The organism is Streptomyces sp. AK010 (assembly GCF_014207295.1).
In the GTDB taxonomy this organism is placed as follows: Bacteria; Actinomycetota; Actinomycetes; order Streptomycetales; family Streptomycetaceae; genus Streptomyces; species Streptomyces massasporeus.
Map to the genome: position 1 here is coordinate 1 of NZ_JACHCX010000029.1, position 57,671 is coordinate 57,671.

Annotated in this window: 42 protein-coding genes and 5 pseudogenes (1 of these 47 running past the window's edge); 19 read left to right on the forward strand and 28 right to left on the reverse strand. The window is 70.8% G+C overall.

From position 1 onward, the window contains the following. Nucleotides 1–762 precede the first annotated feature (762 nt). Complete coding sequence (locus HDC93_RS34600) at nucleotides 763–1,575, reverse strand: site-2 protease family protein (RefSeq protein ID WP_185014780.1); 813 nt, start codon at nucleotides 1,573–1,575, stop codon at nucleotides 763–765. 104 nt (nucleotides 1,576–1,679) lie between these two features. On the opposite strand from HDC93_RS34600, the gene HDC93_RS34605 reads away from it, so the two are divergent. Further along, nucleotides 1,680–2,408, forward strand: a complete 729-nt coding sequence (locus HDC93_RS34605) for a DUF6578 domain-containing protein (RefSeq protein WP_185014781.1) — start codon at nucleotides 1,680–1,682, stop codon at nucleotides 2,406–2,408. A gap of 394 nt (nucleotides 2,409–2,802) precedes the next feature. After that, a complete protein-coding gene (locus HDC93_RS34610) occupies nucleotides 2,803–6,081 on the forward strand; it encodes a BTAD domain-containing putative transcriptional regulator (RefSeq protein ID WP_185014782.1) in 3,279 nt (1,092 codons plus the stop codon). 25 nt (nucleotides 6,082–6,106) lie between these two features. Here HDC93_RS34610 and HDC93_RS34615 read toward each other — a convergent pair whose 3' ends face one another. The 3 genes from HDC93_RS34615 to panB form a co-directional block, all read right to left on the reverse strand. Then, nucleotides 6,107–6,928 (reverse strand): ABC transporter permease, encoded by an 822-nt coding sequence (locus HDC93_RS34615; RefSeq protein ID WP_185014783.1) that lies wholly within the window; start codon nucleotides 6,926–6,928, stop codon nucleotides 6,107–6,109. Continuing rightward, on the reverse strand, nucleotides 6,925–7,944 hold the full coding sequence (locus HDC93_RS34620; protein ID WP_185014784.1) for an ATP-binding cassette domain-containing protein: 1,020 nt from the start codon (nucleotides 7,942–7,944) through the stop codon (nucleotides 6,925–6,927). Before HDC93_RS34620 ends, HDC93_RS34615 begins: the two co-directional genes overlap by 4 nt. 155 nt (nucleotides 7,945–8,099) lie before the next feature. Beyond that, on the reverse strand, nucleotides 8,100–8,975 hold the full coding sequence (panB, locus tag HDC93_RS34625; RefSeq protein WP_185014785.1) for a 3-methyl-2-oxobutanoate hydroxymethyltransferase: 876 nt from the start codon (nucleotides 8,973–8,975) through the stop codon (nucleotides 8,100–8,102). 242 nt (nucleotides 8,976–9,217) lie between these two features. Here panB and HDC93_RS34630 point away from each other — a divergent pair, with 242 nt between their 5' ends. From HDC93_RS34630 to HDC93_RS34645, 4 genes are all read left to right on the forward strand, one after another. Next, nucleotides 9,218–10,819 (forward strand): MFS transporter, encoded by a 1,602-nt coding sequence (locus HDC93_RS34630; RefSeq protein ID WP_185014786.1) that lies wholly within the window; start codon nucleotides 9,218–9,220, stop codon nucleotides 10,817–10,819. Between the two features lie 70 nt (nucleotides 10,820–10,889). Beyond that, nucleotides 10,890–11,540, forward strand: a complete 651-nt coding sequence (locus HDC93_RS34635) for a TetR/AcrR family transcriptional regulator (protein WP_185014787.1) — start codon at nucleotides 10,890–10,892, stop codon at nucleotides 11,538–11,540. Between the two features lie 343 nt (nucleotides 11,541–11,883). Further along, nucleotides 11,884–12,936: an endonuclease/exonuclease/phosphatase family protein gene (locus HDC93_RS34640; protein WP_185014788.1), complete on the forward strand. Its 1,053-nt coding sequence runs from the start codon at nucleotides 11,884–11,886 to the stop codon at nucleotides 12,934–12,936. 136 nt (nucleotides 12,937–13,072) lie between these two features. Further along, entirely contained in the window at nucleotides 13,073–14,290 is a 1,218-nt protein-coding gene (locus HDC93_RS34645) for an MFS transporter (RefSeq protein ID WP_185014789.1), read from the forward strand. A 55-nt stretch (nucleotides 14,291–14,345) separates the two neighbouring features. Here HDC93_RS34645 and HDC93_RS34650 read toward each other — a convergent pair whose 3' ends face one another. From HDC93_RS34650 to HDC93_RS34675, 6 genes and pseudogenes are all read right to left on the reverse strand, one after another. After that, complete coding sequence (locus HDC93_RS34650) at nucleotides 14,346–14,921, reverse strand: O-methyltransferase (protein ID WP_185014790.1); 576 nt, start codon at nucleotides 14,919–14,921, stop codon at nucleotides 14,346–14,348. Nucleotides 14,922–14,935: 14 nt separating this feature from the next. Continuing rightward, nucleotides 14,936–15,615 (reverse strand): annotated as a pseudogene (locus HDC93_RS34655) (haloacid dehalogenase type II). 82 nt (nucleotides 15,616–15,697) lie between these two features. Then, nucleotides 15,698–17,452 carry an NAD+ synthase gene (locus HDC93_RS34660; RefSeq protein ID WP_185014791.1) on the reverse strand — a complete coding sequence of 585 codons (1,755 nt, stop codon included), beginning with the start codon at nucleotides 17,450–17,452 and terminating at the stop codon, nucleotides 15,698–15,700. A 93-nt stretch (nucleotides 17,453–17,545) separates the two neighbouring features. After that, on the reverse strand, nucleotides 17,546–19,483 hold the full coding sequence (locus tag HDC93_RS34665; RefSeq protein ID WP_185014792.1) for a protease pro-enzyme activation domain-containing protein: 1,938 nt from the start codon (nucleotides 19,481–19,483) through the stop codon (nucleotides 17,546–17,548). A gap of 386 nt (nucleotides 19,484–19,869) precedes the next feature. Next, nucleotides 19,870–20,490: a DUF305 domain-containing protein gene (locus HDC93_RS34670; protein ID WP_185014793.1), complete on the reverse strand. Its 621-nt coding sequence runs from the start codon at nucleotides 20,488–20,490 to the stop codon at nucleotides 19,870–19,872. After that, nucleotides 20,487–21,155 (reverse strand): DUF3105 domain-containing protein, encoded by a 669-nt coding sequence (locus HDC93_RS34675; protein ID WP_185014794.1) that lies wholly within the window; start codon nucleotides 21,153–21,155, stop codon nucleotides 20,487–20,489. The genes HDC93_RS34670 and HDC93_RS34675 overlap by 4 nt, the downstream gene beginning before the upstream one ends. Before the next feature lie 476 nt (nucleotides 21,156–21,631). On the opposite strand from HDC93_RS34675, the gene HDC93_RS34680 reads away from it, so the two are divergent. Then, nucleotides 21,632–22,081 carry an Rrf2 family transcriptional regulator gene (locus HDC93_RS34680; RefSeq protein ID WP_185014795.1) on the forward strand — a complete coding sequence of 150 codons (450 nt, stop codon included), beginning with the start codon at nucleotides 21,632–21,634 and terminating at the stop codon, nucleotides 22,079–22,081. A 124-nt stretch (nucleotides 22,082–22,205) separates the two neighbouring features. Here the strand turns inward: HDC93_RS34680 and HDC93_RS34685 are convergent, their stop codons facing one another. Then, the gene (locus tag HDC93_RS34685) at nucleotides 22,206–23,393 is read right to left on the reverse strand and encodes a globin domain-containing protein (protein ID WP_185014796.1); all 1,188 of its coding nucleotides are present in this window, start codon (nucleotides 23,391–23,393) and stop codon (nucleotides 22,206–22,208) included. A gap of 294 nt (nucleotides 23,394–23,687) precedes the next feature. On the opposite strand from HDC93_RS34685, the gene glnA reads away from it, so the two are divergent. Further along, nucleotides 23,688–25,049: a type I glutamate--ammonia ligase gene (gene glnA / locus HDC93_RS34690; RefSeq protein WP_185014797.1), complete on the forward strand. Its 1,362-nt coding sequence runs from the start codon at nucleotides 23,688–23,690 to the stop codon at nucleotides 25,047–25,049. A 224-nt stretch (nucleotides 25,050–25,273) separates the two neighbouring features. Here the strand turns inward: glnA and HDC93_RS34695 are convergent, their stop codons facing one another. From HDC93_RS34695 to HDC93_RS34710, 4 genes are all read right to left on the reverse strand, one after another. Next, nucleotides 25,274–26,011, reverse strand: a complete 738-nt coding sequence (locus tag HDC93_RS34695; protein WP_185014798.1) for a trans-aconitate 2-methyltransferase — start codon at nucleotides 26,009–26,011, stop codon at nucleotides 25,274–25,276. Between the two features lie 77 nt (nucleotides 26,012–26,088). Continuing rightward, complete coding sequence (locus HDC93_RS34700; protein WP_185014799.1) at nucleotides 26,089–26,733, reverse strand: hypothetical protein; 645 nt, start codon at nucleotides 26,731–26,733, stop codon at nucleotides 26,089–26,091. Further along, the gene (locus HDC93_RS34705) at nucleotides 26,726–27,145 is read right to left on the reverse strand and encodes an NUDIX domain-containing protein (RefSeq protein WP_311774709.1); all 420 of its coding nucleotides are present in this window, start codon (nucleotides 27,143–27,145) and stop codon (nucleotides 26,726–26,728) included. The genes HDC93_RS34700 and HDC93_RS34705 overlap by 8 nt, the downstream gene beginning before the upstream one ends. A 60-nt stretch (nucleotides 27,146–27,205) precedes the next feature. After that, the gene (locus HDC93_RS34710) at nucleotides 27,206–28,138 is read right to left on the reverse strand and encodes a hypothetical protein (protein ID WP_185014801.1); all 933 of its coding nucleotides are present in this window, start codon (nucleotides 28,136–28,138) and stop codon (nucleotides 27,206–27,208) included. 455 nt (nucleotides 28,139–28,593) lie between these two features. On the opposite strand from HDC93_RS34710, the pseudogene HDC93_RS34715 reads away from it, so the two are divergent. Next, nucleotides 28,594–29,053 (forward strand): annotated as a pseudogene (locus HDC93_RS34715) (TetR/AcrR family transcriptional regulator); the annotation flags it as partial. Nucleotides 29,054–29,203: 150 nt separating this feature from the next. Here HDC93_RS34715 and HDC93_RS34720 read toward each other — a convergent pair. Both HDC93_RS34720 and HDC93_RS34725 read right to left on the reverse strand, forming a co-directional pair. Next, a complete protein-coding gene (locus HDC93_RS34720; RefSeq protein ID WP_185014802.1) occupies nucleotides 29,204–29,827 on the reverse strand; it encodes a glyoxalase in 624 nt (207 codons plus the stop codon). 57 nt (nucleotides 29,828–29,884) lie between these two features. Next, nucleotides 29,885–30,331 (reverse strand): VOC family protein, encoded by a 447-nt coding sequence (locus tag HDC93_RS34725; RefSeq protein WP_185014803.1) that lies wholly within the window; start codon nucleotides 30,329–30,331, stop codon nucleotides 29,885–29,887. 349 nt (nucleotides 30,332–30,680) lie between these two features. Between HDC93_RS34725 and HDC93_RS34730 the strand changes: the two genes are divergently transcribed. Continuing rightward, complete coding sequence (locus HDC93_RS34730; RefSeq protein ID WP_185014804.1) at nucleotides 30,681–33,686, forward strand: bifunctional [glutamine synthetase] adenylyltransferase/[glutamine synthetase]-adenylyl-L-tyrosine phosphorylase; 3,006 nt, start codon at nucleotides 30,681–30,683, stop codon at nucleotides 33,684–33,686. On the opposite strand, the gene HDC93_RS34735 is transcribed toward HDC93_RS34730, so the two are convergent. Both HDC93_RS34735 and HDC93_RS34740 read right to left on the reverse strand, forming a co-directional pair. Further along, on the reverse strand, nucleotides 33,683–34,663 hold the full coding sequence (locus tag HDC93_RS34735) for a phosphatase PAP2 family protein (protein WP_185014805.1): 981 nt from the start codon (nucleotides 34,661–34,663) through the stop codon (nucleotides 33,683–33,685). The genes HDC93_RS34730 and HDC93_RS34735 overlap by 4 nt on opposite strands. A 93-nt stretch (nucleotides 34,664–34,756) precedes the next feature. Continuing rightward, the gene (locus HDC93_RS34740; RefSeq protein ID WP_185014806.1) at nucleotides 34,757–35,791 is read right to left on the reverse strand and encodes a LacI family DNA-binding transcriptional regulator; all 1,035 of its coding nucleotides are present in this window, start codon (nucleotides 35,789–35,791) and stop codon (nucleotides 34,757–34,759) included. Nucleotides 35,792–36,193: 402 nt separating this feature from the next. Here HDC93_RS34740 and HDC93_RS34745 point away from each other — a divergent pair, with 402 nt between their 5' ends. The 8 genes and pseudogenes from HDC93_RS34745 (at nucleotide 36,194) to HDC93_RS34780 (ending at nucleotide 49,423) form a co-directional block, all read left to right on the forward strand. Next, the gene (locus tag HDC93_RS34745) at nucleotides 36,194–37,462 is read left to right on the forward strand and encodes an extracellular solute-binding protein (RefSeq protein ID WP_185014807.1); all 1,269 of its coding nucleotides are present in this window, start codon (nucleotides 36,194–36,196) and stop codon (nucleotides 37,460–37,462) included. A 221-nt stretch (nucleotides 37,463–37,683) separates the two neighbouring features. Further along, the gene (locus HDC93_RS34750; protein ID WP_185014808.1) at nucleotides 37,684–38,688 is read left to right on the forward strand and encodes a carbohydrate ABC transporter permease; all 1,005 of its coding nucleotides are present in this window, start codon (nucleotides 37,684–37,686) and stop codon (nucleotides 38,686–38,688) included. A 14-nt stretch (nucleotides 38,689–38,702) separates the two neighbouring features. Then, nucleotides 38,703–39,611: a sugar ABC transporter permease gene (locus HDC93_RS34755; RefSeq protein ID WP_185014809.1), complete on the forward strand. Its 909-nt coding sequence runs from the start codon at nucleotides 38,703–38,705 to the stop codon at nucleotides 39,609–39,611. A gap of 199 nt (nucleotides 39,612–39,810) precedes the next feature. Further along, nucleotides 39,811–41,532, forward strand: coding sequence for a glycoside hydrolase family 13 protein (locus HDC93_RS34760; RefSeq protein ID WP_185014830.1), 1,722 nt, complete (start codon nucleotides 39,811–39,813; stop codon nucleotides 41,530–41,532). A gap of 118 nt (nucleotides 41,533–41,650) precedes the next feature. Next, nucleotides 41,651–43,024, forward strand: a complete 1,374-nt coding sequence (locus HDC93_RS34765; protein WP_185014810.1) for an alpha-amylase family protein — start codon at nucleotides 41,651–41,653, stop codon at nucleotides 43,022–43,024. A gap of 185 nt (nucleotides 43,025–43,209) precedes the next feature. Beyond that, nucleotides 43,210–48,615, forward strand: a complete 5,406-nt coding sequence (gene pulA, locus HDC93_RS34770) for a pullulanase-type alpha-1,6-glucosidase (RefSeq protein ID WP_185014811.1) — start codon at nucleotides 43,210–43,212, stop codon at nucleotides 48,613–48,615. Nucleotides 48,616–48,700: 85 nt separating this feature from the next. Further along, nucleotides 48,701–49,036 (forward strand): annotated as a pseudogene (locus HDC93_RS34775) (SpoIIE family protein phosphatase); the annotation flags it as partial. 30 nt (nucleotides 49,037–49,066) lie between these two features. After that, on the forward strand, nucleotides 49,067–49,423 hold the full coding sequence (locus HDC93_RS34780; protein WP_185014812.1) for a 5-carboxymethyl-2-hydroxymuconate Delta-isomerase: 357 nt from the start codon (nucleotides 49,067–49,069) through the stop codon (nucleotides 49,421–49,423). A 6-nt stretch (nucleotides 49,424–49,429) separates the two neighbouring features. Here the strand turns inward: HDC93_RS34780 and HDC93_RS34785 are convergent, their stop codons facing one another. From HDC93_RS34785 to HDC93_RS34795, 3 genes are all read right to left on the reverse strand, one after another. After that, nucleotides 49,430–50,119, reverse strand: coding sequence for a TetR/AcrR family transcriptional regulator (locus HDC93_RS34785; protein ID WP_185014813.1), 690 nt, complete (start codon nucleotides 50,117–50,119; stop codon nucleotides 49,430–49,432). 94 nt (nucleotides 50,120–50,213) lie between these two features. Further along, nucleotides 50,214–52,136 carry a hypothetical protein gene (locus HDC93_RS34790; RefSeq protein WP_185014814.1) on the reverse strand — a complete coding sequence of 641 codons (1,923 nt, stop codon included), beginning with the start codon at nucleotides 52,134–52,136 and terminating at the stop codon, nucleotides 50,214–50,216. Nucleotides 52,137–52,184: 48 nt separating this feature from the next. Next, complete coding sequence (locus HDC93_RS34795; protein WP_185014815.1) at nucleotides 52,185–52,754, reverse strand: tetratricopeptide repeat protein; 570 nt, start codon at nucleotides 52,752–52,754, stop codon at nucleotides 52,185–52,187. A 111-nt stretch (nucleotides 52,755–52,865) separates the two neighbouring features. Here HDC93_RS34795 and HDC93_RS34800 point away from each other — a divergent pair, with 111 nt between their 5' ends. Further along, nucleotides 52,866–53,315 carry a hypothetical protein gene (locus HDC93_RS34800; protein ID WP_185014816.1) on the forward strand — a complete coding sequence of 150 codons (450 nt, stop codon included), beginning with the start codon at nucleotides 52,866–52,868 and terminating at the stop codon, nucleotides 53,313–53,315. Between the two features lie 75 nt (nucleotides 53,316–53,390). On the opposite strand, the gene HDC93_RS34805 is transcribed toward HDC93_RS34800, so the two are convergent. The 6 genes and pseudogenes from HDC93_RS34805 to glnII form a co-directional block, all read right to left on the reverse strand. Beyond that, complete coding sequence (locus tag HDC93_RS34805) at nucleotides 53,391–54,956, reverse strand: DUF1996 domain-containing protein (RefSeq protein ID WP_185014817.1); 1,566 nt, start codon at nucleotides 54,954–54,956, stop codon at nucleotides 53,391–53,393. 203 nt (nucleotides 54,957–55,159) lie between these two features. Then, a pseudogene (locus tag HDC93_RS34810) lies at nucleotides 55,160–55,434 on the reverse strand (response regulator transcription factor); the annotation flags it as partial. 4 nt (nucleotides 55,435–55,438) lie between these two features. Next, nucleotides 55,439–55,590, reverse strand: a pseudogene (locus HDC93_RS39005) (reductase); the annotation flags it as partial. An 86-nt stretch (nucleotides 55,591–55,676) separates the two neighbouring features. After that, a complete protein-coding gene (locus tag HDC93_RS34815; protein ID WP_185014818.1) occupies nucleotides 55,677–56,267 on the reverse strand; it encodes a winged helix-turn-helix domain-containing protein in 591 nt (196 codons plus the stop codon). Nucleotides 56,268–56,550: 283 nt separating this feature from the next. Further along, nucleotides 56,551–56,673: a hypothetical protein gene (locus HDC93_RS39010; protein WP_260419936.1), complete on the reverse strand. Its 123-nt coding sequence runs from the start codon at nucleotides 56,671–56,673 to the stop codon at nucleotides 56,551–56,553. A 169-nt stretch (nucleotides 56,674–56,842) separates the two neighbouring features. Then, nucleotides 56,843–57,671: the 3' portion of a glutamine synthetase gene (gene glnII / locus HDC93_RS34820; RefSeq protein ID WP_185014819.1), read on the reverse strand. It continues 203 nt past the right edge of the window; the window shows 829 of its 1,032 coding nt (coding positions 204–1,032); its start codon lies off the right edge, out of view; its stop codon occupies nucleotides 56,843–56,845.

The window sequence follows — 57,671 nt, forward strand, 5'->3', positions numbered from 1 at the left end:
GGACGAACCACGCCCATCTCTCCCGCCGCCAACCGGAGTTCATGCCCACCCAGCCCGAACTAAACGATCACGTTCGGAAAGCGGATGGCGTCTCAGAGAACCGATCCACCTGACGGACCCGCTTGAAGCGGAAGCGCCTGAGCCCGTCAAGGGCTGTGACATGTGCGAATCGCGGTTCGGGCAGTGGCGGGAAGCCTCAAATCCGCGGAGCGCGGCTTACGACCCGTCGCACGCAACGGACCTGGCGGTCGAGATCAGTCGCCACCCGCACGAGTGGAAGAGGACGGCGCGATGAACAACGGGCCGTTTCCCTGGGTCGTGACGAAAGACGAGCTAGAGCAGGCCCCGACGGGTGCGTTCGTCGAGTGCGCGGACTGCCTTGGAGGTAATAAGTCCCTCCGGGATGGCGAGGACCCACTCAGGTGGGCGCGAGACCATGTGGCGATGCTGCCGCATCACAACCGATTCCGCGTTGTCACCATGACGAACCTCAGTATTGCGTCGGTGCTGTCGCCGACCCCTGATCCCGCGCGCTGACTGCTTCGAGCAGACGGCCCGCGGAGGGCGCGGCGGGGCCTGAGGCCGGCATACCCGGCCCCGCCTGCGTCCTGAACTCCTCGTCCCCGGACCGTCGCAGAGACGGGGACGAGGCCCCGCCCGACGGCGACGCCTGATCACGGTCAGGCGTTGGGGCGGACGAGCCCCGTTCACTTCCCGACCCCCGTGGAGGTGGGCGGGGCTTCTTCGTTTTCGCAGGTCAAGTCACGGAGTGCACCCGATGTTGGGTCCGACGTCCCGCAAGCCACTGAATACATAGTTGTAAAGGTACTGACCGCAGTACGTCTCGAAGTCGCTGATGCAGAGGGACTTCAGGATCGTGTCGATCACGTCGAAGAAGACGCCGTTCACCGCCGGCAGCCACAGCAGCGCGAACACGAACAGCAGGCCGAACGGCGCGAACGGCTCCACCTGGCGCCGGATGTTGTACGACAGCCAGGGCTCGATCACGCCGTAGCCGTCCAGGCCCGGCACCGGCAGGAAGTTCAGCAGCGCGGCCGTCACCTGGAGCAGCGCGAGGAACGCCAGCGCGAACCGGAAGTCGTTCGGCACACCGTCCAGCGCGCCCAGCCAGAACGGGGCGGTGCAGACGACGGCGAACAGCACGTTCGTCAGCGGGCCCGCCGCCGAGATCAGGCTGTGCCTCCAGCGGCCCCGGATCCGGTTCCGCTCGATGAACACGGCACCGCCGGGCAGGCCGATGCCGCCCATGATCACGAAGATCACCGGGAGCACGATGCTGAGCAGGGCGTGCGTGTAGGCGAGAGGATTGAGGGTCAGGTAGCCCTTCGCGCCGATGGAGATGTCGCCGCTGTGCAGGGCGGTGCGCGCGTGCGCGTACTCGTGCAGGCACAGCGAGACGATCCACGCCGCCGTCACGAACAGGAACACGGCGACGCCCGGCTGCTCGGCGAACCCGGTCCAGGTCGCCCATCCCGTGACCGCCGTCACGGCGACGATCCCGACGAACACGGGACTGATCCGTCGCTCGCTGTGGCGGGTGGTGGCGGTGGTCATGGGGCTCCCTGCACTCGTCGACACGGGGTGGGACGGCCCGACGGTACCGGGCCCGGGTGAAAAACGTCTCGCGCGGGGCGGTCGGTTCCGGGGAGGGTGGGCCCATGGGGCTGTGGCACGTGTTCTACGAGGACTGGCAGATGGAGTGCTGCGGCACGCCGTTCTCGGTCGGGGACGAGGTGAGCTGGCCGCTGCTGCTCCTGGACGCGGACACCGTGCTGGGCGGCGGCTGGCGCGACCAGCTCACCGAGGTCGCCGGGCCGGTGGAGGACGTGGCCGGGGTGCGGATGGTCCGGGAGGAGACGGGCCTCCCCGTGGCGCTGGGGGCGGACCCCGACGCCGAGGAGGACCGGCGCCCGCAGCCGGGGAGCCGGGCCCGGTCGGTGGGGCTGCTGTCCGTCGAGCGGCACGGCGCGAGGTGGCCCGAGGCCCGCGGGCGGGTGCGGGCCGTGCAGGTGCTGACCCAGACCTGGGCCGAGACCGCGCCCGGATCGCGCTCCTACGGGCCGGTGGCGGGCAAACGCGGGCTGCGGGCGGTGGAGCGCTGCCCGCGGTGGTTCACCGAGACCGAGGGGGAGCGGGCCGCCGACGGGCGGGGACGGCGCTCACGCGAGTCCGGCGTGGTGGTGACCCTGGACGTGCCGGGCACGGACTCCCGGCTCTCCCACGCCGTCCGCGAGGCCCGGGGCATCCCGGAGCAGGGTGCGGAGCCCGGCGCGGAGACCCGGGGCATCGAGGCGGCGGACCTGACGGCCCTGCTGGAGACACTGAGTACGGCCACGCCCCCGCGGCGCCCGACCGGCCGAGCCCGGCGCCGCCACGCGGGTACGTGAACGGCCCCGCCGATGACCCCGACACACTCCCGTCGACGCGAGGGCCCTGCCGTGCCGGGCCGCCGCGACTCCGGCGCCCGGTTGCGGTCCGTGAAGGAGCGGCCTGCCGTGCCGGGCCGCCGTGGCTTCGGTGCCGTGTGCGGGTGCGTGGACGGCTCTCGCCTGTCCGGTGCGGCGGTGGCTCTGGCGCCGTCCTCGCATGGGTCCGTGATCGGTCCATCTTGCCGTGCCGGGCCGCCGTGGTTCCGGCGCTCGGTGCCCGGTCGTGAACGGCCCCGCCCTGTCCGCGCCACCGCCCCCCTGACGCCCTCGACGCCCCAATCCCCGTTCCTGACCCGCCCGCCGCGCCGCCAACCGTCGTGACCCGCCCCCGTACACCGGAGACAATGAGCCCGTGCACTACCGCATCCTCGGCACCACGCAGGCGCTCCGCACCGACGGGACGGTCGTTCCGGTCGGTGGGGCGCGGTTGCGTGCGCTGCTGACCGTGCTCGCGCTGCGGGCCGGACGGACCGTACCCGCGGGGCTGCTCGTCGACGAGGTGTGGGGCGGGCAGCCGCCCGCCGACGCGCCCGGCGCGCTGCAGGCGCTGGTCGGGCGGTTGCGACGGGCGCTCGGCGCCGCCGCGATCGCCTCCGTCGAGGGCGGCTACCGGCTCACGGCCGCCCCCGACGACGTCGACCTGCACCGGTTCGAGCGGCTGGCCGGCGAGGGGCTGCGTGCCCTGGCCGACGGCGACCCCGCCAAGGCCGTCGTGGTCCTCGACGACGCCCTCGCCCTGTGGCGCGGCCCCGTCCTCGCCGACCTGCCCGACCGCACCGCCGAGGCGGCCCGCCGGGACACCCGACGCCTGGACGCGCTGCGCGCCCGCCACACCGCCGCCCTCGCCCTGGGCCAGGCCGAGCAGTCTCTGCCGGAACTGACCGCTCTGTGCGACGGCCACCCCCTGGACGAACCCCTCCAGGCGCTGCGTCTGCGCGCCCTGCGGGACGCCGGCCGCGCGGCGGAGGCACTGGACGCCTACGAGGACGTCCGGCGCCTCCTCGCCGACCGCCTCGGCGCCGACCCGGGGCCGGAACTGCGCTCCCTGCACGCGGAGTTGCTGAGCCTCGGGGACCTGCCCGTCCCCGCGCCGGCCCCTCAAGGGCCGGGCGCGTCCGTCGGCAACCTCCGCGCCCGACTCACCTCCTTCATCGGCCGGGAATCCGACATCGAGACCATCCGCGGGGATCTCGCGGCGGCCCGGCTGGTCACCCTGCTCGGGCCGGGCGGCGCGGGGAAGACCCGTCTGTCGCAGGAGGCCGCCGAGGCCGTGCGGGCGACCATGCCCGGCGGCGTGTGGCTCGCCGAACTCGCCCCTGTCGACGACCCCGACGCCGTGCCGGAGGCCGTGCTCACCGCCGTCGGGGCCCGCGAGACCGTGCTGTACGGCGCCAACGCCGAGGGCATCCGTGCCGCCGTCGGCGACCGGCTGGACGACCCCGTCGAGCGGCTCGCCGAGCACTGCTCCCGGCCCCGCATGCTGCTCATCCTCGACAACTGCGAGCATGTCGCCGACGCCGCCGCCCGGCTCGCCGAGGAGCTGCTGGCGCGCTGCCCCGACCTCGCCGTCCTCGCCACCAGCCGCGAACCCCTCGGCGTACCGGGGGAGTTGCTGCGGCCGGTGGAGCCGCTGCCCGAGCCGGTCGCGCTGCGGCTGCTCGCCGACCGGGGCGCGGCGGCCCGGCCCGGCTTCCGGATCGAGGACGACGCCGCGGCGTGCGCCGAGATCTGCCGCCGCCTCGACGGCCTGCCGCTGGCCATCGAACTGGCCGCCGCCCGGCTGCGGATGCTCACCCCCCGCCAGATCGCCGACCGGCTCGACGACCGCTTCCGTCTGCTCACCTCCGGAAGCCGCACCGTCCTGCCCCGGCAGCAGACCCTGAGAGCCGTCGTCGACTGGTCCTGGGAGCTGCTCGACGAGGACGAACGCGACGTCCTGCGGCGGCTGTCGGTGTTCGCCGGCGGCTGTGACCTGCCCGCCGCCGAGGCGGTGTGCGGACCGGCCGCCCTGGAGGCGCTCGGCTCCCTCGTCGACCGCTCCCTGGTCGTGGCCGCCCCGCCGGACGGTTCGGCCGGCGGGGAGATGCGCTACCGGCTCCTGGAGACGGTAGCCGAATACGCCGGCGAACGGCTGGACGAGTCCGGGCAGCGCGCCGACGCCGAGCGCGCCCATCTGACGTACTTCCGTGAACTCGCCCGAGTCACCGACCCGTTGCTGCGCGGCCCGGGCCAGCTCGCCGCGATCCACCGGCTGGAGCGGGAGTACGAGAACCTGCGGACCGCGCTGCGCCACGCCGTAACGCTGCGCGACGAGCAGGAGGCGCTGTGCCTGGCGCTGTCCCTCGTCTGGTACTGGCAGATGCGCGACCTGCGGATCGAGGCGCGCAACTGGTGCCGCGAGGTCATGGCGCTCGGCCCCGACCCCTTCGCCGAGCCCGTCCGCCCGGCCACCGCGGTGTGGGAGCGCTGCACCGACGCCCCGCCCCCGATGACCGGCGAGGTCCTCGCGGAGGCCCGGCGTGGTATCCACCTCGCCCATCTCGCCTGCATGGACACCGAGCTGGACGCCTGGCAGAACCCGCGCTCCCAGGAGAAGCTGCGCGCCATCGCCCGGACCTACGAGCCCGGTCTGCCGCAGAACTGCCGGCTCCCCGGCCTGCTCTGGTTCCTCGCCGTGATGCTGACCGGCGACATGGACCGGCTGCGCGTCATCATCGACGCCTCCATCCGGACCTGCCGGCAGGCCCCGGACTTCGACTGGGAGCTCGCCTCCGGCCTCCAGATGCGGGCCAACTTCCTGGCCAACCGCACCGACTGGGCGGGCGACGCCGCCCGTGACGCCGACGAGTCGCTGGAGATCTACCGGCGCCTGGGCGACGCCTGGGGCACCGCCGAGGCACTCTCCGCCCGCGCCGAGGCCCACGAACGCCGGGGCGACCACGCCCTGGCCGCCGCCGACTACGAGGCGGCCATCGGCCACGCCGAGCACCTCGGCGCCCGCGCCCAGGCGGCCGTCCTCAGCGCCCGGCTCGGCAGCGCCCTGCTGGAGGCCGGCGAGGGCGAACGGGGCGAGCGGCTGCTGCGCGAGGTGATCGACCAGCACGAGGAGTCGCACAGCGAGGCCATGCCCGCCGCCCGGCTGTTCCTCGCCGGCCGGCTCGGCATGACGGGCCGCGTCACCGAGGCGCGCGAGCAACTGCGGCGGCTGCGCCAGGACTTCCGTATCGCCCACTTCATCGTCTTCGACACGTTCATCCTGGCGACCGAGGCATGGCTGGACGCCGTGGAGGGACGGTACGAGGACTGCCTGGAGCGGATCCGCAAAGGGATCGAGCGGGCCACCGATCCGCTGTCCGAGGTCATCGCGCCCCACATGCGCTCGGGCTACCTGGTCATCGGCGCCTGGGCGCTGGCCGCCTCCGACGGCGGGCGGCGCGCCGTGGACGCGGCCCGTTGCCTGGGCGCCTTCGACGCCCTGCTGCCGCCCGGCCACGTCTCCCAGTCGCAGGAGCGCGAGACCCGCGAGCAGGCGGAGCGGCACGCCAGGGCGCTGCTGGGCGACCAGGCGTACGAGACCGCGTACGCCGAGGGCGGCGGCCTGTCCATCGAGGAGGCCACCGCCCTGCTCTGACGCGGATCGGACCGGTCCGGCCCGGTCAGCTCTTGGTGCGGAACTTGTGGATCGCGACGGGCGCCATCACGGCCGTGATCGCCACCGACCAGCCGAGCGTCACCCACAGGTCGTGCGCGACCGGCCCGCCCACCATCAGACCGCGCGCGGCGTCCGCCAGCGTGGACAGCGGGTTGTAGTCGGTGAAGGCCTGGAGCCAGCCCGGCATGGACGTGGTCGGCGCGAAGATCGACGAGCCGAACTGGAGCGGGAACAGCACCAGGAAGCCCATCGCCTGCACGGACTGCGCGCTCTTCATGATCACGCCCAGGGTGAGGAACACCCACATGATCGACGAGGCGAACGCCGTGGACAGCGCTACGGCCGCGAACAGCCCGGGCCAGTTGGTGATCTCGAACCCGACCGCCACGGAGACGATCATGAGGACCGCGGTCGCGAACAGCATCCGCAGCAGTTCCACCGAGATCTTCGCGAACAGCACCGAGCCGCGCCCGATGGGCAGGGACCGGAAGCGGTCCATGACACCGGAGTTGAAGTCCTGGCTGAAGCCGGTGCCGACGCCCTGGGACAGCGTCATGCTCATCATCGCGATCATGCCGGGGATCACGTACTGCACGTACCGGTCCTGCCCGCCGCCCAGGGCCTGCCCGATCGAGCCGCCGAACACGAACACGAACAGCAGGGTGAAGATGACCGGCATCAGCAGCGCGTCGGCCATCGACTCCGGGTCCTGGCGGATCCACAGCAGATTGCGGCGGACGAGGGCACTGGTGTGGCGCACGTGCCCGCGCAGCGAGATGCGGGCGTCGTCCTTCGTCGCGGGGGTGGACAGGGTTGCGGCGCTCATACGGCGACCTCTTCGCGGTCCTCGGTGGGCGTGGCGTCCTGCGGGGCACTGGCACGGTGGCCGGTGAGGGACAGGAAGACCTCGTCCAGGCTGGGCAGTTCGGTGGTGACGGCGGCGAGTGTGATGCCGCGGGAGGTGACGGCGCCCACGACGGCGGTGAGCTGCTCGTCGCTGAGGATCGGGACCAGCAGGGTGCCGGAGGCGGCGTCCACGGTGGTGGTCGCGAGCCCGGTGATGCCGAGCTCGTCCAGGTACCCGGCGAGCGGCCGCAGGTGCAGGGCGTCGGCCGGCCTGATCCGCAGGGTCCGCCCGCCGACCTTGGCCTTGAGCTCCTCGATGCCCCCGCCCGCGACGACCTGGCCCTTGTCCACGACCGTCAGCTCGGAGGCGAGCTGCTCGGCCTCCTCCATGTACTGCGTGGTCAGCAGCACGGTCACGCCGTCGCCGACCATGGCCTTGACCTCGTCCCACACCTCGTTGCGGGTGCGCGGGTCGAGTCCGGTGGTCGGTTCGTCGAGGAAGAGGACGGAGGGCCGCCCGATCATCGAGGCGGCCAGGTCGAGCCGCCGCCGCATACCGCCGGAGTAGGTGCCGGCGGGCCGCTTGGCGGCCTCGGTCAGCGAGAACCGCTCCAGCAGCTCGTCGGCACGCCTGCGTGCCTCCTTGCGGGGCAGGTCGAGCAGCCTGCCGATCATGTACAGGTTCTCCCAGCCGGGGAGCTTCTCGTCGACGGAGGCGTACTGCCCGGTGAGGCCTATCACCCGCCGCAGCTGCCGCGGCTGCCGTACGACGTCGTAGCCGGCCACCGTGGCCTGGCCCGAGCCGGGTGCCAGCAGTGTGGACAGGATCCGCACGAGGGTGGTCTTCCCGGCCCCGTTCGGCCCGAGCACCCCCATCACGGTGCCCTCGCGCACCTCCAGGTCGACGCCGTCCAGAGCTTTGGTCTCCCCGTAGTGCTTCACCAGCCCCCGCACGGTCACAGCGGCGCCGCCGGTTCGTGTGTCGATTCGCGTCATGGGACAGACGGTCTCAGGGCCCACCGACAAATCACCGACAAGCCGCCGACAGCCCTTGTCGGTGGTGCCGGCGGGGTGAGTGCTCCCGGCGGAAAGGGAACAGCCCGTCGGCTGGGGGAAGGCCGACGGGCTGTTCGTGGTGCCGCTGTGGCTCTCTAGTGGACGGAGTTCTCCTCCTGCGGGAACGCTCCGCCGACGACCTCGTCGGCGAACGCCTTCACCGCGTCGCCCATCACCTCGCGCAGGTTGGCGTACTGCTTCACGAACTTCGGCACCCGTCCGCCGGTCAGGCCCAGCATGTCCGTCCACACCAGCACCTGCGCGTCGGTCTCGGGGCCCGCCCCGATCCCGACGGTCGGGATGTGCAGCACCCGCGTCACCTCGGCGGCCAGCTCCGCGGGGACCAGCTCCAGCACGACCGCGAACGCGCCTGCGTCCTGCACGGCCTTCGCGTCCCGCAGCAGCTGCTGGGCCGCCTCCTCGCCGCGGCCCTGCACGCGGTAGCCCATGGCGTTGACCGACTGGGGGGTCAGGCCGATGTGCGCCATGACCGGGATCCCGGACTCGACGAGCAGCCGGATCTGCTCGTGCGACCGCTCGCCCCCCTCCAGCTTCACCGCCTGCACCCCGGCCTCCTTCACCAGCCGGGTCGCCGAGCGCAGCGCCTGCACCGGACCCTCCTGGTAGGAGCCGAAGGGCAGGTCGCCGACGATCAGGGCACGGGAGGTGCCCCGTACGACCGCCGCCGACAGCATCGTCATCTCGTCGAGGGTGACGGGCACGGTCGTGTCGTACCCGAGGTGGCAGTTGCCCGCCGAGTCGCCGACGAGCATCACCGGGATGCCGGCCTCGTCGAAGACGGACGCGGTCATCGCGTCGTACGCGGTGAGCATCGGCCACTTCTCGCCGCGCTCCTTGGCGGCGGCGATGTCCCGCACGGTGATACGGCGGGTGCCCTTGCCCCCGTACAGCGCCTTGCCGCCGTCGGAGGGCTTCGTCTGAGCAGTCTGGGCAGCCGGAAGCTGCGTCATTGCACGGCTCCTAACACGTCATCTCGAGGCGCCCTGACGGCGTCCCCGGACCACGTCCATGGTGGCACCTCGTGCCATCGAGGGCTAGGGGAGCCCTTGTGCGTTCCGACTGAGAGTTCGGCCCCGGGGGGACGCCCCCGTGTGTATCGCCCCGGAGCCGGAAGCGGAAGTCGCGTAAGATCCGGGTAAGAGTATTCCAATACGAGACGGTCTCGTATCGAAATGGTTCTAGGCTCGGACACATGACTCCTCCTGCCGACCCGGCCGCCCCCACCGGCCCGCGCGTACCGGAAGCGGTGCACCGGCGCCGCTGGGCGATCCTCGGCGTGCTGATGCTCAGCCTGCTGATCGTGGTGCTCGACAACTCGATCCTGAACGTCGCCATCAAGACGATCTCCACCCCGGCCCCCACCGGCCTGGGCGCCACCCAGAGCGAGCTGGAGTGGGCGATCAACGCCTACACCCTCGTCTTCGCGGGCCTGCTGTTCACCGCCGGGCTGCTCGGCGACCGGCTGGGCCGCAAGAAGGTGCTGATCGGCGGTCTCGCCGTGTTCGGCCTCGGATCCGCGCTCGCCGCGTTCTCCGGCTCGCCGGGCGAGCTGATCACCTTCCGGGCCGTGATGGGCCTGGGCGCCGCGTTCGTCATGCCCGCCACCCTCGCCGTCCTCATGAACGTCTTCGAGCGTGAGGAGCAGCCCAAGGCCATCGGCATCTGGGCGGGCGGTGTCGGCCTCGCCGTCGCCATCGGCCCGATCACCGGCGGTGTCCTGCTCGACCACTTCTGGTGGGGCTCGGTCTTCCTCGTCAACGTGCCGATCGTGGTGCTCGGGCTCGCGCTGATGCTCTGGCTGGTGCCCGACTCGCGCGATCCGCACCCGGGCCGGACCGACCCCGTCGGCGTCGTGCTCTCCGTCGTCGGCCTGGTGCTGCTCGTCTACGGCATCATCAAGGGCGGCCAGCTCGCCGACTTCACCGACGCGACCGTGCTGGCGACCATCGGTGCCGGTGTCGCCGTGCTCGTCGCCTTCGTCGTGTTCGAGAAGCGCAGCGACCACCCGTCGATAGACGTCACGTACTTCAAGGACAAGGTCTTCTCGGCCGCCATCGCCGCCATCGCGCTGGTCTTCTTCGCCCTGATGGGTGTGACCTTCTTCGCCGTCTTCTACACGCAGAGCGTGCGCGGCTACTCGCCGCTGCAGACCGGTCTGCTGATGCTGCCGCTGGCCGCCGCCCAGCTGATCTTCGCACCGCGCGCCCGGCTGGTGGTCGACCGCTTCGGCAACCGGGTCACGACCACGGCCGGCATGGCCGTCATCGCCGCCATGCTGGGCGCGTTCGCCACGCTGGACGCGGACACCCCCATCTGGATCCTGGAAGTGATCTTCTTCCTCATGGGTGCCGGCATGGCGCACATCATGACGCCGGTCAGCGTCGTCATCATGCAGGCCCTGCCCCGCGAGAAGGCCGGCTCCGCCTCCGCGCTCAGCAACACCTTCCGGCAGGTCGGCGGCGCCCTCGGCATCGCAGTCCTCGGCTCGGTGCTGTCCACGGCGTACCGCACGGGCATCGAGGACAAGCTCGGCGTCCTGCCGCCGGCCCTGCGGCACACCGCCGGGGAGTCCATCGAGGCCACGCTCGGCGTCGCGGACAAGCTCGGCCCGCGGGGCGAGTCCCTCGTCGCCCCGGCCTACGACGCGTTCCTGCACGCGATGCACACCACCGCCCTGTGGGGTGCGGGCGTCGCCCTGATCGGCGCGGTCGTCGTGGCGCTGTTCCTGCCGGGCAAGCCGCCGGCGTCCCAGCAGGGCGAGGGGGAGAAGGAGTTGTCGCACACGCGGGCGTAGGGGTGCGGAAGAATTCACCTTCCGTACAGCCAGGAACGGTCTCCACCCGGTCAGGAAAGGACGCAGCGACGTGAGCCTCGCCGAACGGCGCTCTCCGCACGGCGGACCCGCGAGGGGCCGTCCCAGAAGCGAGGCCGTCGAGCGCGCCATCATCGAGGGCGTGATGAAGCTCCTGGAGGAGGGCGTGCCCCTCGCGGAGCTGTCCATCGAGCGCATCGCCCGCACCGCCGGCGTCGGCAAGGCCACCATCTACCGCCGCTGGAGCGGCAAGGAGGAACTCTTCGTCGACGTCGTGCGCGCCGCGGAACCCCCGGACCCGCCGCTGCCCGGCACCTCCATGCGCGACGACCTCGTGGTCCTGCTGGAGCAGGTGCGCCGGCGCGGCCTGGCCAACCGTTCCTCGGCGATCCTGCACAGCGTGCAGGCCCAGATGAAGAGCAGTCCGAAGCTCTGGGCGGCGTACCACGCCACCGTCGTCGCCCCGCGCCGCCGGCTCGGCCTGGAGGTCCTGCGCCGCGGCCGGGAGAACGGCGAACTGCGCACGGACCTCGACCTCGAACTGCTGAACGACCTGTTCGTCGGCCCGGTCCTCGTGCGCGCCGTGCTGCGCCCCGACGCCGACCTGCCCGACGACCTCGCCGAGCAGGTCGTCGACACCCTGCTCGAAGGACTGCGGCCCGGCGGCTCACCGTCCGTCAGATCGGCCTCCGGCGGCTCCTAGTGCCGCGGCAGGCAACGTTCGCCCCGTCGCGACGCCCGGCACGCACTCTCGCCGCACCGGGCACAAACCCAAGTACATCCAGTACGAGGGCATGCACCCGGCACGCCGAGAGCACGCACCGGACGCCGCTCCTTGACGGGCAAACGTTGCCTGCCGCGGCACTAGTGTGCGCGTTTCGTCACAGAGGGCGCTTTCGGCGGGCCTGGCCGGAACTCCCCGCGGGGGCTCGAACGTCATCGCCCCCGTACGGCCGTCGGAGGACGGCGGGAACGGAACGGATCTTCCCCTAGGGTCGTAAAGACACGGGGGCGATGGTGTGCACGGCAGGCAGTGAGGCGACGGTATGGCGCAGCAGGCGTACATGACGGAGACGGACAACGGCGGCTCGGGGCCCGAGCACCAGGGAACCCGGCTTCGGCGCCTGTTCGACCGGCTGGCGGGCCCCTGGCGGGGCGACCCCCGGATCTGGCGGCGCGGACTGCTCGTCACCGCCTGCGCGGTGCTGCTGGCCCTGGTCATGGTGCTGCACTCGCGCATCCCGAACACGATCGGCAATCTGGGCAGCCTCATCGAGACGTTCCTGCCCTGGCTGGGGCTCCTCGTCCCGGTGCTGCTCGTCCTCGCCCTGGTCCGCAGGTCCGCGACCGCGCTGATCGCGGTGGTGCTGCCGTCCGTGGTCTGGCTGAACCTCTTCGGCGGCCAGCTCAGCGACAAGGCGGCGACCGGCGGTGACCTCACGGTGGTCACGCACAACGTCAACGCCGACAATCCGGACCCGTCCGGCACCGCCCGTGACGTGGCCGCCTCCGGCGCGGACGTGCTGGCCCTGGAGGAGCTGACGCCCGCCGCCGTCCCCACGTACGAGAAGGCGCTGGCGCCGACGTACCGCTACCACTCCGTGCAGGGCACGGTCGGCGTGTGGAGCAAGTACCCGCTGAGCGGCGTGCGGGACGTGAACCTCGACATGGGCTGGACGCGCGCGATGCGCGCCACCGTGACGGCCCCGTCCGGGCAGCTGGCGGTCTACGTCGCCCATCTGCCGTCCGTGCGCGTGAAGATGGAGGCCGGTTTCACGGCCCGCCAGCGCGACCGCAGCGCCGACTACCTGGGCGAGGCCATCGCCCGCGAGCCGCTGAAGAACGTCGTCCTGCTCGGCGACCTCAACGGCACGATGAACGACCGCGCGCTCAACGCCGTCACCTCCCAGATGCGCTCGACGCAGGGCGCGGCCGGCAGCGGTTTCGGCTTCAGCTGGCCCGCGTCGTTCCCGATGGCGCGCATCGACCAGATCATGGTCCGGGGTCTGAAGCCGGAGAGCTCGTGGACCCTTCCACAGACGGGCAGTGACCATCTGCCGGTCGCGGCCCGTGTGAGGGTCACCACAAGCGGCTCCTGAAACCCGCTGGTCAGAGCGCTTCCGTCAAAAACTGGCAACCGAGGCGTCACCTCGTGGAATAGCGCGCCTGAGAGACTTTGTTCCGTACTTGAACATACGCGTACGGATCTCCAAGCAAGTCTCGAAAGGCTCACTCATGCCCCTGGCCCTGCTCGCCCTCGCCGTGGGCGCCTTCGGCATCGGTACGACCGAGTTCGTGATGATGGGGCTGCTGCCCGATGTCGCGGACGACCTGAACATCTCGATACCCAGCGCCGGCCACCTGGTGTCGGCGTACGCGCTGGGCGTCGTCATCGGCGCCCCGCTGCTGGCCGCGGTCACCGCCAGGATGTCGCGGCGCACGGTCCTGATCGGCCTGATGGGACTGTTCGTCGTGGGCAACGCCCTGTCGGCCCTCGCGCCGGACAACGGCTGGCTGCTGGCCGCCCGCTTCCTGAGCGGTCTGCCGCACGGCGCCTTCTTCGGCGTGGGCGCCGTCGTCGCGACGAACATGGTCGCCCCCGAACGCAAGGCGCGCTCGGTCTCGCTGATGTTCCTCGGCCTGACGGTCGCGAACGTCCTGGGCGTGCCGGCCGCCACCCTCATGGGGCAGAACCTCGGCTGGAGGGCGACCTTCCTCGGCGTCAGCGCCATCGGCCTGGCGGCGATCGCCGCGCTCGCGTTCCTCATCCCGCGCGACCACGAGCACGCCACCGCCCAGGGCCTGCGCGGCGAACTCGCCGCCCTGCGCTCCCTCCCGGTCTGGCTGTCGCTCGGCACTACCGTCGCGGGCTTCGGTGCCCTCTTCGCGGCCTACAGCTACATCACGCCGATGCTCACGGACGCCGCCGGCTACGCCGACGCCAGCGTCACCCTGCTGCTGGCGCTGTTCGGTGTCGGCGCGACCGCCGGCAACCTGCTGGGCGGCCGGCTGGCCGACCACTCGCTGCGCGGCACGCTGTTCGGCGGCCTGACCTCGCTGGTGGCGGTGCTGGCGCTGTTCCCGCTGCTGATGCGCACGGAGCTCACGGCCGCCGTGGCCGTGATCCTGCTCGGCATGGCGGCCTTCGCCACCGGCTCCCCGCTCCAGCTGATGGTCATGGAGAAGGCCTCCTCGGCCCCGTCCCTGGCCTCCTCCGCCAACCAGGCCGCCTTCAACCTGGCCAACGCCGGCGGCGCCTGGATCGGCGGCCTCGCACTGGCCGCGGGCTTCGGTGTCACCTCCCCGGCCCTCGCCGGTGTGGCCCTGGCCGTCCTCGGCCTGGCCGTGGCGTCGCTGGCCCACGCGGTGGACCGGCACCGGGCTCCGGCCGCCGGTCGCGAGCGGATCGTGGCGAGCCACGTCCCGCAGGAGGCGGAAGCCGTGCACCACTGACGGTTTCCGGTGGGCGGCGGCCCGTGGGATCACCTCCCGCGGGCCGCCGCCGTGTCTACCGGGGCGCCCCGCGCCGCGCCGCGACGACCGCCGAACTGGTGGGCGTGGTGAGGACTTCGGTGGCGTCCAGCTCCGGATGGGTCAGGTAGAACAGGCGCAGTTCGTCCACCTCGCCCTCGAACCGGGGCGGCCACGCGGCCGACGGGGTGAAGTCGTCCAGGACGAGAATCCCCCCGGGAGCGAGCAGTTCGACGACCCTTCCCGGAGCGTCCCGCTTGCCGCCGCCGTCGCAGAAGAACACGTCGAACGGGGCGTGCTGTTCGAGCAGCCGCCAGTCGCCGGTGAGGACGCTGACACGGCCGTCGTCGGCGAAGACCCCGGCCGCCCGCCGGGCCAGCCCCTCGTCCCGCTCCACGGTGACGAGCCGCGCACTGTCGCCGAGTCCGCTGTGCAGCCAGGCGGTCCCCACCCCCGACCCGGTGCCGCTCTCGGCGACGACCCCGCCGGGCTTGGAAGCGGCGGCCGTCCTCAGCAGCCTGCCGACCTCCGCGATGCAGCTCTTCTCGAACCCCGCCTCGGCGGCGAGGCGTTCGGCGGCGAGTACCCGCGCCGGAACAGCGCGCTCACTCATGACCGGACCCCCCTTCAGGAGGGATCCGACGCTACCTGCCCGTCCGTCAGCGCGCTGATCGGTTCATCGAGTTCGCCGAACCGCCCGTCGAAGTCGTCGGAGTCCGCGGGCGGGTCCCCGACCGGGCGGTGCACGTAGGCGGTGCGCAGGCCGGCCGCCTGCGCGCCGCGCAGGTCCCAGGCGTGGGCGGCCACCATCAGCACGCGCTCCGGCGGGCATCCGGCGCTGTCGAGGGCGAGCCGGTACACCTCCGGCGCCGGCTTGCAGGCCTGGGCCGCCTCGGCGGACAGGGCCTGATGCCAGCGCAGCCCGGCATGCGCGTTGAGGTGCAGCAGGGCCGTGCGGCCGGCGTTGGACAGCCCGAGCACGGGGAACCGCCGGGCGAGCCGCTCCAGCCCGCCGGCGGAGTCGGGCCACGGGGGTAGGCGCCGCCCCGCCGTGACCAGCCGGGCGACGGCCCCCGGGTCGGTGACTCCGGCGCGGTCGGCCACGAGCCGGGCGGCCTCCGCGTCGAGGACCTCGGTGCTCGCGTACGGGCGCTCCCCCCCCGGATGCGTTCCTGCTCCTGCTCGCCGTGCCGCTGCCACAGGGCGACGAGCGCGTCGGCGGCCGCCGGGCCGGGCAGCCGTGCCGCTTCCTGAACGGCCGCGCGAAGGCCGCCGGGTTCGTCGTCCTTGAAAAGGTCATCGGCCACGACCCCAGGGTAGGCAAGTGGACACTTGCCCACCCTGCCGGCAAATGTCCACTTGCCTATCAAGGTCCCCCCGGCATGTCCCTCAGAGCGACTCCCGCCACCCGTTCGTGATCGGCAGGCGGCGGTCCTTGCCGAAGCCCTTCGGGGAGATCTTCGTGCCCGGCGGGTACTGGCGGCGCTTGTACTCGGCCGTGTCCACCATGCGCAGCGTCTTCGCGACCAGCTCCGCGTCGAATCCGGCCGCCACGATCTCGTCCGCGCCCCGGTCCCGGTCGACGTACAGCTCCAGGATCGCGTCCAGCACCGGGTAGTCCGGCAGCGAGTCCGTGTCCACCTGGCCCGGGCGCAGTTCCGCGCTCGGGGGCTTGCTGATGGAGCTCTCGGGGATCGGCGGGGTCTGGCCGCGCTCCCCGGCGGCCCGGTTGCGCCACTCGGCGAGCCGGAAGACCGAGGTCTTGTAGACGTCCTTGATGGGGCCGTACGCCCCGACCGAGTCGCCGTAGAGCGTCGAGTAGCCGACCGCCAGCTCCGACTTGTTGCCGGGGGCCAGGACGATGTGGCCCTCCTGGTTGGAGATCGCCATGAGCAGCGTGCCGCGCAGCCGCGACTGGAGATTCTCCTCCGCCAGGCCCGTGAGCCCCAGCGAGCCCATGTAGGCGTCGAACATCGGCTCGATCGCGACCGTGCGGTAGTTCAGACCCGTACGGCGGGCCAGTTCGGCCGCGTCGTCCTTGGAGTGGTCCGAGGAGTACTTCGACGGCATCGACACGCCGTACACGTTCTGCGCGCCCACGGCGTCGCACGCGATCGCCGCGACCAGCGCCGAGTCGATACCGCCCGACAGGCCGATCAGGACCGAGGAGAAGCCGTTCTTCGCGACGTACGCCCGCAGGCCCACGACCAGCGCCGAGTAGACCTCCTCGTCGTCCTCCAGGCGGTCCGCGTAACCGCCCGTGAGCTCGGGCTCGTACGGGGCGAGCGGCTCCTCCGACAGGACGACCCGGTCGATGCGCAGACCGTCGTCGACCACGCCCGTCGGCGCGTCGGCCGAGGTGGCCGGCAGGTCCAGGTCCAGGACCACGCAGCCCTCGGAGAACTGCGGCGCCCGCGCCACGACCTCGCCGTCCTTGTCGACCACGATCGAGTCGCCGTCGAACACCAGCTCGTCCTGGCCGCCGATCATGGCCAGGTACGCCGTGGTGCAGCCGGCCTCCTGGGCCCGCTTGCGGACCAGCTCCAGACGCGTGTCGTCCTTGTTGCGCTCATAGGGGGATGCGTTGATCGAGACCAGCAGGCCCGCCCGCGCCGAACGGGCGGCGGGGACGCGCCCGCCGTCCTGCCAGAGGTCCTCGCAGATGGCCAGGGCGACGTCCACGCCGTGCACCCGCAGCACCGGCATGCTGTCACCGGGCACGAAGTAGCGGAACTCGTCGAACACGCCGTAGTTCGGCAGGTGGTGCTTGGCGAAGTTCAGGACCACCTCGCCGCGGTGCAGCACCGCCCCGGCGTTCTGCGGCGCGCCGGCCGGCTGGCCGTACTTCGGCTGGGCGGTCGCACTGCGGTCGAGGTAGCCGACGATCACCGGCAGCTCTCCGAAGCCCTCGTCGGCCAGGCGCGCCGCGAGCGCGCGCAGCGCCGCCCGGGAGGCCTCCACGAAGGACGACCTGAGCGCCAGGTCCTCGACGGGGTACCCGGTCAGCACCATCTCCGGGAACGCCACGAGATGCGCTCCCTGTTCGGCGGAGTGCCGGGTCCAGCGGACGATCGACTCGGTGTTCCCGGCGAGGTCGCCGACGCCGGCGTCGATCTGGTTCAGGGCGAGACGTAGTTGAGGCACGCCGCCCAGTGTAATCGTCAGTGCGACGCAATGGGGTGGTGTGGGTCACCGTGGTATGGATCACCCCACACCACCCCGGTCCCCTTGCGGAGGTCAGCGGCGCCGGTACGACTCGACGTAACCGCTCGCGGGCGTGCCCACGCCGGTGACGTCGTCATAGCCCTTCACGGCGGACAGCGAGCTGTCCTTGCCGAGGCTGCGCACGGATGTGGCCAGACCGCCGGTGGCGTCGTAGCCGTTCACGAAGTCGACCCGTGCCACGGCGAGACCCTTGCCCGTCGGGTTGTCGGTGACGTCGTGGTAGACCCTCGAGCCGTACTTCGCGTAGATCGCCGGGTTGGCGAAGCCGATCGCCTTGCCGCGAGCCTCCTGGGCCAGGGCCTGGACGGCCGCGATGGTCGGCGCGGCGAGCGAGGTGCCGCCGATGCGGTACTCGCTGTACGCCTGCTTCTTCCCGTCCGGCGAGCTCTGCGTCTGGCCGACCAGGAAGCCGGTGTTCGGGTCGGCGATCGCCGCGATGTCCGGGACGACCCGGTTGCCGTTCGCGCTGTTGGCCCTGGCCAGCGCGTCCGGCACGACACCCTGCTGGTAGTCGGGCTCGGCGACGGTCCTGCTGGTGCCGCCGCCCGCGCCGGAGGTGAAGGCGCCGGGGAAGTCCGTCCAGCTCTCGCCGTCCGCCGACAGCACCGCCTTGTCGGTGCCCCAGCCGGTCTCCCAGAGGTAGGTGTCGTTCTTGCCGACGGCCAGCGAGGTGCCGCCGACGGCCGTCACCCACGCCGAGTTCGCCGGGGAGTCGACCTGCTTCGTGCCGGAGCTCGCGACCTCGTCGCCGTCGTCGCCGGAGGAGAAGCAGAAGCCGATGCCCTCGACCGCGCCCAGCTGGAACACCTGGTCGTAGGCGGCCGCGAGGTCGGGCGTCTGCGCGGCCTCCACCTCGCCCCAGGAGTTGGAGACGATGTCGGCCAGGTGGTTGTCGACGACCTTGCCGAGCGCGTCGAGCAGGTCCCCGTCCATGCAGGAGGCGGCGCCGACGTACGTGACGTCCGCGGCCGGTGCGACCGCGTGCACCGCCTCGACGTCCAGGGTCTCCTCGCCGTACCAGCCGGACGCCCCGCAGTCCTCGGTGTTCGTGTACGTCGCGGGCAGCGACTGGTGCAGCTGGCCCGTCTTCCACGCCGCGTCGCCGTTGCGCTTGGCGTAGGTGCCGGCGTCGTAGGCGATCGTCGGGGAGGCGTAGGCGTCCGTGATGGCGACCCGGACGCCCTTGCCGGTGCGCGTGCCCGCGCCGTAGGCGGCCCGCAGCTGCTTGCCCGTGTAGCCCTTCACGGCGTACGGGACCTTCTTGCCGTACGCGCTCGGGAGCGTGCTCGCGGTCTTCGAGCCGTAGTACGAGGAGAACGGCCCGGAGTTGCGGAACACGGTGTCCGGCGGCGGCAGTCGGTCGTCGTGCGTGGCCATGTGCGGCGCGTTGTCCAGCCCGGTCACGGTCAGGACGGCGTCGGCCAGGCCCTGTGGCACGGAGGCGGCGCTCGCCGGGGCGCGGTAGGTCTTCGAGCCCTTGGCGAAGTTGTGCAGCTGGGTGCCGAACGCCTTCTCGGCGGCGGCCACGTCGCCGGTGACGGACACGTAGTGCCGCGTGACGCCGGTGACCTTCAGACCGGCCGCCGTCAGCCAGGACTTCACGGCCGCCACCTGGGCCTTGGTGGCGCCGAAGCGGGCCCGCGCCTGCTTGGCCGTCAGGTACTCGCCGTACGAGGCCGAGTCCGGGTCGGAGACGGCCTTCGCGTAGGCGGCGAGCCCTGCGGCGTCCTTGCCGGCCAGGTAGACCCGGGCCGAGACCCGGGCGCCGTCGGAGGTGGCGCCCTTGTCCGCCTTTGCCGTGGCCCACGCGGGCCGGGTCCCGGCCAGCAGGTCGCGGAGCGGGTGGCCGGCGGCGTGCGCCGCGGGTATGCCGAGCGCCAGCGCACCGGCGAGCATCGGCAGTGTCGCTGCCACGCTCACGGCGCGCACCTTGGCGCGGTTGGATCTCATGGAACCCCCTGTGCGGTTCGTCGCGAGTGGATCACTCGACGGTCGCCACTCTCGCGATGAACCGTTCATGCCAGGGAATTGCGCAGCCCAAGAAGCGCCCTATGGAAACCAAGAAGAGCCCAAGAGACCGCTGGAGAGGGCGTTTTGAGGCTTACGCGCCGACCGAAGCACGCCCGGGAGGGCGCTCCGCGCCCGCGGTGATCGTCCTATGCTCAGGAGGCCGCTCCACGACCGCGCCGACGCCTTCGCTCGCGGTGACTGCTCCGTGACCGCGCCGACGGCTCGTCGCCCGCGGTGATCGTTCTATGCCCGGGAGGGCCGCTCCACGCCCCGCGCACACCGCTCGGCACTCCGCCCCAAGCGCTCGACGCCCCGAGCCCACCGCTCTACGACCGCGGCTTCGCGCCCCGCTCCTTGAGCATGTCGGCCATCAGGGAGATCTCCGACTGCTGCGCGTCCACCATGCCCTGCGCGAGCCGCTTCTCCACGCCGACCTGGCACTTGGCCACGCAGCCCTCGGCCATGTGGATGCCGCCCTTGTGATGGTCCGTCATCATCTGGAGGTAGAAGACCTCCGCCTGCTTCCCGTCGAGCTCGCCGAGCTTCTTCATCTCGGAGTTGGTCGCCATGCCCGGCATCAGCGCGCCGTCCTTGCCGGACGCCATGCCGCCCATGTCCATCCAGGTCATCGGCGGCTCGGAGGACACCTTGGGCAGGCCCCACAGGTCGAGCCAGCCGAGCATCATGCCGCGCTGGTTGGCCTGCGTCTGCGCGATGTCGTACGCCAGGCGCCGGACCTCCTCGTCTTTCGTGCGGTCGCGCACGATGTACGACATCTCCACGGCCTGCTGGTGGTGCACCGCCATGTCCCGGGCGAACCCGGCGTCCGCGGACTCGGCGGACGGCGTCCTGCCGCCGCCGTCGTCCCCGGCGACCGCGTAGGTGATCGCACCGGCGGCGACGAGCGCCGCCGTCGCGGCCCCGGCGATCAGGCCGACATGCCTCACTTCGACAGGCCGTTCGTGCACGCGGCGCCCGGCTCGGGGGTCTGCTCGCCCTGGACGAACTTCTCGAAGAACTTGTCCACGTTCGGGTCGCTCGCGCTCGTCACCGTGCGCTGGTGGCCCCACGCCGAGAGCATGATCGGGTCCTTCTGGTCGTCCATCGGGCTCATCAGCGTGTACGGCGTCTTCTTCACCTTCGCCGCGAGCGCGTCGATGTCGGCCTTCTTCGCGGCGGCGTTGTACGTCACCCACACCGCGCCGTGTTCCAGCGAGTGCACGGCGTTGGTGTTGTTCAGCTTCTCGGTGTAGACGTCGCCGTTGCAGTTCATCCAGACCTGGTTGTGGTCACCGCCGACCGGCGGCTCGGACGCGTACTTCACGGCCCTGGAGACGTGGTTGCGGGACAGCTTCCCCTCCCAGGTCTTCACCCCGTCCTCGCCCGTCACGAACTTGCCCTTGCCCGAGGAGTCGCTCGCCGCAGCGGTGTCACTGCCCTTGTCGTCCTGGGACCGCACGAGCACGACGCCGCCGACGACGAGTCCGGCGACGACCACGACGCTGGCCGCGATGACGAGGACCCGGTTGCGACGCTCACGGGACTGCTCGGCGCGCCGCATCTCCTCTATGCGCGCCCTGCGGTCCGTGTTGCTCTTCTTGGCGGAGCCCATGAGGTGTCCTTCGTGGGAAAGTGACAGTCGGGTGGGCTGATCGTAGTGGGGGAGACGGGGCGCCTCGTAGGGCGGCCGCCGGAATGGGCCGAATCGATACGGCACCGACAGCTGGGCGACAGGTTCACCGGTGCCGGGGGCTGTCTCCCGCCGCCCGGGCCGGTGGCCACGACCTGGATTCCGGCCGGCGGAGGCCGGCGGAGGCCGGATCGCCCGCCGGCGGGGCTCGGATCGCCGGCCGGTGGGGCTCGGATCGCCGATCGGCGGGGCTCGGATCGCCGGCCGGTGGGGCTCGGATCGCCGATCGGCGGGGCTCGGATCGCCGGCCGGTGGGGTTCGGATCGCCGGCCGGCGGGGCTCGGATCGCCGATCGGTGGGCGCGGACGGCCGGGCGGCGGAATCAGCGGACGGCCGGGTGGCCGGGCGGCGGGCACGGATAATTTGAACCGGGGATTCCCATTACCTACGCTGCATGCATGCGGCTGCTGCGCTCCACCGACCTCGCCCTGCGGGTCCTGATGCGGCTCGCCGTCGCGGGCGGGTCGAGTCCGACGACCCGGGACGTCGCGGACGGCATGGACGTGCCGTACACCCACCTGGCGAAGGTCGTCGCCGAGCTCCAGCACATGGGCCTGCTCGAGGCCCGCCGTGGCCGAGGCGGCGGCCTCACCCTCACCGAGCAGGGCCGCACGGCCTCCGTGGGCGCCGTGGTCCGCGCCTTCGAGGGCAGCGGCGACGTCGTCGACTGCGAGGGCGCCACCCCCTGTCCCCTCAACTCCGCCTGCCGCCTGCGCGGCGCCCTGCGCCGGGCCCAGGAGGCGTTCTTCGCCTCACTGGACCCGGTCACGGTGGAGGACATCGTGGCGGAGCCGACGGGAGTGCTGCTGCTGGGGATCTCGCGGGGCATCGATCCCCGCGACGTCTAGGGCCCGGTTCCCCCTACCAGGGCCCGGTTCCCCCGATCAGGTCCGGTTTCCCCCGATCAAGGCCTGTTTCCCCCGATCAAGGCCTGTTTCCCCCGATCAGGGCCTGTTTCCCCCGACGGCAGGCCTAGGCCTGACCCGCCAGCCACAGGTCCGGGCCGAACACCTCGTAGTGGATGTCTGCGGGTGCCACGCCCTTCGCGATCAGCTGGGTCCGCACCGCCCGCATGAAGGGGAGCGGTCCGCACAGGTACGCGCGCGTGCCCGGGGCCGCCGGAACGCCGGTGAGGTCGACCAGGCCCGGGTGGGTGCCCGCCGGGGCGTCCTGCTCGTACCAGAGGTGGACGGCCGCGTCCGGGAGCTTGGCCGCGTAGGCCTCGTGGTCGGTGCGCAGGGCGTGGGTCGCGGGGGAGCGGTCGGCGTGCACGACGGTGACCGGGGCGCGGTGCCCCGAGTGGGCGAGGTGCGCCAGCATCGCGGTCATCGGGGTCACGCCGATGCCGGCCGAGGCCAGCAGCAGCGGCGTGCCGGAGTCGGCGTCCAGGGCCAGGTCGCCGTACGGCTCGGAGACCTCCAGGACGTCACTCACCCCCACGCGCGCGTGGAGGTGGTTCGAGACCTCGCCGTCGGGGGCGCCGGCCGTGTGCACGCGCTTCACGCTGATCTGCCGCAGGTCCGGGCCGGGCGCCCCGGACAGGCTGTACTGCCGTATCTGCCGGGCGCCGTCCGTGAGGGTGACGCGGACGGAGACGTACTGGCCCGCGAGGAAGTCCCGGACCGGGCCGCCGTCGGCCGGCCGCAGCCGGAACGTGGCGACGTCCGCGGTCTCGGCGACCCGCTCGACGACCTCCCAGGCCCGCCAGGCGGGCCCGCCGCGCTCCTCGCGCAGCCGCCGCTCCACGGCGATGAGCGCGTTCGCCATCAGCCAGTAGACCTCGTCCCAGGCGGCGGCGACCTCCGGCGTGACCGCGTCGCCGAGCACCTCGGCGATGGCGGCGAACAGGTGCTCGTGGACGACGCCGTACTGCTCCGGCGTGACGCCGAGTGAGGCGTGCTTGTGGGCGATGCGCTGCAGCATCGCGTCCGGCCGCTGCCCCGGACGGTCCAGCAGGTGCGTCGCGAACGCGGCGATGGAACCGGCCAGAGCCTGGCGCTGGGTGCCGGAGGCCTGGTTGCCCCGGTTGAACAGGTCCCGCAGCAGCTCCGGGTGGGCCTCGAACAGCCCGGCGTAGAAGCGCTCGGTGATCGTGCCGAGGGCCGCGCCGACGGCGGGGAGTGTGGCGCGGACGGTGGCGGCGGACTGCTCGGACAGCATCGGGGCTCCTCAGGGCTCGGCTGGGGGCACGCTATGTAAAGTTGCATATGATATGCAAATTAAGCAGGTGGGGCGGCGAAGGGAACCGGCCGTTACGGATACCGGTGCGAGCAGGCACTATGGGCGGAAGAGCAGTTCACCTGCCGTATGCGAGGCGTTCGACCCCGGGCCGGCCGGGCGATCATGGTCCGCAACGCGTACGAAACGGTGGTGTGGTCTGATGCTCTGGTGCCCGACCGCCTCCCGTGGTACGGAAGACAGGCGGCCTGACCAGCAAGGATGGGGAAGCGGAAGATGGACAAGCAGCAGGAGTTCGTGCTCCGGACGTTGGAGGAGCGCGACATCCGGTTCGTACGCCTGTGGTTCACGGACGTGCTGGGCTTCCTCAAGTCGGTCGCCGTGGCCCCGGCCGAGCTGGAGCAGGCCTTCGACGAGGGCATCGGCTTCGACGGCTCGGCGATCGAGGGCTTCGCCCGGGTCTACGAGTCCGACATGATCGCCAAGCCGGACCCGTCGACCTTCCAGATCCTGCCCTGGCGGGCGGAGGCCCCGGGCACGGCCCGCATGTTCTGCGACATCCTCATGCCGGACGGCTCCCCGTCCTTCGCGGACCCGCGCTACGTGCTCAAGCGCGCCCTCGCCCGCACCTCCGACCTGGGCTTCACCTTCTACACCCACCCGGAGATCGAGTTCTTCCTGCTGAAGGACCGGCCGCTGGACGGCAGCCGTCCGGTGCCCGCAGACAACTCCGGCTACTTCGACCACACCCCGACCAACGTCGGCATGGACTTCCGCCGCCAGGCGATCACCATGCTGGAGTCGATGGGCATCTCGGTCGAGTTCTCCCACCACGAGGGCGCCCCCGGCCAGCAGGAGATCGACCTCCGCTACGCCGACGCGCTCTCCACGGCCGACAACATCATGACGTTCCGCCTCGTCATGAAGCAGGTGGCCCTGGAGCAGGGCGTGCACGCCACGTTCATGCCGAAGCCGTTCTCCGAGCACCCCGGCAGCGGCATGCACACGCACCTGTCGCTCTTCGAGGGCGACCGCAACGCGTTCTACGAGTCGGGCTCGGAGTACCAGCTCTCCAAGGTGGGCCGCTCCTTCATCGCGGGGCTGCTGCGGCACGCGGCGGACATCTCCGCCGTCACCAACCAGTGGGTGAACTCCTACAAGCGCATCTGGGGCGGCGCGGAGCGCACCGCGGGCGCGGGCGGCGAGGCCCCCTCCTACATCTGCTGGGGCCACAACAACCGCTCGGCCCTGGTCCGCGTCCCCATGTACAAGCCCGGCAAGACGGGCTCGGCGCGCGTCGAGGTCCGCTCCCTCGACTCCGGCGCCAACCCCTACCTGGCCTACGCGGTCCTGCTGGCCGCCGGCCTCAAGGGCATCGAGGAGGGCTACGAGCTCCCGCCGGGCGCCGAGGACGACGTCTGGGCCCTCTCCGACGCGGAGCGCCGCGCGATGGGCATCGAGCCGCTCCCCCAGAACCTGGGCGAGGCCCTGACCCTCATGGAACGCAGCGACCTCGTCGCCGAGACCCTCGGCGAACACGTCTTCGACTTCTTCCTGCGCAACAAGCGGCAGGAGTGGGAGGAGTACCGCTCGGAGGTCACGGCGTTCGAGCTGCGGAAGAACCTGCCGGCGCTGTAGGCGCGGGTCGGAGCGGTTCGGCGGGTGATTCACCGGAGGGGGCCGGCGGCTGTCGCACCGCCGGCCCCCTCTTGTGTCTCTTGGATCTCGTGTCTCTTGGTGTAACCGGACGGGCCGAACAGAAAGGGCAGCCGCGTGTCGCCCGGCGGCTGTCCGTGCTCAGAAGAACTCGGTCTCCGGCGCGCTGTCGGCCACTGGGCAGTGGGCCGTCCCGTCGGGGTCCGTCAGCCGCCGGTCGCGGCCTTGCGGAAGCCGAGCCCCAGGAAGACGGGGATGGTGCTCCACCACTTCTCGAAGCTGGACCAGTCCTCCCACTTCCTGTCCCCCACTGTGTCCGGTTGCTGGGGCGGCTCGCGCATGTCGTCGAGATGCATCCCATGCCGGGCGAAGGCCTGGATGTACCAGCTGACCGGTCTGTGGAAGTACCGGTGTCCACCGAAGTCCGGAAGGATGCGGGTCTCGTGCTCCAGATAGCCGGTGACCTTCCGGTAGCGCTCCTTGGTGACAGGGTCTTCGACGCGCTCACGCATATAGAAGGCCGGATGCGGCATCGAGACCAGGAACAGCCCTCCTGGGCGCAGGGCGACGGCCGCATCTCCCAGGAGCCGGTCGAGATGGGCGATGCACTGCAGGGAAAACCTCGCGACCATCGCGTCATAGCCGGAGACCGCTCCGGCCGGCCCGAGGCCACCGACCAGATCTGCGGTGTGGAAGGCGAGATCCGGATACCGCAGTCGGGCCTGCTTGATCATCGACTCGCTTCCGTCGACTCCGCTGGCCACCGCACCTTGGGTTGCCAGCGAGTGGGCGAGCCAACCGTGCCCGCAGCCGATGTCGAGCACCGACTTGCCGGACAACGGCCGTAGTCGTTCGTGGAAGAAGTCCGTCAGGTGGTGGAAGCTGGACGTGGCCCGTGATTCGGCGAGTTCGATGTAGCGGTCGGCGATGCGATCCCACGTCACAAGGTCTTGCGAGCCTGGGCCGTCGTACGTGGTGTCTTCCATGGACCCCCTAGCCGTGCCTGTCGGCGTTCATCTGCTCATCGGGCGGTGCCGATGGCGATGTGGCGCAGCGTGCGGTACTGAGCCCGCAGATCGCGGTGAGTGAGCCAGTCTCCGGTGCTCTCTCGATAGCTGAAACTGTGGTCGGTGGCCGGACTGCCCTGGACGAGCAGGGTGAGGGTTTCACGCTGGATATCGGCAAGCCGGTGCACCTCCGTGGGCCGCATGGCCAGAGTGTCACCCGCCCGCAGGGTTCGGGAGTTCAGCAGTTCCGGAGGCCCCGCCGGCAGTTCCGGGCTGCGCAAAGGGCGGTAACTGTCGTTGCGGTAACCGCCGTTCAGTACGACGGACACGAAGGGATAGCGGTGGTTGTGCGGCACCTGGGCGTAGCGCACGCGCAGGTCCTCCGGCGGCCGGTACTGGTGCAGCCATACGCGAACGTGACGGCCCTCGGCGACGAACAGATCGGCAAGGTTCCACTTGAAGTGAGTCGGGGTCTCATGCGATCGCCGTTCGACCTCGCCGTAGCGATCGGCACCCCAGGAGAAGATGTGCTGCAGGAGTGTGACGCGGCGGCTGAATGCCTCATGGAACAATGTCTCGAGCGAGGCAGCGGGGAACCCGTCGCCGGGTGAACCGGCGACTATGTCCTTGATCGACTTGTACAGCCCGTCCTCATCCATGCCCGCCTGCCGCTCCCAGGGACCGCAGGTGGGGCAAGCCTTGTTCGATTGTGTCGATCATGAAGGGTTCCAGCCCGAACGCGCGGAGCTCGGAGAACTCCAGCCAGCGGTGGTCCTGACTTGACCTGTCCAGCTGCACCGATCCCTCGAGGGCGGTGACGACGTAGTTGAGCTGGATGTTGTGCAGGCTGACGCCGTCTTTCGTGCTCATGAAGCGGGAGGAGCCCGCCAACGGCCCAACGGTGCCACTGAGCCCGGACTCCTCCTTTAGCTCGCGCAGCACCGCGTCCTCCAGTTCCTCCCCGAACTCGATCTTCCCGCAAGGCACGCCCCACGCACCCGGCAGGAACTTCTCCCGCTCACTGCGCTGCAGGAGCAGAACACGCCCGTCGCGCACCGCGATCGCCGCCACGAGTACGTTGAATCGTTGGTCTGACACTGGTGGGAACCTTTCGGCTGGGAATGCGTGAAATCAACTCAAAGCTTCTCTGACAAATGCTGCTTCAAACCGTTCGTTCCGTTGTCGCAAGGCCGCGAGCAGTTCCTCGTTCGCCTGCGTCATTCCGCAGTCCCGGAGTGCCGCCAAGAGTTGATCGTCTGTCGTCTGGCGGTCGAACACGAGCTTCGTCCCGCACAGGTCGTAGATGCGCTCCCCCTCCAGGCGCTGAAGCGCATAGACGAGGGACTCGTTCGAGTAGCGCTGTGTTCCGGGGAAACGGGAACGCAGGCTGGTTTCCATGTTGTAGACCGACATGTATACGTCGCTGTCGAACATCTCCACGCGCATGACGGAGGAGGCAGAGGCGCTCAGTCCGATCTCCACGCGGACACGGCTGCAGATTCCGTGCAGTGAGACGATGGAACGGAAGGTCTCCTCACGCAGTCCGTCCTTGATCTGCTGAAGTGTCCTGCCCGCATACTTGGGATTGCTGGCACGGTCCGCGGCGCGGGCGGACAGGGCGTCATCGGACCGAGGGTCGATCATCACGACCCGGACCCTGGTGATCCGGTCTCCGTTGCGCCGTACGCGAGGGGCGACGTATTTCGCGCTCGCTCCACGGAACGTGTAACTGCCCGACGCCTCCAGCGAAGCGGTCAGATCGGCGTTGAAGCGGTTACCCCGGTATTCCTGGGTGGGGGCGTACTCCCGCAGAGGGAGGTAGCGGGTGTTCAGTTTCCTGAACTCGGCCAGGATGGCGTCCTGTTGAGCCTCCAGCTGGCCGGAGAGCTGAGTCTGCAGGAAGCGGTCGTGCTCGGCGTCGAGCAGCCAGCTGATGATGAGCGCGAAGACGGCGGAGCCGGCGATGCCGGTGCCCAGAGCGCCTACCTGCTGGGCTCGGGACGTTTCGTGGTCGAAGCTGACCAGTCCGACGGAGAGCAAAAGGCTCAACAGGATGACGACCAAGAAAGCGTAACGTCGCAGTCTGAGCCGGTCGGTGAACCTGTCGCCACCATTCCCCCCTGGTGCAGCAGTCACCAACCCTCCGAACCGAATACGGGGAGCCCGTTGGTCACTCCCGATGCGGATAGATCGAGCCCATGCCCTCCGGCGCCGAGCTCCCCCATGTTGCTACGGACGTGGTAAGGAGGGGAGAGGTTGGTCGGGCTGTTGCCGGGAACGACCGAAAACAGACCCTTCATGCGCGATGAATGATCCACGGTGTTATATAAGCGGCAGGATTCGACAAGGGGGGAAGCTGCGCTCTGGGTGCTCTCCGGCGCCCCCTCGCGCGTGTCGGCGACAACTGTCGCGGCTTCGTTTGCCGTCGCCGTCGCCGTCGCCGTCGCCGTCGCCGTCGCCGTCGCCGTCGCCGTCGCCGTCGCCGTCGCCGTCCCGCCCTCGCCAGTCGCCTTTTCGGCGCCTGTGTCTCCCACCGCAGGATCGCCGCCCGGGCCGGGGTGCCGCTCGGCTCGATGACCTACCACTTCAGCGGCATCGACGAGCTGCTGAGGGAGGCCTTCACCCGGTTCGCCGACCACATCGTGGCCGTCTTCGAGCACCACCTCGGCCGTGCCGAGACATGCGAGCAGGTCCGTGAAGCCGTCACGGACCTCGTCCACGCCCTGTCCGAGGGACCCGGCGTGACCTCGTCCTCGCTCACGAGCTCGAGCTGTACACCCTGGCCGCCCGGCGGCCCGAAACCGCGAGCTGACGCAGGCCTGGATGCGCCGCAGCCGCCTGCTCCTGGAACATTACTTCGACTCCGTCACGGCATGTCAGCTGGACGCGCTGATCGAAGGACCGACCCTGCACCGCTGCCTCGACGGCGAGCCGCGCAGCCGTGAGCTGCCGCGGCTGGCGGTGACCCGCCTGACGGCTGTGCCAGTCCTGAGGCCCGCCCCCGTCCCATCGATGCCGGCCCGCCCCCGTCCCATCGATGCCGGCCCGCCCCCGTCCCATCGATGCCGGCCCGCCCCCGTCCCACCGATGCCGGCCCGCCCCCGTCCCATCCATGCCTGCCCGCCCCCGTCACACCGCCGCACTCTCCGACGCCGTCGTCCAGGCGAAGCCGTCCGGGTCGGTGAACGGCCCGGCGTCGCTTCCGACGGCGAGGCGGTGGGAGCCGGTGCCGTCGGGGGAGACGCCGGCGACCTTGGCCAGGCCGCTGCGCTTGTACAGGGCCAGCTTCACGGGCCCCTCGGAGGCGAACTCGACGTACTTGCCGCCGAAGCTCTTGCCCACGGCCAGCCCGTGCTCGACGTAGAACTGCTTGCTGGCCTTCACGTCCTCGACGCCGAGCAGCAGGACGAACTCGTCGACCTGCTTGGTCGCCGGGCCGGTGTTCTTCTTCGACGACGACGCGAGCTGCCAGATCGTCCCGTCGGGGGCCTGTACGACGCCCCCGTAGCCCCAGAGCGACTTCGCGGCGGGCTTCAGCGTCGTCGCGCCGGCCTGCACGGCCGCGTCGAGGAGGGCGTCCACATCGGCCGGCTGGGAGACCACGAGCGACAGCGTGAACCCGCGGAAGCCGGAGGTCGGTTCCTCCGACGCCCGCAGGCGCAGCCGGTCGCCCAGACCGAAGGCGGCGGAGTAGAAGCGGTCGGCGGCTGCGGGGTCGTCCACCTCGAGGGTGACGGATGCGATGGAAGTCATGACAATGACGCTAATCGCGCGCCACGAGCCCCGCTTCTCGATTCCTGACCAGGTTGTTCAGGCCTGCTTCCGCTTCAGGTCCGCCAGCAGCCGGTGCAGTGGCTCGGTGGCCCTGCGCCGGTACTCCTGCACCGCCCACCCGTTGCCGTCCGGATCCTGGAAGTGCATGAACGTCGCGCCGTCGTCCGGGGAGTACTGGACGGGTTCCGAGACGTCGAGGCCACGGGCGACCAGCTCCGCGTGGGCCGCCTTGATGTCGGCGACGCACAGCTGCAGACCCTGGTAGGAACCGGGGGCCGGGGTCGGGCCGGGGGTCATCTGCCAGATCGACTCGCCCAGCGCGATCGAACAGCCGGAACCCGGAGGGGTCAGCTGGACGATTCGCATCCCGGGCATGACCTCCTGGTCGATGTCCACGTGGAAGCCGACCTTGTCCCGGTAGAAGTCCCGGGCACGGTCGACGTCCGACACGGGCAGTGGGATGACTTCGAGGGTGATGTCCATGGCGTGACTCCTTCGTCCGGCCTCATGAGAACCGATCACCTTGTCCGGCGGAAGCCGCTGACGCGGGCTGAAGCCGGCTGAACGGTTCCCCTCACCGAAGCCGATAACGGTGTGCCGCGCCACCGAGTGGACGGCCGCACGGCCCATGCCGCAGGGGAAATGGCCCTCGCGTACCCCCGGTGGCCGGAAACCGCCGTAGCGCGCCTCCCCCTTCGCGGCCAGTCGCCGTAGCCACGCGCCCGCCCCGTCCGCCTGCCGGACTCAGCGGCGCTTCCCCCGCCCCGGGCGGTTACGCTCAAAGCCGTATTGATCCGATGCATGTCCGAGGAACAGCGCGAGGGAGGCCCGGATGACGGCGGCGCCGGGGCGCAGGAGCAGCACTTTCACACGGCTGCTGCGGCACGGTTTCACCGACGCCTCCGCCGCCGAACGGCTCCTGGACAGTCCTGAGCTCGCGCCGCTGCGCGACGACCCGGTGCTGCTGGAGGCGCTGGGCGGCACCGCCGACCCCGATCTCGCGCTGCTCGGGCTGGTCCGGCTGCTGGAGGCCCAGCAGAGCCCCGGCGCCCGGGAACTGCTCGACACGCTGATCTCCTCCAAGCCCCTGCGCGACCGTCTCCTCGGTGTCCTCGGCGCCTCCACCGCCCTCGCCGACCACCTCGCCCGGCACCCGGACGACTGGCAGGCCCTCGTCATGTACGAGGCCTACGACCTGCACCCCGGGGTGGAGGAGTTCGAGGCCGGCCTCGCGGAGGCCACCGACCCGGTCTCCCTGCGCGTCGCCTACCGGCGCTGTCTGCTGTCCATCGCCGCCCGGGACGTCTGCGGCACCACCGGCCTCGCCGAGTCCGCCGCCGAGCTCGCCGACCTGGCCACCGCCACCCTGCGCGCCGCCCTCGGGATCGCCGAGGCGGCCGCGCCCGAGGACGCCGCCATGTGCCGGCTCGCGGTCATCGCGATGGGCAAGTGCGGCGGCCACGAGCTCAACTACGTCTCCGACGTGGACGTCATCTTCGTGGGCGAGGCCACCGAGGGGACCGACGAGACCAAGGCACTGCGGGCCGCCACCCGGCTCGCCTCGCACATGATGCGGATCTGCTCCGAGACGACCGTCGAGGGCTCCATCTGGCCCGTCGACGCCAACCTCCGGCCCGAGGGCAGGAACGGCCCGCTGGTGCGGACCCTCTCCAGCCACCTCGCCTACTACCAGCGCTGGGCCAAGACCTGGGAGTTCCAGGCGCTGCTCAAGGCCCGCCCGGTGGCCGGCGACCTCGACCTCGGCGCGGAGTACGTCGCCGCCGTCCAGCCGCTGGTGTGGAAGGCCGCCGAACGCGAGAACTTCGTCCCCGACGTGCAGAAGATGCGCCGCCGGGTCGTGGAGAACATCCCCGTCGCCGAGGTCGACCGCCAGCTGAAGCTCGGCCCGGGCGGCCTCCGGGACGTCGAGTTCGCCGTGCAGCTGCTCCAGCTGGTGCACGGCCGGGCCGACACCTCCCTGCGCAGCGGCACGACCCTGGACGCGCTGGGGGCCCTCGCCGCCGGCGGCTACGTCGGCCGGGCCGACGCGGCGCAGCTCGACGAGGCCTACCGCTTCCTGCGCTCCATGGAGCACCGCATCCAGCTCTTCCGGCTGCGGCGCACCCACCTCGTCCCCGAGGAGGAGGACGAGCTGCGCCGCATCGGCCGCTCCCTCGGCCTGCGCACGGACCCGGTCGCCGACCTGCACCGCGAGTGGCGGCGGCACGCGGGTGTCGTACGCCGTCTGCACGAGAAGATCTTCTACCGGCCGCTGCTCGACGCCGTCGCCCAGCTCGCCACCGGCGAGGCCCGGCTCAGCACCGAGGCGGCCCGGGAGCGCATGGTCGCCCTCGGTTACGCCGACCCGGCCTCCGCCCTGCGCCACCTGGAGGCGCTGGCCTCCGGCGTCACCCGCAAGGCCGCCATCCAGCGCACCCTGCTGCCCGTGCTGCTCGGCTGGTTCGCCGACTCGGCCGACCCGGACGCGGGCCTGCTCAACTTCCGCAAGGTCTCCGACGCGCTGGGCAAGACCCCCTGGTACCTGCGGCTGCTGCGGGACGAGGGCGCCGCCGCGCAGAACCTCGCCCGGGTGCTGTCCGCCGGCCGGCTCGCGCCCGACCTGCTCATGCGCGCCCCGGAGGCGGTGGCGCTGCTCGGCGACGGGGACGGCGGCGGCCTCGAGCCACGGCCGCGCGCCCACCTGGAGCAGGAGATGTACGCCGCGGTGAAACGCGCCGACGGCGCGGCCCAGGCCGTCACGGCCGCCCGCGGGGTGCGCCGCCGCGAGCTGTTCCGCACGGCCGCCGCCGACATCGTCGGCTCCTACGGCACCGAGGAGCAGCCCGCCGAGGCCGACCAGGGCGCCCTGGTGGACCGGGTCGGCGGCGCGGTGTCGGACCTGACCGCCGTGACCCTCGCCGGCACCCTCCGCGCGGTCGTACGGGACGGCTGGGGCGACGAGCTGCCCACCCGGTTCGCGGTCATCGGCATGGGCCGGTTCGGCGGCCACGAACTGGGCTACGGCTCCGACGCGGACGTGCTGTTCGTGCACGAACCGCGCGACGGCGTCGACGAGCGGGAAGCCTCCCAGGCGGCCAACAAGGTCGTCTCCGAGATGCGCCGCCTGCTGCAGATCCCCAGCGCCGACCCGCCTCTGCTCATCGACGCCGACCTGCGCCCCGAGGGCAAGTCCGGGCCGCTGGTCCGCACCCTCACGTCGTACGCGGCCTACTACCGCCGGTGGGCCCTGACCTGGGAGTCGCACGCGCTGCTGCGGGCCGAGCCCGTCGCCGGTGACGAGGGCCTGGGGCGCCGCTTCATCGAGCTGATCGATCCGCTGCGCTACCCGGCGGACGGGCTCGCCGACGAGGCGGTACGCGAGATCCGGCGGCTGAAGGCCCGCATGGAGTCCGAGCGGCTGCCGCGCGGCACCGACCCCAAGCTGCACGCCAAGCTCGGGCCGGGCGGGCTGTCCGACGTGGAGTGGACCGTGCAGCTCATGCAGCTGCGGCACGGCTCGGCGGAGCCGGGCCTGCGCACCACCCGCACCCGCGAGGCCCTGGCCGCCGCCCGCGCCGCCGGGCTCATCACGGACGAGGACGCGGCGACCCTCGACGAGGCCTGGGTCCTCGCGACCCGCGTCCGCAACGCGGTGATGCTGGTCCGCGGCCGGGCCGGCGACACGTTCCCGACGGAGCCCCGGGAACTGGCCGCCGTGGGCAGGTATCTGGGCTACGGCCCCGGCCACGCGGGCGACATGCTGGACGCGTACCGGCGCACGGCACGCCGGGCACGCGGCGTGGTGGAGGAACTGTTCTACGGCATCGCCGAGCGCTAGGACCTGCCGGACCACCCTGGGGACCTGTCCGGCACCCCCTGGGACCTGTCCGGCACCCCCTGGGACCTGTTCGTCACGCCACGCCCTGACGTCCCGGCCGCAGCCCTCCCGGCCGCAGCCCTCCCGGCCGCAGCCCGGGAGCTGCGCGGCCCGCGCGTCGGCACCGTCCGCGGCAGCGCGTACGGCTGCCTGCCGTACCAGAGCCGCGCGACCGTGAACCCGAAGGCCAGGCACAGCATGCCGCCCACCGCGTCCAGCCAGAAGTGGTTGGCCGTGGCGACGATGACCACCAGCGTCAGCGCCGGGTACAGCAGCCCCAGCACCCGCACCCAGGGGACCGTCGCCAGGGCGGCGATCGTCAGCCCGCACCACAGCGACCAGCCGATGTGCATCGACGGCATCGCGGCGTACTGGTTCGACATGTGCTTCAGATCGCCGGACGCCATCGAACCCCAGGTCTGGTGGACCATGACGGTGTCGATGAAGTCGCCGCCGTTCATCAGCCGCGGGGGTGCCAGCGGATACAGGTAGTAACCGACCAGGGCTACGGCCGTGGTCGCGAACAGCACCAGACGGGTTGCCGCGTACCGGCCGGGATGGCGACGGTACAGCCACACCAGGACACCCAGTGTGACGATGAAGTGCAGCGTCGCGTAGTAGTAGTTCATCCCGACGATCAGCCAATGCACCGAGTTCACGGCGTGGTTGACCGACTCCTCGACGGCGATGCCCAGATGGTGCTCGACCTGCCAGATCCAGTCGGCGTTGTGCAGCGCCTCGGTCCTCTGCTCGGGCACGGCGTTGCGGACGAGCGAGTACGTCCAGTAACTCACCGCGATCAGCAGGATCTCGAACCAGAAGCGGGGCCGGCGCGGAGTGCGCAGCCGGCGCGGCGGACCGTGCCCCGAATCGGCCGCAACGGTCTCCGGGAGGGCCGCTTCCAGGCCCTCCGGCTTCGTTACGGTCGTTTCACCCATAGACGCAAAGTCTGCCAGAAAAGGACTTCCCCATCGATCATCCCGCGGCCCCGTACGAGGCGCATGTTCTACGGCGAAATCAGGCCGAAGGTCTCAGGAGCGACCGCGTTCCCCCGGAGCCGAGGCGGTCGAACCACGCACGACCAGTTCCGGCATGAACACGAACTCGCTGTGGGGCGCGGGCGTCCCGCCGATCTCCTCCAGCAGTGTGCGCACGGCCGCCTGCCCCATCGCCGGGACCGGCTTGCGGACCGTGGTCAGCGGCGGGTCGGTGAAGGCGATCAGCGGGGAGTCGTCGAAGCCGACCACGGAGATGTCCTTCGGCACCTCCAGACCGAGCTGCCGGGCCGCCCGGATCGCGCCCAGCGCCATCATGTCGCTGGCGCACACCACGGCCGTGCAGTTCCGTCCGATCAACGCGACGGCCGCCGCCTGACCACCCTCAAGGGTGTACAGCGAGTGCTGCACCAGCTCCGACTCGACCGTCGCGGCATCGAGGCCCAACTGATCCTGCACCGCGCGCACGAAGCCCTCGATCTTGCGCTGCACCGGCACGAACCGCTTGGGCCCGAGGGCCAGACCGATCCGGGTGTGCCCCAGGGACGCCAGGTGTGTGACCGCCAGGCTCATCGCCGCGCGGTCGTCGGGGGAGATGAACGGCGCCTGCACCTTCGGCGAGAAACCGTCGACCAGCACGTAGGGCACGCCCTGGGCGCGCAGCCGGTCGTAGCGCTGCATGTCGGCGGTGGTGTCCGCGTGCAGTCCGGAGACGTAGATGATGCCGGCGACCCCGCGGTCCACGAGCATCTCCGTGAGCTCGTCCTCGGTCGAGCCGCCCGGCGTCTGGGTGGCCAGCACCGGCGTGTAGCCCTGCCGCGTCAGCGCCTGGCCGATGACCTGCGCCAGGGCCGGGAAGATCGGGTTCTCCAACTCCGGGGTGATCAGCCCGACCAGCCCCTCGCTGCGCTGCCGCAGGCGCACCGGGCGTTCGTAGCCGAGCACGTCGAGAGCGGCCAGCACGGACTGGCGGGTGGTGGCGGCGACGCCCGGCTTCCCGTTGAGGACCCGGCTGACGGTCGCTTCGCTCACCCCCGCCTGCAAAGCGATGTCGGCAAGCCGTGTGGTCACAGCACTGGACTGTAGCGGCCGGGGTTCTCCTTGCACACCGACGGGACGCCTGATGCGCGCCGTCGCACGGCCCGCTGCGGGTGGCTTGGTCATCGCGGTCCCTCGAAACTCGTGGTCGGCGTCCGATCCGCAACGGATGATTGCCCCGGCGGACGCGGATGGCAAGTGCTTGCAAAGTCTTGCACAGCTGTCCGACTCCCCGTCGAACAGCTGGAAACAAGGGCTGCGGGGCCGTGAAGGAGAGGCCGCGAAGAGGTCACGGCGGGATAACCATCCGCATCGCTTGCACCTTTTTGCTGCAACGCCTTTCGCAACACGTTGCGGCGCGGTTAATGTCACCGACGCCCGGCCGCCAACGGCGCAGTCGGCAGCACAACGGGCTTTCACCCTCAAGGAGAACTCATGCGGCGTGGCATAGCGGCCACCGCGCTGGTGGCGTCCCTCGCCCTGGCGGCGACGGCCTGCGGCGGTGGCGACAGTGGCGACGAGGCCGACGGGCCGGTCACCATCACCTGGTGGGACACCTCCAACGCCACCAACGAGGCGCCGACGTACCAGGCCCTGGTGAAGCAGTTCGAGGCTGCCAACAAGGACATCAAGGTCAAGTACGTCAACGTCCCCTTCGACCAGGCGCAGAACAAGTTCGACACCGCCGCCGGTTCCAAGGGTGCCCCGGACGTGCTGCGTTCCGAGGTCGGCTGGACCCCGGCCTTCGCCAAGAAGGGCTTCTTCGCGCCGCTGGACGGCACCGAGGCCCTCAAGGACCAGGACACGTTCCAGCCCAGCCTGATCGAGCAGGCCAAGTACGAGGGCAAGACCTACGGCGTCCCGTTCACCACGGACACCCTCGCCCTCGTCTACAACAAGGCCCTGTTCGAGAAGGCCGGCGTCGAGGCCCCCAAGACCTGGGACGACCTGAAGAAGGCCGCCGCCACGATCAAGGGCAAGACCGGCGTCGACGGCTACTGGGGCTCGACCCAGGCCTACTACGCCCAGTCCTTCCTCTACGGCGAGGGCACCGACACCGTCGACGCCGACGCCAAGAAGATCACCGTCACCTCGCCCGAGGCCAAGAAGGCCTACGGCACCTGGCAGGGCCTCTTCTCCGGCAAGGGCCTGCACAAGGCCGACACCACCGCCGACGCCTACGCCCACATCCAGGAGGCGTTCGTCAGCGGCAAGGTCGCCTCGATCGTCCAGGGCCCGTGGGAGATCACGAACTTCTACAAGGGTTCGGCCTTCAAGGACAAGAACAACCTCGGCATCGCCACCGTCCCGGCCGGCTCGACCGGCAAGGCGGGCGCCCCGACCGGCGGCCACAACCTGTCCGTCTACGCCGGCTCCGACGAGGCCCACCAGAAGGCCTCGATGAAGTTCGTGAACTTCATGACCTCGGCGAAGGCCCAGGAGACCATCGCGCTGAAGAACTCCACGCTCCCCACGCGCGACGACGCCTACACCGACAAGGTCAAGGCCGACCCCGGCATCGCCGGCTACCAGGGCGTGCTCTCCAGCGCCCAGCCGCGCCCGGCGCTGCCCGAGTACAGCTCGCTGTGGGGTCCGCTCGACGACGAGCTGATCAAGATCGCCGGTGGCAAGGAGTCCCTGGACAAGGGCCTCGGCAACGCCGAGACCGCCATCGCCAAGCTGGTGCCCGACTTCTCCAAGTGACCGCCTGGTGGCCGCCGGATCCCCCTGTCATGGGGGGGGGAGGGGATCCGGCGGCCACCGGCCCGCGCCTGAGCCCGGGCAGCCCCCAGGGGCCCCTCATGGACCTCCGCGGCGTCGCGACGCCCGGCACGCACTCTCGGCGCACCGGACGCCGCTCCTTCTTCCGCGCAGGCCCATCAGAAGCCCCCTTACCTCCTTGAACCTCCAGAAGGTGTCGAACCATGACAGTCGCCATCGACCGAGCGACCGGCAAGCGGCGCGGTCAGCGGGAACCGCGACCCGGGCCGGCCCAGCGGCTGAAGAACGGCTTCCGCAAGCACTGGTACGCCTACGCGATGATCGCCCCGGTGGCCGTCGTGCTCGGCGTCCTCGTGGTGTACCCGCTGGTGTACGGCCTGTACCTCACCCTCACCGACGCCACCAGCCTCAACACCGCCCGCACGATCGGCGTCAACCACATCGACGCCACGTACACGTTCATCGGCCTGGACAACTACGCCGACATCCTCTGGGGCCCGACGGCCTACGACCGCTTCTGGTCGCACTTCCTGTGGACGGTCTTCTGGACGGCGGCCTGTGTCGCCCTGCACTACGGCATCGGTCTCGGCCTCGCCCTGCTGCTCAACCAGAAGCTGCGCGGACGCACGCTCTACCGGATGATCCTCGTCCTGCCCTGGGCGGTGCCCACCTTCGTCACCGTCTTCGGCTGGCGGTTCATGCTCGCGGACAGCGGCGTCATCAACACCGCCCTGGAGGGCCTCGGTCTGCCGACACCGCTGTGGCTGGAGGACACCTTCTGGCAGCGGTTCGCCGCGATCATGGTCAACACCTGGTGCGGTGTGCCGTTCATGATGGTCTCGCTCCTCGGCGGCCTGCAGTCGATCGACGCGAGCCTGTACGAGGCCTCCGAGATGGACGGAGCCAACGCCTGGCAGCGATTCCGCTACGTCACCCTGCCCGGTCTGAGGTCCGTCAGCACGACGGTCGTACTCCTGGGTGTCATCTGGACCTTCAATCAGTTCGCCATCATCTTCCTGTTGTTCGGCAACACCGCACCGGACGCCCAGATCCTCGTCACGTGGGCCTACCAACTGGGCTTCGGGCAGCAGCCGCGCGACTACGCCCAGTCCGCCGCCTACGGAATCCTGCTCCTGTCCATCCTGATCGTCTTCACCTCCTTCTACCGCCGCTGGCTGAACCGCAACGAGCAGCAGCTCGCGATCTGAGGCAGGAGTTCCCCATGAGTACGACCACCGTCGAGAGCTCCGCACCGGCCGGCGAGCGGCGCCCCGCGACCGCCCCCGGCAAGGTCCGCGGCCGGAACGAACGCGGCCGCGGCGCCTCCCTCGCCTCGCACGCCGTGCTGATCGCCGCCAGCCTGACCGCGCTCTTCCCGGTCGCCTGGCTGGTCTTCCTCTCCCTCGGCCCGGACAAGGACGACTACCTGCACCCCGGGCGCATCTGGGGCAAGCTGTCGCTCGACAACTACGTTCACGTCCTCCAGGACACCGGGTTCTTCGACTGGCTGAAGAGCACGCTGGTCGTGGTGCTGGGCACGACGCTCATCGGCGTCGTCGTCGCCGCGTCCACCGGCTACGCCGTCTCCCGCATGCGGTTCCCCGGCTACCGGAAGCTGATGTGGGTGCTGCTGGTCACCCAGATGTTCCCCATCGCGGTACTGATCGTGCCGATGTACCAGATCCTCTCGGATCTGCAGCTCATCGACAGCTACCTTGGTCTCATCCTGGTCAACTGCACCACGATCGTGCCGTACTGCGCCTGGCTGATGAAGGGCTATTTCGACACCATCCCGTTCGAGATCGACGAGGCAGGGCGCGTCGACGGGCTGACCCCCTTCGGCACGTTCGCGCGGCTCATCCTGCCGCTCGCCAAGCCGGGCCTCGCGGTCGCGGCGTTCTACAGCTTCCTCACGGCCTTCGGCGAGGTCGCGTTCGCCTCGACGTTCATGCTGAGCGACGGCAACTACACGTTCGCCGTCGGTCTGCAGACGTTCGTCAGCGAACACGACGCCCAGCGCAACCTGATGGCCGCGACGGCTGTACTGATCGCGATACCGGCCGCCCTGTTCTTCTACTTCGTGCAGAAGAACCTGGTGACCGGGCTCACCGCGGGCGGCACGAAGGGGTGACCTTCGCTCGTGGGCCGGCCGCGGCGCCGTCGTGGCCGGTCGCGCCCACGCGGCGGAGCCGCAGATCGGATAGAGCCCCGCGCCCCTTTCGGGGCGCGTGGGGGCGGCCGCGGTGCCCATCCGACCCCGCTGTGCCGCGGCCGCCCGAACCCCATCCACGCTTTCCATGACCGACATCTCGTTACGCATCAAGGACGACATGAGCCAGCACTCAGCTGCACCTGCCCCCACCCCCACAGTGGCCGACGCCAAGCGCCGCGACTGGTGGCGGGACGCGGTGATCTACCAGGTGTACCCGCGCAGCTTCGCCGACAGCAACGGCGACGGCATGGGCGACCTGGAGGGTGTCCGCAGCCGCCTGCCGTACCTGCGCGACCTCGGCGTGGACGCCGTGTGGCTCAGCCCCTTCTACGCCTCGCCGCAGGCCGACGCCGGCTACGACGTCGCCGACTACCGCGCCGTCGACCCCATGTTCGGCAACCTCCTGGACGCCGACGCGCTCATCCGCGACGCCCACCGGCTGAGCCTCAGGATCATCGTCGACCTGGTCCCCAACCACTCCTCCGACCAGCACGAGTGGTTCAAGCGGGCCGTCGCCGAGGGCCCGGGCTCCTCGCTGCGGGACCGCTACCACTTCCGCCCCGGCAAGGGCGAGTACGGCGAACTGCCGCCCAACGACTGGGAGTCGATCTTCGGCGGCCCGGCCTGGACCCGGGTCACCGAGCCCGACGGCACACCCGGCGAGTGGTACCTGCACCTCTTCGCCCCCGAGCAGCCCGACTTCAACTGGGAACACCCGGCGGTCGGCGACGAGTTCCGCTCCATCCTGCGCTTCTGGCTGGACATGGGCGTGGACGGCTTCCGCATCGACGTCGCCCACGGTCTGGTGAAGGCGGAAGGCCTGCCCGACCTTGGATCCCACGACCAGGTGAAGCTGCTGGGCAACGATGTCATGCCCTTCTTCGACCAGGAGGGCGTGCACGAGATCTACCGGCAGTGGCGGCTCATCCTCGACGAGTACTCCCCCAAGCACTCCGTGCAGGGGGTACCCCCAGAGCGCATTTTCGTCGCCGAGGCCTGGACGCCCACCATCGAGCGGACGGCCCACTACGTCCGCCCGGACGAGCTGCACCAGGCCTTCAACTTCCAGTACCTCAGCACCCACTGGGACGCCGAGGAGATGCGCGAGGTCATCGACCGCACCCTGGAGGCCATGCGCCCGGTCGGCGCCCCCGCCACCTGGGTGCTGTCCAACCACGACGTGACCCGGCACGCCACCCGCTTCGCCAACCCGCCCGGCCTCGGCACCCAGATCCGCCTGGCCGGCGACCGCGAACTGGGCCTGCGCAGGGCCCGGGCCGCGAGCCTGCTGATGCTGGCGCTGCCCGGCTCGGCCTACGTCTACCAGGGCGAGGAGCTCGGCCTGCCCGACGTCGTCGACCTGCCGGACGAGGTGCGCCAGGACCCGGCGTACTTCCGGGGCGCGGGCCAGGACGGCTTCCGCGACGGCTGCCGGGTGCCGATCCCGTGGACCCGGACGGGTTCGTCGTACGGCTTCGGCGACGGCGGCAGCTGGCTGCCGCAGCCGGAGGGCTGGGGTGAGCTGAGCGTCGAGGCGCAGACCGGCGAGGCCGGCTCGACCCTGGAGCTGTACCGGGCCGCGCTCCGCGTGCGGCGCGAGCAGTCCGACCTCGGCGCCGGCACCTCCGTGGAGTGGCTGCGGGCGCCCGAGGGCGTGCTGGCCTTCCGGCGAGGGGAGTTCGTGTGCGTCGCGAACACCACCGCCGAGTCGGTGGCGATGCCCGCGTACGGCCGGGTGCTGGTGGCGAGCGGGGAGATCGTCGAGGTGGACGACGAGGCGAAGGTGCCGGCGGACACCACGGTGTGGTGGACCACCGCGACCGCGGGGGCCCGCGCCTGATTTCCTTTGAATTTCGTACGGCCCGCTGCCCTTTCGGGTGGCGGGCCCTTACTATCTGCGTCACCGCAAGGTTTCTGAACCTTGCAGCAAGAACCTTCAACGAAGAAGGAAACCCCACATGGCACGCAGATACCTCGCCTCCGCCGTCGCGCTCGCCGCGGCTGCGGTTGTCATGAACCCGACTGGTGCGCAGGCCTCCCCACCTGGCACCAAGGACGTCACAGCCGTCCTCTTCGAGTGGAACTTCGCCTCGGTCGCCCGCGAGTGCACCAACACCCTCGGGCCCGCCGGATACGGCTACGTCCAGGTCTCCCCGCCCGCCGAGCACATACAGGGCTCGCAGTGGTGGACCTCGTACCAGCCGGTCAGCTACAAGATCGCCGGCCGGCTCGGTGACCGCACGGCGTTCCGGAACATGGTGAACACCTGCCACGCGGCCGGTGTGAAGGTCGTCGCGGACACCGTCGTCAACCACATGGCGGCCGGCGGCGGCACCGGCACCGGCGGCTCGTCCTACAGCAAGTACACCTACCCCGGCCTCTACTCCGCGCCCGACTTCGACGACTGCACGGGCCAGATCAGCAACTACCAGGACCGTTGGAACGTCCAGCACTGCGAACTGGTCGGCCTCTCCGACCTCGACACGGGCGAGAACTACGTCCGCGGCGCGATCGCCGGGTACATGAACGACCTGCTCTCCCTCGGCGTCGACGGCTTCCGCATCGACGCGGCCAAGCACATCGACACCGCCGACCTCGCCCACATCAAGTCCCGGCTGAGCAACCCGTCGGTGTACTGGAAGCAGGAGGTCATCCACGGCTCCGGCGAGGCCGTCCAGCCCACCGAATACACGAGTAACGGCGACGTCCAGGAGTTCCGCTACGCCTACGACCTCAAGCGGGTCTTCAACAACGAGAACCTCGCCTACCTGAAGAACTACGGCGAGGGCTGGGGCTACATGAGCAGCGGCGCCTCCGGTGTCTTCGTCGACAACCACGACACCGAGCGCAACGGCTCGACGCTCAGCTACAAGGACGGCGCCACCTACACCCTGGCCAACGTCTTCATGCTGGCCTGGCCCTACGGCGCCCCGGACATCAACTCCGGCTACGAGTTCTCCGACCACGACGCCGGCCCGCCGAACGGTGGCCAGGTGAACGCCTGCTGGCAGGACGGCTGGAAGTGCCAGCACAACTGGCCCGAGATCAAGTCCATGGTCGGCTTCCGCAACGCCACCCGGGGCCAGGCCGTCACCAACTGGTGGGACAACGGCGGCGACGCGATCGCCTTCGGCCGGGGCAGCAAGGGCTTCGTGGCCATCAACCACGAGTCGGGCTCCCTGACCCGGACGTACCAGACGTCGCTGCCGGCGGGGTCGTACTGCAACGTGCAGAACAACACGCCGGTGACCGTGAATTCGAGCGGCCAGTTCACGGCCACCCTCGGTGCGAACACGGCGCTGGCGATCCATGCGGGCAAGTCCGGCTGCTGAAGCCGGGCGCCGTGCGCGGCCCCGGTCACCACGTCCTGTGGCGGCCGGGGCCGCTCCTCCGGCCCAACTCCGGTGGTTGAAAGTTCTTTCCAATGGTTTCAAGACTCTTGCTGTAAGCGTTTCGGCGGCGATACGGTCGCGCGGGGTCGGACCCGAGAGAGCCGCAATGCAAGGAGTCCACGTCAGTGATACCGAGATGGCGTGCGCCCGCAAGGCGCCGAACCGCCCGTGCCGGACGGGTCGCCGCGGTCACCGCCACCGCGCTGGCCGCAGCACTCGTCCAGCCGCTCGCCGCCGGGGCGGCCACCCCGCCGGCGCCCCCGTCCGATGCCGAGCTGGCCGCCGAGCCCGCCCGGCACGACGCCACCCGTGAGCAGTTCTACTTCGTCCTGCCGGACCGTTTCGCCAACGGCGACCCGCGCAACGACAAGGGCGGCCTGACCGGCTCCCGCCTCGCCACCGGCTACGACCCCACCGACAAGGGCTTCTACCAGGGCGGCGACCTCAAGGGCCTGACCAAGCGGCTCGACTACATCAAGGGCCTGGGCACCACCGCCCTCTGGATGGCCCCGATCTTCAGGAACCAGCCCGTGCAGGGCACCGGGGCGAACGCCTCGGCCGGCTACCACGGTTACTGGATCACGGACTTCACCCGGGTCGACCCGCACTTCGGCACCAACGAGGACCTCGAGACCCTCATCGACAAGGCCCACGCCAAGGGCATGAAGGTCTTCTTCGACGTCATCACCAACCACACGGCGGACGTCGTCGACTACGAGGAGAAGTCCTACGGCTACCTCTCCAAGGGCGCCTTCCCGTACCTGACGACGGACGGCGAGCCCTTCGACGACGCCGACTACGCGGACGGGCGACGGGACTTCCCCGAGGTCGGCACCGGCTCCTTCCCGCGCACCCCGGCCGTCCCCGCGGCGAAGAAGAACGTCAAGGTCCCGTCGTGGCTCAACGACCCGACCATGTACCACAACCGGGGCGACTCCACCTTCGCCGGTGAGAGCTCCGCGCACGGCGACTTCTCCGGCCTGGACGACCTGTGGACCGAACGGCCCGAGGTCGTGCGGGGCATGGAGAAGATCTACCAGCGCTGGGTACGGGACTTCGACGTCGACGGCTTCCGGATCGACACCGTGAAGCACGTCGACATGGAGTTCTGGACGCAGTGGGCCACCGCCCTCGACGCCTACGCCGCAAAGCGCGGCCGGGACGACTTCTTCATGTTCGGCGAGGTGTACTCGGCCGACACGAACGTCACCGCCCCGTACGTCACCCAGGGCCGGCTCGACGCCACGCTCGACTTCCCCTTCCAGGAGGCCGCCCGGCAGTACGCCTCGCAGGGCGCGAGCGCGCAGAAGCTCGCGGGTGTCTTCGGCGACGACTACAAGTACACGACCGGCAAGGCCAACGCGTACGAGCAGGTCACCTTCCTCGGCAACCACGACATGGGCCGCATCGGGTCGTTCCTGAAGCAGGACGACCCGACAGCCACCGACGCCGAGCTCCTCGCCAAGGACGAGCTCGCCAACGAGCTGATGTTCCTCAGCCGCGGCAACCCGGTCGTCTACTACGGCGACGAACAGGGCTTCACCGGCCCGGGCGGCGACAAGGACGCCCGCCAGAGCATGTTCGCCTCGCGCACCGCCGACTACCTCGACGACGACCGCATCGGCACCGACCGCACCCACGCCGAGGACGCCTACGACACCAAGGCCCCGCTCTACCGGCGGATCAGCGCGCTCGCCGCACTCCGCAAGGCCCACCCGGCCCTCACCGACGGCGTCCAGCAGCAGCGGTACGCGGCCGACGGCCCGGGCGTCTACGCCTTCTCCCGCACCGACGCGAAGACCGGCACCGAGTACGTCGTCGCCTTCAACAACGCGGGCGAGGCCAAGACCGCGACCTTCCCGACCGGCTCGGCCGGCATGACCTTCAAGGGCATCCACGGCACCGACGCCGCCCCGAAGAGCGACGGCGACAAGAAGCTCACGGTCACCGTCCCGGCCGGCTCGGCGGTCGTCCTCAAGGCGTCCGGCAGGCTCGCCAAGCCCGCCACGGCGCCCACGATCACCCTGAAGGCCCCGGCCGCCGGCGCCACCGGCACCGCTGAGGTCTCCGCGGATGTGGACGGGGGGCAGCTCAACCGGGTCGTCTTCGCCGCGCAGACCGGCAACGGCAGGTGGCAGACCCTCGGCTCCGCCGACCACGCCCCGTACAAGGTCACCCACACCATCGGCAAGAACGTGGCCCCCGGCACGGCCCTGCGTTACAAGGCCGTCGTGATCGACTCGGCCGGCCGCACCGCGAGCGCCCTCGCCGCCTCCACCACCGGCACCCCGCCCGCGGAGGAGCCGCCCACCGCCTCCTCCCGCGACTACGCGATCGTCCACTACAAGCGCACTGACGGCGACTACGCCGACTGGGGCCTGTACGCCTGGGGCGACCTCGCCGAGGGCGAGGCCACCGAATGGCCGAAGAGCCACCCCTTCACCGGCCGCGACGCCTACGGAGCCTTCGCCTGGGTCAAGCTCAAGCCCGGCGCCTCGAACGTCGGCTTCCTCGTCATCGACAAGGACGGCGACAAGGACGTCTCCACCGACCGCACCATCGACGTCACCAAGACCGGCGAGGTCTGGATCGAGCAGGGCAAGGACACCGTCACCACCGAGCGCCCCGACCTGCCGGCGCCCGACAGGACCAAGGCCGTCCTGCACTACCACCGGGCCGACGGGAACCACGACGGCTGGGGCCTGCACGTCTGGACCGGCGCCGCGAACCCCACCGACTGGTCGAACCCCCTCAAGCCGGTGAAGACTGACTCCTATGGCGCTGTCTACGAGGTGCCGCTCACCGAGGGTGCCACCAGTCTCAGCTACATCATCCACAAGGGCGACGAGAAGGACCTGCCCACCGACCAGTCGCTCGACCTCAAGGCGAACGGCCACGAGGTGTGGCTGGTGAACGGCCAGGCTAGGTACCTGCTCCCGCAGCCCGCGGGCAGCGCGGCCGCCCTCGACCTGACCACCTCCAAGGCCGTCTGGATCGACCGGAACACCCTCGCCTGGAACGGCTCCGACGCCGCCGCCTCCACCCAGCTGCTGTACTCCCGCGACGGATCGATCGCCGCGAAGGACGGCACCCTGACCGGTGACGCGAAGTGGCTGCGCCTGTCGAAGGGCGAGCTGACCGACGCCCAGAAGGCGAAGTTCCCGCATCTGAAGGAGTACGACGCCTGGACCGTCGACCCGCGCGACCGCGACCGGGTCCGCGAGGCCCTGCGCGGCCAGGTCGTCGCCACCCAGCACGCCGCGACCGGGGCGGTGCTCGCCGCGACCGGCGTGCAGATCGCCGGAGTCCTCGACGACCTGTACCCCGGCGCCACCAGGGCCGACCTGGGGCCGGCGTTCTCCAAGGGCCGACCCACGCTGTCCGTGTGGGCGCCGACCGCACAGCGGGTGTCACTGGAGATCGGTGACTCCACCGTGCCGATGAAGCGCGACGCCGCCACCGGCGTCTGGTCCGTCACCGGTCCGAAGTCCTGGAAGGGCAAGCCCTACCGGTACGTCGTCGAGGTCTGGGCGCCCAGCGTCCGCAAGGTCGTCACCAACAAGGTCACCGACCCCTACTCCCTCGCCCTCACCGCCGACTCCGAGCGCAGCCTCGTCGTCGACCTGGACGACAAGGCGCTCAAGCCCTCCGGCTGGTCGGCTTACACCAAGCCCAGGGCCGTACCGCTGAAGGACGCGCAGATCCAGGAGCTGCACATCCGGGACTTCTCCGTGGAGGACCGGACGGCGAAGCACCCCGGCACCTACCTGGCCTTCACCGACAAGACCGCCGACGGCGGCAAGCACCTGCGCGAGCTGGCGAAGGCGGGCACCTCCTACGTCCACCTGCTGCCCGCGTTCGACATCGCCACCATCCCCGAGAAGAAGACCGACCAGGCGAAGCCCGACTGCTCCCTGGCCTCCTTCCCGGCCGACTCCGACAAGCAGCAGGAGTGCGTCGGGAAGAGCGCCGCCAAGGACGCCTACAACTGGGGTTACGACCCGTACCACTACACGGTCCCCGAGGGCTCCTACGCCACCGACCCGGACGGCACCGCCCGCACGGTCGAGTTCCGGAAGATGGTGAAGGCCCTCAACGACGACGGACTGCGGGTCGTCATGGACGTCGTCTACAACCACACCGCGGCGAGCGGCCAGGAGAGGACGAGCGTCCTCGACCGGATCGTGCCCGGCTACTACCAGCGGCTCCTCGCCGACGGCTCGGTCGCCAACAGCACCTGCTGCGCCAACACCGCCACCGAGAACGCCATGATGGGCAAGCTCGTCGTCGACTCGATCGTCACCTGGGCGAAGGAGTACAAGGTCGACGGCTTCCGCTTCGACCTCATGGGCCACCACCCGAAGGCCAACATCCTCGCGGTCCGAAAGGCCCTCGACGCGCTGACCCTCAAGGAGGACGGCGTCGACGGCAAGAAGATCATCCTCTACGGGGAAGGCTGGAACTTCGGCGAGATCGCCGACGACGCCCGGTTCGTCCAGGCCACGCAGAGGAACATGGCCGGCACCGGCATCGCCACCTTCTCCGACCGCGCCCGTGACGCGGTCCGCGGCGGCGGCCCCTTCGACGAGGACCCCGGCGTCCAGGGCTTCGCCTCCGGCCTGTACACCGACCCCAACTCCTCGAGGAACAACGGCACTCCCGCCGAGCAGAAGGCCCGCCTGCTGCACTACCAGGACCTCATCAAGGTCGGCCTGTCCGGCAACCTCGCCGGCTACCGTTTCACCGACACCGCGGGCAAGGAGGTCAAGGGCTCCGAGGTCGACTACAACGGTGCGCCCGCCGGCTACGCGGACGCCCCCGGTGACGCCCTCGCCTACGCCGACGCCCACGACAACGAGTCCCTGTTCGACGCGCTCGCCTTCAAGCTGCCCGCTTCGACGAGCGCGGCCGACCGGTCCCGGATGCAGGTCCTGGCCATGGCGACGGCCACCCTCTCGCAGGGCCCGGCCCTCTCCCAGGCGGGCACCGACCTGCTGCGCTCCAAGTCCCTGGACCGCAACTCCTACGACAGCGGCGACTGGTTCAACGCCGTCCACTGGAGGTGCGAGGACGGCAACGGCTTCGGCCGCGGCCTGCCCATGGCGGCCGACAACACCGACAAGTGGCCGTACGCCAAGCCCCTGCTGAGCACGGTCAAGGTGGGCTGCGAGCAGATCGAGGGCACCTCGGCCGCCTACCGCGACCTGCTGCGGATCCGCAGCACCGAGAAGGACTTCTCCCTCGGCACGGCCGAGCGGGTGCAGTCCCGGCTCTCCTTCCCGCTGTCCGGCGAGGACGAGACGCCCGGCGTGATCACCATGCGGCTCGGTGACCTCGTCGTCGTCTTCAACGCCACGCCCGAGAAGCAGGAACAGCGCGTCCCGGCACTCGCCGGGGCCGGCTACCGCCTGCACCCCGTGCAGGCGACGGGGGCGGACTCTACCGTCAAGTCCTCCTCCTACGCGGCAGAATCGGGCACGTTCGCCGTTCCGGGGCGTACCGTCGCCGTCTTCACCCGGTCCGCCGGATAGCGCACTAGTGGGGTGGGGCGGGCCGTGAGTCACGGTCCGCCCCATCCCCGTACGCTCCCGAGGGGCCACCGACTTGGACCCCAGCGGCATGCGCATCGCCCACGCCGGTCACATCCCGCCGCTGATCCTGCGCGAAGGGGGCGGCGTCCGGTACGCCGACGCCTGCGGTCCGCTGCTCGGGCTGGGCCTGGAGCGGCCCCCGGCGACCGAGTGCCGGCTGCACCGCACCGACCGGCTGCTCATGATCACCGACGGCCTCATCGAGACCCGCGGCATCCCCCTCACGACCTCCATGGAGCAGCTCCGCACGGCCGCCGCCGGCGCCCCGGCCGGCCTCGACAGCCTCTGCGACGTGCTGCTGGGCTGCTTCGGCCAGGACCGCGAGGACGACATCGCGATGCCGGCCCTGCGGTTAGGGTGAGCCCGATGGCCGCCCAGAACAGGAGTACTGATGCCGCAGATCACCGTCGACTACTCGGCCGACCTCGCCGGCGACTTCGACCGGCCCGGTTTCGCGAAGGCGCTGCACGGGGCGACGGTCGAGATCGCGGCCGCCAAGCCGCCCGCCTGCAAGACCCGGTTCCGTCCGACCGAGGACATCGTGGTCGGCCCCGAGACCGAGGGGCACGCCCATGTCCACATCCACATCGCCCTGCTCGCCGGCCGCACCGACGAGGTCAAGGCCCGGCTCACCCAGGCCGCTCTGGAGTTGCTGCGGGCCCATCTGAAGCCGGCCGACGGGCTCGCGCTGCACGCCTCCGCCGAGGTCCGCGACCTGGACCCGTCGTACGCGAAGTTCGAGAGCTGAGCCGGATCAGCTCGCCAGGGCGATGAGCCGGCCGGTCAGGAGCGCGAACGGGCCGTCGGCCGGCTCGTCCTTGACGATGCCGCGCAGCAGCGTGGCCATCTCCTCGTCGTAGGCGGCACTGACCGCGGCGAGGGCGGCGAAGTCGTTGACGAGCTGGGGCTCCAGCTCCTCGCGCGGGATGCGCCGGCCGTCCAGCCAGATCAGCGCCGTCGACTCGGCGAGGGAGATCCAGGAACGGACGACCAGTTCGAGGCGCGCGGGCGGATCGGTGACGCCCAGGTGCGAAAGGATCTGGACATACGCGGCCTGCCGTACGGAGTCGACGAGCGCGTTGGTCGTGGAGGAGCCGACAGCCGGGCCGCCGCGCATGAGGGCGGAGAAACCGGGCCCGTGCTCGTCCACGAAGTCGAAGTAGCGGCGCATCACGCGCAGCAGCCGCGCCCCCAGGGGACCCTCGTGCGGCTCCACGAAACGGGCCGCGAGGTCGTCCGAGGCCCGCTGCAACGCGGCCTCGTACAGGCTGAGTTTGCCGGGAAAGTAGTGGTAGACCAACGGGCGTGAAATGCCCGCGGCCGACGCTATCTCGTCGATGGAGACCTCGTCGGGCGAGCGGCGGCTGAACAGTTCGAGGGCGACGCCGATCAACTGCTGCCGCCGCTCCTCGACTCCCATTCTGCGGCGAACCCCGGTAGTCATACGAACACCTTACCGATCGATTCCGGCCTCGAACGGCCCGGATCGATCGCGGGGTTCCGCCGGCCTCACCGGACGGGCCGGGAAACCGCCTTCGTCAGCGCAGCCCGCCGAGCGAACGACCGTCCTTCAGGGTTCCCTTGAGCTGAGCCTGAGCCCCCTGCTCGGCCGGCACGGTCAGCAGACTGTTCGGGGCCGACCCGTTCACTCCGCCCGTCGCCCGGATCGACGCGGTCTCCCGGCTGCCCGCGGCCAGCAGGTACCAGTCACCGGCCTTCGCCTTCCACAGCACCCCGGCCAGCACATGCGGGTCCCGCGGCCCGCACGCCGGGACGTTCTCGGCCTGCGCCGCAGCCGCTCCGTGCGCCCCGCCCGGCGTGTGGAACTGTGCCAGCACCCGCGCCCCGCCGCCCCGCCAGGTCTCGGCCCGGGTGCACACCCACGCCGCCGAGCCGCTCGCGTCGGGCAGCGGCTGCTCGTTGAACGCCCAGGCGTTGACGCTGCGCACCCCCGCCGAGCGCACCGTGCCCAGCGAGCAGGCGAACGGCTGCCAGGTGTGCAGCGCCGCGGCCCCGGACACCTCACGCGGGGAGCCCGGCCGCCCGGCGGTGAGCCGGGCCGGGACCAGTTCGCCGAGGTCGGTCAGCAGCCGGGTCGTGGTGCCGTCGGTCACCTGCAGCACGTTCCACGAGGAGCAGGGGCCGGACCGCAGCGCCGGGCTGGCCAGCGGTGCGGTCACTCCGTCGGTGAGCGCGAGGTCCATCGCGCCGGAGCCCGGCTTCATCAGGTCCCGCTCGCCGGCCTTGCGCACCCAAGGGGCCGTCAGATAGCGGACGTTGCCGTCGGACCGGCCCAGGATCACCGCGCCCGCCTCGGCCCGGCCGGCCCCGTCGACCCGGGCGAAGTCGAGGGCGGCGCCCTGGGTGCCGTCCTTCGGCTCGGCGTACCGGGCGATGCGCAGACCGTCGTAGAGGATCACCACGCGCGCCGCGTCGACCGTCCCCGCGTACAGCAGCTGGGGCGGTCCGGCCGGGCCGCCGGACAGGGTGCCGGGGGTCACCGACACCTGGACCGTCTCGCCGGGGCGGGCCCACACGGCCAGGGCGCGGCGCAGCAGGGCCTTGTCGCCGGTCAGGTCGCCGCGGGCCGGCCACACGGAGAAGTCGGTGCGCGCCGAGCTGCGCCAGGCGGACGGGGGCATCCGGGTCAGCTTCGAGGGGTCCAGGGCGGCCTGCGCGGCCGGATTGCGCGCGTACGGGGGTGCCGCGGCGCCCTCGGGGCCCCAGCCCTCACCGGGCAGGCCGAGCAGCGCCCCGCACGCCAGCAGTGCGGCACCGGCGGCCAGGGCGGCCTTCAGGTGCTGGCGGCGGCGCATCAGGTCGGTGGGGCGGGCCTGGAGCGAGCAGGGGTCGAACTCGGGGGAGCCGAGCAGCCCGTACTGGGCGGGGATCCCGTCGGCCTCCAGGACGGCGCCCTCCGGGTCGGCGACGCCCGCCGCCGCGAGGACCTTGCACACCCCCTCGTCCGTGAGCCGCTCCAGGCCGCGCATCGCGTAGGCGGCCCGGGCCGGGCCCGACAGGGTGGACAGCCGCTGGTCCAGGGAGAGTTCGTCGGCACCGCCGGAGCGCGGGAACAGCTTCAGACCCCACACGTGCGGCAGCAGCGGCGGCAGCTGGGACCTCTTGGGCCATGCCTTCGCCTTCAGCGGCAGCCCCGCCTCCAGTGCCGTGCGCAGCACCTGGAGACGGACCAGGGCGTACCCCGGGTCGCCGTCCCGGCCGGTGGACTGCGCCGGGATCACCGGGGCCGGGGTGCGGGTGCGGGGGAGGGCCCGCTGGGTGAGGGCGTGCGCGGTCAGGACGCGGCGGCTGCGGCCCAGCCCGGGTGGCAGCACCAGATAGGCCAGCCGGACGAGCCGCGGGTAGTGCTCGACGAGCGCGGCCTCGGCCTGCTCGACGTCGACGACCGGGCCGGCCGGGGAGGGGGGTGCGGGGCGCTGGGCGACATCCTGTGACTGCACGTTCAGCAGAACGAGCGAATCGTTGGATGGTCACCTGGCCGCGCGGCGTCACGCGCCCGGGTGCTCCACGAGCAGCCGGGCGTAGTTCGCCATGGACCGCTGGTAGCGCGGCAGATGCGGGGCCAGGGCGCCCAGGGCCAGCGCCAGGGCCTCCCGGTCGCGACCGAGGCTCGACAGACACAGGGCGAGACAGGCGCGCACGGGGTCGTCCAGCTCGTCGGACGGCGCGAGAAGCTCGGGCGTCAGCAGCGCGACGCCCTCCTCGGCCCGGCCGGTGTTCCGCAGGGAGCTGGCCAGCTGGATCTTCGTCCGGCGGGCCTTGTAGGGGCCGGCGTCGGCGAGGCCCTTCTCCAGCGCCTCCCGGTACAGGGGGACCGCCTTGTCGGAGTGGCCCGTGGAGTCCCAGGCGCAGGCCTGCTCGAACGCGCCGTGCGGACTGCCCTCGGGCAGCTCGGCGACCAGGGCGTCGACGTCGGCGCGGAAGCGGGCCTCGTCCTCCTCCGTCTCGGCGTAGTCGTCGAAACGGTCCCAGAGGGCGGTCACACGATCTTCCCAGTCCTGATCCACCGGACCACCCTCGCACAGGAGTGCACACCGGGGCAGCGGGATTTTGAGCATGGGGGGCTCCGCAGCCGTATCGAAGGCGAGAGCCTCTTGCCGGGGCTCCGTGCGGCATGCGTCCGGATCGTGCCGTGACAAGGACCGTGCCGACCAGGACCGGAGGAACAGATGAGGGTGACCCGACCGATGCTCGCGCTGAGCGGCGCGGTGGCGATACTGGCGCTGACCGGCTGCGGCGGATCCGGCGGCAAGGACGAGGCGGCCGTTGTGAAGGAGGTGAGCGGCAGCCTGGAGCACATCGCGGCGGTGGCCGACTGCAAGCCGAACATGCAGACCGACGCGGACACCATCCGCCAGGCCCTGTGCAAGAAGGGCAAGGAGAAGTACGTCCTCGCCACCTTCGCCACGGACCGGGGTCAGCGCGAGTGGATCAACACCGCCAAGGATTACGGCGGTTTCTACCTGGTCGGCCGCAAATGGGTGGCCGTCGGCCACGAGGATGTGGTGCAGGCGCTGCGTGGCACGCTGGGCGGCAGCGTGGAGGTGGGCACGGATCACTCCGGGCACTCCTCGGGCGGGGGCGGTGGGTCGTCGCACTCCGGTCACGGCGACGGCTGACTGGGTCGTTTCGCGCACGGACACAGAAAAGCCGGCGGTGGGTGAGATCCCACCGCCGGCTTTCTCAGCTGACCGCTACTCGCAGTTCTGGCCGCTGTTGATGCACTGAACCACCTTGTTCATCAGGTCCTCGTCCATGACGTTGATGAAGTCGTTGTGGTCGGTGATCGGCTTGTGCAGCTGCTCCGGGAACCCGTCCACCGCGTACGGGGCCTTGACCTGACCGTTCTCGATGGTCGGGGCGGGCACGTCATATACGAGGCGGACCTGAAGCTGCGGGATCGCCTTGAAGCCGTTCGCGCAGCTGCCGTCCTGCTGGACGAAGGCGACGTGGTCACGGTGGTTGGCGCTGTCGATGTTCTGTCCGTCCCAGCAGCTCTGGAAGTTGGACGTCCGCACCACCTGACTGCCCTCGGGGCAGATCACGTATTTGTCCGTCACCTGCCGGTCCTCGAATCCGGTGCAGCTGAACGAGGTGTTGGCGTTCTTGAGGCCGTTGGTGAACGCCTTGGCGTCACCGGTGATGATGCGCAGGAACTTCGGCATCGCGACGACGTCGCCCTGCTTGTTGCCGACGAACTTCATGTCGGCCTCGCTGGCCTTGAGGATCTTGCCGACGTTGCCCTCGCCGCCACCGCCGAGGTCACCAGCGTCGAACTCCTGGGTGCCGTCCTGCAGACGCAGCACCGGCCAGTAGTAGGTGGACTTGTCCGCCTGGTTCTGGCACGAGGTCCCGGCGTTGGCCAGATCCTGGTCGCTGGAGAAGGCGTCGTTGTTCTGGTTGCCGACATAGTCGTGCGTGTGGTGCGCGCCGTTGTCGACACCCGGTGCGACGATCAGGTTGTCGGAGTTGAAGAGGTTGTTCTCATTCACCCCGCACTTGGCGGTGAAGGTGCCGGTGGAACCGGAGTCGCCGTTGGCGGCAAGACCGTTCGGGAAGTTGCGGGAGTTCGGCTGGACGTCGTTGATGTTGACGAAGTCGTCCGCGAACGGGCCCGCGGCTCCGTTGCCGTTGTCGCCGGCCTGGCCGCCACCCTGGTCCTGGCCGCCGTTGTCCTGGCCCTGGTCCTGGCCGCCGTTGTTGTTCTGACCGCCGTCGTTGTTCTGGCCGCCGTCGTTGTTCTGGCCGTCGTTGTTCTGACCACCGCCGGCCTGGCCGTCGTTGGTGTTGGCGTCGGCGGCCATGCCCTGGCACGAGGCCAGCTGCTCGAGGTTGGCCGGGGCTTTGCCGCCGACCCGGCGGATGTTGATGCCGATCCGGTCGATGACCGCGGTCCGCTTCGACTTCAGCGGGCCGAGGATGGCGTTGTCGACGAAGCCCGCGTCACCGGCCTGGGCCTGACGGGTGGAGGCGAGCCGGGTGTAGGCCTCGCTGATCTGCTTGTCGAGGTTGGCCAGCTCCTTGTCCACCCCCTGGCGAGCGCCGTCCGGCACATCGGTCAGCTTCTGTCCGACGTCCGGGCACTGGATCGTGGCGATCTGCGCGCCCGCGGACTTCGTCTGGTTCGCCGAGTTCTCCTCGTGCGCCGAGGCGTAGAAGTTTGCCCAGATCAGCCCGCCCCCACCGAGCGCTAGGGCCGCCGATGCGGCAATGGCCTTGGTGGCCAGCGGCGTACGGCGTTTTCTTGTGTTGCGTCCCATGGAACTCCTCTGACTTCCTTTTTCGGGGGCATCGAGGCGCCCGACAGGAGTGAAGCGGCTCCCTTCCATACGGAGGTGGTCCCACAGGTGTTCAGATGTCTCGGAAATTGATGCGAGATTCGTGAGGGTCGTGTGTCCTCAACAGCCCCTTTGCCACCGGGAGTTGTTGACCCTCCACGGTGGGTGAAAGGGCTCGTCCGGCTTTACCGGCCGGGGTCGAGACAGGCGAGAACCGCCAGCACGCGGCGGTTGTCGTCGTCCGGGACCTCGAGCCCCCGTTTCCCCGAAGATGTTGGCGGTGTGCTTGGCGATCGCCCGTTCCGTCACGACCAGCTTCCCCGCGCGCCGCGTCGGAGCGGCCCTGCGCCATCAGCTCCAGCACGTCCCGCTCCCGGGGCGTCAGCTGCGCCAGCGGCCGGTCGTCGCCCGAACGGCGGGCCGGAAGCTGCTGGATGACCTGCGGGTCCATCGCCGTGCCAGCCGGGAGCGGTGCGGTCGCCGAGCAACGACCGCACACCCGGCGGCGCGTCGTGCCGCCCCCGGTGGAAGACGGCCACATCCCAGCCGCGCCCCAGCGCCGCCTCCACGACGGCCCGTCCCACGAACTCCGTACCCCCAGCATCAGAAGCCTCATGCCGGTGACTCTGCCCGGTCGGGGGGGAGAGGAGGGAACGGGGATCTGCTGTCAGCAGACGCGACGGGGCGAGCCGGGCGGGGGCCTCACCTGACCGTCGGGGGCACGTACTTGTAGCCCACGCGGCGCACGGTGCGGATCGAGTCGCGGTGCTCGGCGCCGAGCTTGCGGCGCAGGCGGGCGATGTGGACGTCGACCGTGCGGCCGTCGCCCACGTGCCCGTAGCCCCACACCGTGCCGACCAGCTGGTCGCGGGTGTGCACCCGGTTCGGGTGCGCCACCAGGTGCGCCAGCAGCTCGAACTCCAGGTAGGTGAGGTCGAGCGGCTGCCCGGCCACCCGGGCGGTGCGCTGCACGGTGTCGACGCGGATCAGCGGCTCGCCCCCCGGCTCGGCATCGAGGCCCGGGCCGGCGGACTGCGGCAGTTCGGGCACCACCACCGGGAAGGGCGGCTGCTGGTCGGCCGGGACGAGCACCAGGTAGCCGACCATCGGCGGCTGCCCCGGCAGGGTGGGCAGGGTGTGCTGCGGAGCCGGCAGCCAGGTGGCGCCCGGCGGCAGCAGGTCCGCGACCGTCATCACCTCGTCCCGGTCGACGGCACGCAACCGGTGCCGGGGGCCGTGGGGCGCGGGGGCGGTGAGGGGGGCGGCGGTGGACAGGGAACGAGTGGTCGCCATGAGAGGTCAGCTCTTTTCGCGCGAGGAGTTCGTCGGGAGGTCGACGGCCGCGATTCGTGGTCGGGCTCGCCGAGGGACGTACGCGGTTCGCGCTGGCCGAAGGCCGGGGTGTTCGGCTTTAGGGGTCCTTTCACTATGCCCGTCCGGGTCGCGTGGTCTGGCACCGCACCTCGCCGCGTTGCCGAAAAGCCCTAGTAGCTCCGCTACGAGGGCTTCCCGGCGCCTTGCGACGCACGGCACCAGACCACGCGCCCTGATCGGACGCTCATAGTGAAAGGACCCCTTAGAGGGCCTGCGCGTTCATCGCGCGGCAACACACCCGGTCGAAGTCGTGGTCCTGGCGGGACGGCCAGAAGGGCTCGAGGTCATGACGACCCGTCGCGGTGTTCTTCTGGTAGCCGGCCATGTGCCCATTGAAGCAGAGCCGGTGCTCCGCCGGGAGTCTCCTCTCACTGCTTGGACATGCGCCGCACGGCCGCTCGCCCCGCGCCCACGATGGCACGCCCCACTGACAACGCGAGGGGGCGCCCACCGCGAACGGTGAGTGCCCCCTCGGGAGCCGGGCGGTGCGCCGGTCAGACCTGGCCGGCCTTCTCCAGCGCCGAGCAGCAGGTGTCGACGAGCAGGCGGGTCACCACGTACGGGTCGACGTTGGCGTTCGGGCGGCGGTCCTCGATGTAGCCCTTGCCGTCCTTCTCGACCTGCCAGGGGATGCGGACCGAGGCGCCGCGGTTGGAGACGCCGTAGGAGTACTCGTTCCACGGGGCGGTCTCGTGCAGACCGGTCAGGCGGTCGTCGATGCCGGCGCCGTAGTTCTTGACGTGGTCGAGCGGCTTGGAGCCCTCGCCGAGCGACTCGCAGGCGGTGATGATCGCGTCGTAGCCCTCGCGCATCGCCTTGGTGGAGAAGTTCGTGTGCGCACCGGCGCCGTTCCAGTCGCCCTTGACCGGCTTGGGGTCGAGGGTGGCGGCGACGTCGAAGTCCTCGGCGGTGCGGTAGAGCAGCCAGCGGGCCACCCACAGGTGGTCGGAGACCTCCAGCGGGGAGACCGGACCGACCTGGAACTCCCACTGGCCGGGCATGACCTCGGCGTTGATGCCGGAGATGGCGAGACCGGCCTTCAGGCAGTTGTCCAGGTGCGCCTCGACGACGTCACGGCCGAAGATCTCGTCCGCGCCGACACCGCAGTAGTAGCCGCCCTGGGGAGCCGGGAAGCCGCCCTTGGGGAAGCCGAGCGGGTAGCCGTCCTGGAAGAACGTGTACTCCTGCTCGATGCCGAAGATCGGCTCCTGCGCCGCGAACTTCTCCTCCACCTCGGCCAGCGCCGCACGGGTGTTGCTGGCGTGCGGGGTGAGGTCGATGTTCAGGACCTCGCACAGCACCAGGATGTCGTCGCCGCCGCGG

What these genes read in the sequence shown, in the direction of transcription:
- HDC93_RS34805 (WP_185014817.1), bottom strand. Translation starts at nt 54,956, where the DNA reads ATGGGACGCAACACAAGAAAACGCCGTACGCCGCTGGCCACCAAGGCC.
- HDC93_RS34620 (WP_185014784.1), bottom strand. Translation starts at nt 7,944, where the DNA reads ATGACGCGAATCGACACACGAACCGGCGGCGCCGCTGTGACCGTGCGG.
- HDC93_RS34600 (WP_185014780.1), bottom strand. Translation starts at nt 1,575, where the DNA reads ATGACCACCGCCACCACCCGCCACAGCGAGCGACGGATCAGTCCCGTG.
- HDC93_RS34675 (WP_185014794.1), bottom strand. Translation starts at nt 21,155, where the DNA reads ATGGGCTCCGCCAAGAAGAGCAACACGGACCGCAGGGCGCGCATAGAG.
- HDC93_RS34735 (WP_185014805.1), bottom strand. Translation starts at nt 34,663, where the DNA reads ATGGGTGAAACGACCGTAACGAAGCCGGAGGGCCTGGAAGCGGCCCTC.
- HDC93_RS34765 (WP_185014810.1), top strand. Translation starts at nt 41,651, where the DNA reads ATGGCACGCAGATACCTCGCCTCCGCCGTCGCGCTCGCCGCGGCTGCG.
- HDC93_RS34785 (WP_185014813.1), bottom strand. Translation starts at nt 50,119, where the DNA reads ATGACTACCGGGGTTCGCCGCAGAATGGGAGTCGAGGAGCGGCGGCAG.
- HDC93_RS34815 (WP_185014818.1), bottom strand. Translation starts at nt 56,267, where the DNA reads ATGGCGACCACTCGTTCCCTGTCCACCGCCGCCCCCCTCACCGCCCCC.
- HDC93_RS34640 (WP_185014788.1), top strand. Translation starts at nt 11,884, where the DNA reads ATGGCGCAGCAGGCGTACATGACGGAGACGGACAACGGCGGCTCGGGG.
- panB (WP_185014785.1), bottom strand. Translation starts at nt 8,975, where the DNA reads ATGACGCAGCTTCCGGCTGCCCAGACTGCTCAGACGAAGCCCTCCGAC.
- HDC93_RS34755 (WP_185014809.1), top strand. Translation starts at nt 38,703, where the DNA reads ATGAGTACGACCACCGTCGAGAGCTCCGCACCGGCCGGCGAGCGGCGC.
- HDC93_RS34650 (WP_185014790.1), bottom strand. Translation starts at nt 14,921, where the DNA reads ATGAGTGAGCGCGCTGTTCCGGCGCGGGTACTCGCCGCCGAACGCCTC.
- HDC93_RS34605 (WP_185014781.1), top strand. Translation starts at nt 1,680, where the DNA reads ATGGGGCTGTGGCACGTGTTCTACGAGGACTGGCAGATGGAGTGCTGC.
- HDC93_RS34665 (WP_185014792.1), bottom strand. Translation starts at nt 19,483, where the DNA reads ATGAGATCCAACCGCGCCAAGGTGCGCGCCGTGAGCGTGGCAGCGACA.
- HDC93_RS34720 (WP_185014802.1), bottom strand. Translation starts at nt 29,827, where the DNA reads ATGACTTCCATCGCATCCGTCACCCTCGAGGTGGACGACCCCGCAGCC.
- HDC93_RS34630 (WP_185014786.1), top strand. Translation starts at nt 9,218, where the DNA reads ATGACTCCTCCTGCCGACCCGGCCGCCCCCACCGGCCCGCGCGTACCG.
- glnA (WP_185014797.1), top strand. Translation starts at nt 23,688, where the DNA reads ATGGACAAGCAGCAGGAGTTCGTGCTCCGGACGTTGGAGGAGCGCGAC.
- HDC93_RS34680 (WP_185014795.1), top strand. Translation starts at nt 21,632, where the DNA reads ATGCGGCTGCTGCGCTCCACCGACCTCGCCCTGCGGGTCCTGATGCGG.
- HDC93_RS34700 (WP_185014799.1), bottom strand. Translation starts at nt 26,733, where the DNA reads ATGGATGAGGACGGGCTGTACAAGTCGATCAAGGACATAGTCGCCGGT.
- HDC93_RS34750 (WP_185014808.1), top strand. Translation starts at nt 37,684, where the DNA reads ATGACAGTCGCCATCGACCGAGCGACCGGCAAGCGGCGCGGTCAGCGG.
- HDC93_RS34795 (WP_185014815.1), bottom strand. Translation starts at nt 52,754, where the DNA reads ATGCTCAAAATCCCGCTGCCCCGGTGTGCACTCCTGTGCGAGGGTGGT.
- HDC93_RS34645 (WP_185014789.1), top strand. Translation starts at nt 13,073, where the DNA reads ATGCCCCTGGCCCTGCTCGCCCTCGCCGTGGGCGCCTTCGGCATCGGT.
- HDC93_RS34780 (WP_185014812.1), top strand. Translation starts at nt 49,067, where the DNA reads ATGCCGCAGATCACCGTCGACTACTCGGCCGACCTCGCCGGCGACTTC.
- HDC93_RS34730 (WP_185014804.1), top strand. Translation starts at nt 30,681, where the DNA reads ATGACGGCGGCGCCGGGGCGCAGGAGCAGCACTTTCACACGGCTGCTG.
- HDC93_RS39010 (WP_260419936.1), bottom strand. Translation starts at nt 56,673, where the DNA reads ATGGCCGGCTACCAGAAGAACACCGCGACGGGTCGTCATGACCTCGAG.
- HDC93_RS34760 (WP_185014830.1), top strand. Translation starts at nt 39,811, where the DNA reads ATGAGCCAGCACTCAGCTGCACCTGCCCCCACCCCCACAGTGGCCGAC.
- HDC93_RS34725 (WP_185014803.1), bottom strand. Translation starts at nt 30,331, where the DNA reads ATGGACATCACCCTCGAAGTCATCCCACTGCCCGTGTCGGACGTCGAC.
- HDC93_RS34745 (WP_185014807.1), top strand. Translation starts at nt 36,194, where the DNA reads ATGCGGCGTGGCATAGCGGCCACCGCGCTGGTGGCGTCCCTCGCCCTG.
- HDC93_RS34615 (WP_185014783.1), bottom strand. Translation starts at nt 6,928, where the DNA reads ATGAGCGCCGCAACCCTGTCCACCCCCGCGACGAAGGACGACGCCCGC.
- HDC93_RS34685 (WP_185014796.1), bottom strand. Translation starts at nt 23,393, where the DNA reads ATGCTGTCCGAGCAGTCCGCCGCCACCGTCCGCGCCACACTCCCCGCC.
- HDC93_RS34800 (WP_185014816.1), top strand. Translation starts at nt 52,866, where the DNA reads ATGAGGGTGACCCGACCGATGCTCGCGCTGAGCGGCGCGGTGGCGATA.